52 protein-coding genes and 1 pseudogene (2 of these 53 only partly in view) are annotated in these 56,827 nt (G+C 64.6%); 17 read left to right on the top strand and 36 right to left on the bottom strand.

Annotation, left to right across the window (positions count from 1 at the left end):
* On the top strand, positions 1-82 hold the 3' portion of the coding sequence (locus tag PF66_RS16140) for a sensor histidine kinase (protein WP_054063255.1). It extends 1,313 nt beyond the left edge of the window; the window shows 82 of its 1,395 coding nt (coding positions 1,314-1,395); its start codon lies off the left edge, out of view; its stop codon occupies positions 80-82.
* Positions 83-143: 61 nt separating this feature from the next.
* On the opposite strand, the gene PF66_RS16135 is transcribed toward PF66_RS16140, so the two are convergent.
* Entirely contained in the window at positions 144-1,358 is a 1,215-nt protein-coding gene (locus PF66_RS16135; protein ID WP_054063254.1) for an aldose 1-epimerase family protein, read from the bottom strand.
* Positions 1,359-1,482: 124 nt separating this feature from the next.
* Complete coding sequence (locus PF66_RS16130; protein ID WP_054063253.1) at positions 1,483-1,983, bottom strand: GNAT family N-acetyltransferase; 501 nt, start codon at positions 1,981-1,983, stop codon at positions 1,483-1,485.
* A gap of 199 nt (positions 1,984-2,182) precedes the next feature.
* Between PF66_RS16130 and PF66_RS16125 the strand changes: the two genes are divergently transcribed.
* The 6 genes from PF66_RS16125 (at position 2,183) to PF66_RS16100 (ending at position 6,556) form a co-directional block, all read left to right on the top strand.
* Positions 2,183-2,737 carry an ankyrin repeat domain-containing protein gene (locus tag PF66_RS16125; protein ID WP_054063252.1) on the top strand — a complete coding sequence of 185 codons (555 nt, stop codon included), beginning with the start codon at positions 2,183-2,185 and terminating at the stop codon, positions 2,735-2,737.
* 49 nt (positions 2,738-2,786) lie between these two features.
* Positions 2,787-3,149, top strand: a complete 363-nt coding sequence (locus PF66_RS16120; RefSeq protein ID WP_054059773.1) for a DUF7079 family protein — start codon at positions 2,787-2,789, stop codon at positions 3,147-3,149.
* A 104-nt stretch (positions 3,150-3,253) separates the two neighbouring features.
* Complete coding sequence (locus tag PF66_RS16115; RefSeq protein ID WP_054063251.1) at positions 3,254-3,958, top strand: hypothetical protein; 705 nt, start codon at positions 3,254-3,256, stop codon at positions 3,956-3,958.
* 370 nt (positions 3,959-4,328) lie between these two features.
* Positions 4,329-5,570 carry a type II and III secretion system protein family protein gene (locus tag PF66_RS16110; RefSeq protein WP_054059775.1) on the top strand — a complete coding sequence of 414 codons (1,242 nt, stop codon included), beginning with the start codon at positions 4,329-4,331 and terminating at the stop codon, positions 5,568-5,570.
* The gene (locus PF66_RS16105) at positions 5,567-6,274 is read left to right on the top strand and encodes a tetratricopeptide repeat protein (protein WP_054059776.1); all 708 of its coding nucleotides are present in this window, start codon (positions 5,567-5,569) and stop codon (positions 6,272-6,274) included. The genes PF66_RS16110 and PF66_RS16105 overlap by 4 nt, the downstream gene beginning before the upstream one ends.
* Positions 6,275-6,289: 15 nt before the next feature.
* Positions 6,290-6,556 (top strand): DUF3613 domain-containing protein, encoded by a 267-nt coding sequence (locus PF66_RS16100; RefSeq protein ID WP_054059777.1) that lies wholly within the window; start codon positions 6,290-6,292, stop codon positions 6,554-6,556.
* A 34-nt stretch (positions 6,557-6,590) separates the two neighbouring features.
* Here the strand turns inward: PF66_RS16100 and PF66_RS16095 are convergent, their stop codons facing one another.
* The 12 genes from PF66_RS16095 to PF66_RS16040 all read right to left on the bottom strand — a co-directional run bounded on the left by PF66_RS16095 (position 6,591) and on the right by PF66_RS16040 (position 16,868).
* Positions 6,591-7,559, bottom strand: a complete 969-nt coding sequence (locus PF66_RS16095) for a type II secretion system F family protein (RefSeq protein ID WP_054063250.1) — start codon at positions 7,557-7,559, stop codon at positions 6,591-6,593.
* Positions 7,560-7,588: 29 nt separating this feature from the next.
* Positions 7,589-8,575 (bottom strand): type II secretion system F family protein, encoded by a 987-nt coding sequence (locus PF66_RS16090; protein WP_054059779.1) that lies wholly within the window; start codon positions 8,573-8,575, stop codon positions 7,589-7,591.
* Between the two features lie 2 nt (positions 8,576-8,577).
* On the bottom strand, positions 8,578-10,014 hold the full coding sequence (locus PF66_RS16085) for a CpaF family protein (RefSeq protein WP_054063249.1): 1,437 nt from the start codon (positions 10,012-10,014) through the stop codon (positions 8,578-8,580).
* Positions 10,015-10,017: 3 nt separating this feature from the next.
* Positions 10,018-11,238, bottom strand: a complete 1,221-nt coding sequence (locus PF66_RS16080) for an AAA family ATPase (RefSeq protein WP_054063248.1) — start codon at positions 11,236-11,238, stop codon at positions 10,018-10,020.
* Positions 11,232-11,726 carry a TadE/TadG family type IV pilus assembly protein gene (locus tag PF66_RS16075; RefSeq protein ID WP_054059782.1) on the bottom strand — a complete coding sequence of 165 codons (495 nt, stop codon included), beginning with the start codon at positions 11,724-11,726 and terminating at the stop codon, positions 11,232-11,234. Before PF66_RS16075 ends, PF66_RS16080 begins: the two co-directional genes overlap by 7 nt.
* A complete protein-coding gene (locus PF66_RS16070) occupies positions 11,726-12,205 on the bottom strand; it encodes a TadE/TadG family type IV pilus assembly protein (protein WP_054063247.1) in 480 nt (159 codons plus the stop codon). Before PF66_RS16070 ends, PF66_RS16075 begins: the two co-directional genes overlap by 1 nt.
* An 8-nt stretch (positions 12,206-12,213) precedes the next feature.
* Positions 12,214-13,545 (bottom strand): TadE/TadG family type IV pilus assembly protein, encoded by a 1,332-nt coding sequence (locus PF66_RS16065; RefSeq protein ID WP_054063246.1) that lies wholly within the window; start codon positions 13,543-13,545, stop codon positions 12,214-12,216.
* Between the two features lie 59 nt (positions 13,546-13,604).
* Complete coding sequence (gene cpaB / locus PF66_RS16060) at positions 13,605-14,420, bottom strand: Flp pilus assembly protein CpaB (RefSeq protein ID WP_054063245.1); 816 nt, start codon at positions 14,418-14,420, stop codon at positions 13,605-13,607.
* Between the two features lie 15 nt (positions 14,421-14,435).
* Positions 14,436-15,764 carry an AAA family ATPase gene (locus PF66_RS16055; protein WP_054063244.1) on the bottom strand — a complete coding sequence of 443 codons (1,329 nt, stop codon included), beginning with the start codon at positions 15,762-15,764 and terminating at the stop codon, positions 14,436-14,438.
* 2 nt (positions 15,765-15,766) lie between these two features.
* On the bottom strand, positions 15,767-16,297 hold the full coding sequence (locus PF66_RS16050; RefSeq protein WP_054059787.1) for an A24 family peptidase: 531 nt from the start codon (positions 16,295-16,297) through the stop codon (positions 15,767-15,769).
* A gap of 27 nt (positions 16,298-16,324) precedes the next feature.
* Complete coding sequence (locus PF66_RS16045; RefSeq protein WP_054059788.1) at positions 16,325-16,519, bottom strand: Flp family type IVb pilin; 195 nt, start codon at positions 16,517-16,519, stop codon at positions 16,325-16,327.
* A 154-nt stretch (positions 16,520-16,673) separates the two neighbouring features.
* Complete coding sequence (locus PF66_RS16040; protein WP_054063243.1) at positions 16,674-16,868, bottom strand: Flp family type IVb pilin; 195 nt, start codon at positions 16,866-16,868, stop codon at positions 16,674-16,676.
* Between the two features lie 280 nt (positions 16,869-17,148).
* Between PF66_RS16040 and PF66_RS16035 the strand changes: the two genes are divergently transcribed.
* A complete protein-coding gene (locus PF66_RS16035; protein WP_054059790.1) occupies positions 17,149-18,033 on the top strand; it encodes a helix-turn-helix domain-containing protein in 885 nt (294 codons plus the stop codon).
* Positions 18,034-18,042: 9 nt separating this feature from the next.
* Here the strand turns inward: PF66_RS16035 and PF66_RS16030 are convergent, their stop codons facing one another.
* From PF66_RS16030 to PF66_RS16000, 8 genes and pseudogenes are all read right to left on the bottom strand, one after another.
* On the bottom strand, positions 18,043-18,834 hold the full coding sequence (locus PF66_RS16030) for a class I SAM-dependent methyltransferase (protein ID WP_054063242.1): 792 nt from the start codon (positions 18,832-18,834) through the stop codon (positions 18,043-18,045).
* Positions 18,835-18,912: 78 nt separating this feature from the next.
* Positions 18,913-19,992: a lipocalin-like domain-containing protein gene (locus PF66_RS16025; protein ID WP_054063241.1), complete on the bottom strand. Its 1,080-nt coding sequence runs from the start codon at positions 19,990-19,992 to the stop codon at positions 18,913-18,915.
* Positions 19,982-22,471: an ABC transporter permease gene (locus tag PF66_RS16020; RefSeq protein WP_054063240.1), complete on the bottom strand. Its 2,490-nt coding sequence runs from the start codon at positions 22,469-22,471 to the stop codon at positions 19,982-19,984. The genes PF66_RS16025 and PF66_RS16020 overlap by 11 nt, the downstream gene beginning before the upstream one ends.
* Positions 22,468-23,127: an ABC transporter ATP-binding protein gene (locus PF66_RS16015; protein WP_054063239.1), complete on the bottom strand. Its 660-nt coding sequence runs from the start codon at positions 23,125-23,127 to the stop codon at positions 22,468-22,470. The genes PF66_RS16020 and PF66_RS16015 overlap by 4 nt, the downstream gene beginning before the upstream one ends.
* Positions 23,128-23,251: 124 nt before the next feature.
* A pseudogene (locus PF66_RS33475) lies at positions 23,252-23,347 on the bottom strand (SRPBCC family protein); the annotation flags it as partial.
* 52 nt (positions 23,348-23,399) lie between these two features.
* Positions 23,400-23,951 (bottom strand): phosphonate metabolism protein/1,5-bisphosphokinase (PRPP-forming) PhnN, encoded by a 552-nt coding sequence (gene phnN / locus PF66_RS16010; RefSeq protein WP_054063238.1) that lies wholly within the window; start codon positions 23,949-23,951, stop codon positions 23,400-23,402.
* A gap of 103 nt (positions 23,952-24,054) precedes the next feature.
* Positions 24,055-25,242: an MFS transporter gene (locus tag PF66_RS16005; RefSeq protein WP_054063237.1), complete on the bottom strand. Its 1,188-nt coding sequence runs from the start codon at positions 25,240-25,242 to the stop codon at positions 24,055-24,057.
* A gap of 72 nt (positions 25,243-25,314) precedes the next feature.
* On the bottom strand, positions 25,315-26,628 hold the full coding sequence (locus tag PF66_RS16000) for an MFS transporter (RefSeq protein WP_193394210.1): 1,314 nt from the start codon (positions 26,626-26,628) through the stop codon (positions 25,315-25,317).
* On the opposite strand from PF66_RS16000, the gene PF66_RS33120 reads away from it, so the two are divergent.
* From PF66_RS33120 to PF66_RS15990, 3 genes are all read left to right on the top strand, one after another.
* Positions 26,606-26,953: a hypothetical protein gene (locus tag PF66_RS33120; RefSeq protein WP_162491347.1), complete on the top strand. Its 348-nt coding sequence runs from the start codon at positions 26,606-26,608 to the stop codon at positions 26,951-26,953. The genes PF66_RS16000 and PF66_RS33120 overlap by 23 nt on opposite strands.
* 45 nt (positions 26,954-26,998) lie before the next feature.
* Complete coding sequence (locus tag PF66_RS15995; protein WP_054060484.1) at positions 26,999-28,297, top strand: MFS transporter; 1,299 nt, start codon at positions 26,999-27,001, stop codon at positions 28,295-28,297.
* 78 nt (positions 28,298-28,375) lie between these two features.
* Positions 28,376-29,146: a substrate-binding domain-containing protein gene (locus PF66_RS15990; protein ID WP_054060483.1), complete on the top strand. Its 771-nt coding sequence runs from the start codon at positions 28,376-28,378 to the stop codon at positions 29,144-29,146.
* Between the two features lie 116 nt (positions 29,147-29,262).
* Here PF66_RS15990 and PF66_RS15985 read toward each other — a convergent pair whose 3' ends face one another.
* The 3 genes from PF66_RS15985 to PF66_RS15975 all read right to left on the bottom strand — a co-directional run bounded on the left by PF66_RS15985 (position 29,263) and on the right by PF66_RS15975 (position 32,767).
* Positions 29,263-30,165, bottom strand: a complete 903-nt coding sequence (locus PF66_RS15985) for a LysR family transcriptional regulator (RefSeq protein WP_054060482.1) — start codon at positions 30,163-30,165, stop codon at positions 29,263-29,265.
* Between the two features lie 76 nt (positions 30,166-30,241).
* Positions 30,242-32,149: a M48 family metallopeptidase gene (locus PF66_RS15980; RefSeq protein WP_054063236.1), complete on the bottom strand. Its 1,908-nt coding sequence runs from the start codon at positions 32,147-32,149 to the stop codon at positions 30,242-30,244.
* 24 nt (positions 32,150-32,173) lie between these two features.
* The gene (locus tag PF66_RS15975; protein WP_054060480.1) at positions 32,174-32,767 is read right to left on the bottom strand and encodes a LemA family protein; all 594 of its coding nucleotides are present in this window, start codon (positions 32,765-32,767) and stop codon (positions 32,174-32,176) included.
* A 257-nt stretch (positions 32,768-33,024) separates the two neighbouring features.
* Here PF66_RS15975 and PF66_RS15970 point away from each other — a divergent pair, with 257 nt between their 5' ends.
* From PF66_RS15970 to PF66_RS15950, 5 genes are all read left to right on the top strand, one after another.
* Positions 33,025-34,299: an MFS transporter gene (locus PF66_RS15970; protein WP_054063235.1), complete on the top strand. Its 1,275-nt coding sequence runs from the start codon at positions 33,025-33,027 to the stop codon at positions 34,297-34,299.
* 149 nt (positions 34,300-34,448) lie between these two features.
* The gene (locus PF66_RS15965; RefSeq protein WP_054063234.1) at positions 34,449-36,281 is read left to right on the top strand and encodes an AAA family ATPase; all 1,833 of its coding nucleotides are present in this window, start codon (positions 34,449-34,451) and stop codon (positions 36,279-36,281) included.
* Positions 36,282-36,283: 2 nt separating this feature from the next.
* Positions 36,284-36,937, top strand: a complete 654-nt coding sequence (locus PF66_RS15960) for a 4Fe-4S single cluster domain-containing protein (protein ID WP_054063233.1) — start codon at positions 36,284-36,286, stop codon at positions 36,935-36,937.
* A 5-nt stretch (positions 36,938-36,942) separates the two neighbouring features.
* Entirely contained in the window at positions 36,943-43,254 is a 6,312-nt protein-coding gene (locus PF66_RS15955) for an AAA domain-containing protein (RefSeq protein WP_054063232.1), read from the top strand.
* A complete protein-coding gene (locus tag PF66_RS15950) occupies positions 43,251-44,612 on the top strand; it encodes a hypothetical protein (protein WP_054063231.1) in 1,362 nt (453 codons plus the stop codon). The genes PF66_RS15955 and PF66_RS15950 overlap by 4 nt, the downstream gene beginning before the upstream one ends.
* A 113-nt stretch (positions 44,613-44,725) precedes the next feature.
* Here PF66_RS15950 and PF66_RS15945 read toward each other — a convergent pair whose 3' ends face one another.
* From PF66_RS15945 to PF66_RS15935, 3 genes are all read right to left on the bottom strand, one after another.
* Complete coding sequence (locus PF66_RS15945) at positions 44,726-46,108, bottom strand: aspartate aminotransferase family protein (protein ID WP_054063325.1); 1,383 nt, start codon at positions 46,106-46,108, stop codon at positions 44,726-44,728.
* A gap of 106 nt (positions 46,109-46,214) precedes the next feature.
* Complete coding sequence (locus tag PF66_RS15940; protein WP_054060475.1) at positions 46,215-47,066, bottom strand: helix-turn-helix transcriptional regulator; 852 nt, start codon at positions 47,064-47,066, stop codon at positions 46,215-46,217.
* A 119-nt stretch (positions 47,067-47,185) separates the two neighbouring features.
* Positions 47,186-48,793 (bottom strand): GMC family oxidoreductase, encoded by a 1,608-nt coding sequence (locus PF66_RS15935; protein WP_054063230.1) that lies wholly within the window; start codon positions 48,791-48,793, stop codon positions 47,186-47,188.
* A gap of 259 nt (positions 48,794-49,052) precedes the next feature.
* On the opposite strand from PF66_RS15935, the gene PF66_RS15930 reads away from it, so the two are divergent.
* The gene (locus tag PF66_RS15930) at positions 49,053-49,964 is read left to right on the top strand and encodes a LysR family transcriptional regulator (protein ID WP_054060473.1); all 912 of its coding nucleotides are present in this window, start codon (positions 49,053-49,055) and stop codon (positions 49,962-49,964) included.
* 48 nt (positions 49,965-50,012) lie between these two features.
* Here the strand turns inward: PF66_RS15930 and argE are convergent, their stop codons facing one another.
* The 8 genes from argE to PF66_RS15890 all read right to left on the bottom strand — a co-directional run.
* Complete coding sequence (argE, locus tag PF66_RS15925; RefSeq protein ID WP_054060472.1) at positions 50,013-51,170, bottom strand: acetylornithine deacetylase; 1,158 nt, start codon at positions 51,168-51,170, stop codon at positions 50,013-50,015.
* Positions 51,167-51,844 carry a DUF1028 domain-containing protein gene (locus tag PF66_RS15920; protein ID WP_054063229.1) on the bottom strand — a complete coding sequence of 226 codons (678 nt, stop codon included), beginning with the start codon at positions 51,842-51,844 and terminating at the stop codon, positions 51,167-51,169. Before PF66_RS15920 ends, argE begins: the two co-directional genes overlap by 4 nt.
* Before the next feature lie 13 nt (positions 51,845-51,857).
* Positions 51,858-52,274 (bottom strand): RidA family protein, encoded by a 417-nt coding sequence (locus tag PF66_RS15915; protein ID WP_054063228.1) that lies wholly within the window; start codon positions 52,272-52,274, stop codon positions 51,858-51,860.
* 57 nt (positions 52,275-52,331) lie between these two features.
* Complete coding sequence (locus PF66_RS15910) at positions 52,332-53,651, bottom strand: flavin-containing monooxygenase (protein ID WP_054060469.1); 1,320 nt, start codon at positions 53,649-53,651, stop codon at positions 52,332-52,334.
* Positions 53,652-53,843: 192 nt separating this feature from the next.
* Positions 53,844-54,677 (bottom strand): ABC transporter ATP-binding protein, encoded by an 834-nt coding sequence (locus PF66_RS15905; protein WP_054060468.1) that lies wholly within the window; start codon positions 54,675-54,677, stop codon positions 53,844-53,846.
* The gene (locus PF66_RS15900) at positions 54,665-55,468 is read right to left on the bottom strand and encodes an ABC transporter permease (RefSeq protein ID WP_054060467.1); all 804 of its coding nucleotides are present in this window, start codon (positions 55,466-55,468) and stop codon (positions 54,665-54,667) included. The genes PF66_RS15905 and PF66_RS15900 overlap by 13 nt, the downstream gene beginning before the upstream one ends.
* Before the next feature lie 15 nt (positions 55,469-55,483).
* Complete coding sequence (locus PF66_RS15895) at positions 55,484-56,407, bottom strand: ABC transporter substrate-binding protein (RefSeq protein ID WP_416773502.1); 924 nt, start codon at positions 56,405-56,407, stop codon at positions 55,484-55,486.
* A gap of 270 nt (positions 56,408-56,677) precedes the next feature.
* On the bottom strand, positions 56,678-56,827 hold the 3' end of the coding sequence (locus tag PF66_RS15890) for an aldehyde dehydrogenase (protein ID WP_054063227.1). Its footprint extends 1,344 nt past the window's final position; 150 of the gene's 1,494 nt are visible here — the last part of the coding sequence; its start codon lies beyond the right edge, outside the window; the stop codon is at positions 56,678-56,680.

The raw sequence follows: 56,827 nt of genomic DNA, 5'->3' as shown, positions 1-56,827 counted from the left end.
CAACCTGAAGATCGGCACCGGCGAGCGAACAGGCGCCCGGCTGATTCTGGAGTGCCGGGACAACCTGATCGCCGTCGACTAGCCGACGCAGACGGCGCGACGGATCGCGAATGCCCTTTGCGGTTGTGCGAGTGAAGGATGGATCATTCCTTGCTCAGGTCCACCAGGGGCGTACCGCGCACTTCCGTCTTGCGCCCATCCTGGATCTGGGTCACCCGCTGCACCGCCTGATCCACGGCCGCCTTGTCCGCCAGCAGGCTATAGCTGATCTGGAACTGCCGCTTCTGCCCGGCACCGATGGTCGGCACCAACCCCAGCGGACGCTGGTAGCGACGGTTATAGGAGAAGCTGGTACCTGGCTCCAGCCCGGTCACGTAGCCCTGGCCCTGGGTGTCGGTGTTCTTCCACAGGGAGAACACCGGCAACTGTTGTGTGTTGAAGCCGACCGACACCCCGAGGTTTGCGGCCTTGTTGTGCAATACCGCCAGGGTATCGCCCTTGGCATCGGCGTAGGGCACGACGTTGTAGACCGTCTCGTCGTAGTCCCGGGTTGGCGCGCGGTAGGTCTGCCAGTCCGGCAGGTCGCCCTTGGCCTTGTCGTTGAACGGTGAAACCTGCTTCACCGGCGCAACGAAACGCGCGCCCTGCTCCAGGAACGGCGTGCTGAAGTTGTTGTGGTACAGCGCCTGGTATTCCTTCGGATAGTCGCCGTTGTTGGTCAGCGTGTCATTGAGCGCAAAGCTCACGCTACCGGGCAACGTCGACAGTTCGGTGACCACGGAGAAGTCGACTTTCTTGAACGCCTGCTCCTTCAATTCGCCCTGCAGGCGAATGGCGTAAGGCGGTTGTTCATCGATATGCAGGGTGACCCTGTTGGCCGGAATATTCGCCGCCCGGCCGTGCAAGGTGAGCAATTCGCCGTTGTCCAGCCCCGGGTGACCGACCCACTCATAGCCGCAACGCACCACCAGTTCGTTGAACCCCTCCAGCCAGCCCAGGCCGCCACGGCCGTTGAGTTCGATGAAGGCCGGGTTGACCACCTCCTTGACCGGAGAATCCCAGCCCATGCGCACATTGCCCACGGAGGCGTGCAGAACGTTCATGCCCCGGGTCGGGACCACCGAGAGCTTCATCGTACCGTTGTCGATGTCGACAATGCTGACCCCTTCCTGGCGGCCGCCGTGCAAGGTGCGCAGGGTTATGGAGAACGGCTTGGCGGTCTTGATCCCCAGTTGCTGGCTGGTGATCTGGCGGTTCTGCGCAGGGGTGTCGCTGTCGAGCAGCACATAGTCCCAGGCCAGGGCGTGGGAAGCGGTGGTCAGAGCGGTAACGCCGAAAATCAGTCGGAGGGTGTTCATGGGCGGTCCTTATTGGAATTGTTCGACTTTTATAAACCTAGTGAAACGATTCAGCAAGTCAAACAAGGGACAGACACTCCGACAGGCCAACCCAGCTGGCCTGCTCTGGACAGGCCTTCCCGAGCTAGATCGACAGCACCCATCGATGCCGATCATCCCCTACTTCTTCCTGCGGCGCCTGCTCGATCCGGAATCCGCAACGATACAGCACCTTGGCTGAGCCGATATTGTTCTTGTAGACATACGCCACCAATTGCTTGAGCTTCCAGTGTTGCCGGGCCTGCTGAATCAGATGCCTCAAGGCCAGTGTGGCAAGCCCCTGCCCGCAAACGTCCCGAGCGACCCGGTAACCGACTTCAGCGATGCCTTTGGACGAGTCGATATCTTTCAGATTGGCCCGGCCGACGATCCTGCCGCTGGGGTTCTCCAAAACGAACGGATGCCAGTTGCCCTTGGCAAAACCGGACAGATAGTCCTCGATATGCACGGTGACGCCCTGCAATGAGTAGAAGGCTGGATCGCGTGCATCGATGCGTGATTCGAACCATTCACGATTATGGGTTTCGAATGCCAGCAAGGCCTGGGTATCGGTGCCTTCCAGCCTGCGCACTCTGAATGAACTCATTGATCTCCCTCTCCCTGATGCGCAATGTTCCGATTTCTTGTTACTGTTTGCAGACACAGCCGTTGGATTTTATTCAGTGTGTCGAACGCGAGAAATGATGGGCCTGCGACGTGAAGGTGCGCCTAGCCCCTGTCCAGGCCTTCGTTTTCCTGCGCAGGTGGCCACGGTATAGCGACTCCCCCCTCATGAACAGAACGAAATGAGCGCACTGCACAATCTCGTGGAACAGGCCTACGAGCAGGCCAAGCATGGCAAGTGGGATCCACTGCTGTCAGAGTGGAGCGAGTGGCCGCAGATTGCACGGCGCTGCTGCCATTATCAAAAAGCCTCTTCCGGTTGGACCTTTCTGCACCAGGCCGCCTACTTCGGTCATGAAGCCGCCTGCCGGGCATTGATTCGTGCCGGTGCCTCGCTAGACAGCATGACCGGCAAGGAGCAGACGGCGGCGGATATCGCCCGGGATCAGGGGCACTCCAGGCTGGCCGAGCTTTTGCGGCGGGCGGCGCAAGTCAGCAAGGTCCATTGGGTCAGCCCCAATGATCCGGACCTGCTGCCCAGCAGCAGCGCGTGGAGCGAAGCCACGGAGCGTCGTGCGCAAGAAGCCATGCTGGTGGCCTATGCCGGCGGCGTGGTCAGGATTGCCAAGGGCGCCAGGTACTTTGCGGACTCGTTCGAACGCACCCTGGTGGGCTGGCACGGTACTTATGATCCGCCTTGCGGGATGGACGGCGAATCGGCTCTACCCACCGCCTAGGCTATGTACGCCAACGTCTGCCTTGGCATCCGCTGAAGGAGCGTCATCCATGAGGTCCGTTGACACGAACCGTCTGAAAATCTGGCAAGCCCTCTCGTCGCTGTTTCTCGATACCGAGATCGACCCGCTGACCTACGACGCCATTGCACGAGCCATCCGGGAGTCCGGCTATTCGCAGGAAGAGGTCCAGCGCATCTTGTGGAACGAGGTTTTCCCGGTTCTGCAGGCGAACCTCAAGTGTGTCGCCGGGGAATGGGCCGGCTGGTCGGATGCCTGGCTTGTGGAAAATCTCAGGGTGGTCGACGAGCCGCAGTCCAGGCACCCGCGTGGCTTGGTTGCCAGGGAAATCGGGAAGTGTTGGCAGAATATCATCCGGGCACTCGGCAAAACCGATACCGTTGCCGGGCAATAGCCGCGTATCATGGAATGGCTATTAGCCACTATCTATTCGCTCACCCGGCAGATGGATTCGAAGCCAACCCGAAGCCCTTCTCTTCCATGACAACAGGACGTTCCATGCACCCGTTGAAAACCCTTCTTGCCACCAGCCTGCTGGTCCTTGCCGGCTGCGCCAGCCAGCCACCCGTGCCGCCACCGGAGTTTCCGGGGCTGGAGCAGTCGGACAAGATCGCCATCCAGGACCTGCGCCCCCACAGTGAGAGCGAAAAAGAGATTTTCAGTCTGCTGATCACCAGTGATGCCTATGCCATCTATCGTGTAGCGGACACCGCGACCAAACCCACAGGCCCGCGGCTGCTGGCCCACCGAGCTTATGAAACGCTGCCGGAACTGGGCAGTCAGCCATCGATCAAGGTGCTGCACTTCGTCACCTATGCCAACCTGCAATCGCAACTGCGCAAGAACGCGCTGCTGGCCGGCTTCACCGGCCCGATCGGCGTAGCGCTGATGGCGGACAAGAGCTTTCCGGTCGGAGACGTCCTGACCACCCGGATCGACAGTCAATCGCTGGACAAGACCGAAGGCAAGGAGGAATACACCCGGGCGTACTTCAGTGCAGAGGAAAACCCGAAAAAGTCTCCGGTGAATCTCATCTATATCGATACGGAAATACTGGGCAAACGCGTCACCACCCGCTGCCTGGTTCCACCGATCGCCTCCAAGCCTCATCTGTTTCTGGTCGAGGCCTATGACATGTGCATTTCCAATCACCTGGCGCTGTATCACGCCAACAACCAGTCGCAAGATACGGCAGCCAAGTAACGGGTCAGGGCGGACTTATAGGGCAAAGTTCACATAAGTTCGCTCCCAAGTTCCTCTCGAAGTAGCCAAGGCCCCTGATCTGTCCCGGATCAATGGGCCAACCACCCTCCTCGCGCAGTGAAAGTTTTTCCTTTCGATCATGGCGCTTTGCTTTGATTGAACTACCTTTTCACACAAGGACCGAGCCATTCCGGCTTGTATCACCCCAAGTTGTTTTCAACGATCAGTCGGCGAATCAGTCAGACCTGTTCCCCTGATCGTGCGCGGTATCGAGGATATTGCTGGCGTCATTGGTGGTTAGTGTGGGGGGGCAGTTCTGGGGTAACCCAGTCAGCCCACGGACGGCCTGTTCGGCGAGGGTGTACCTATCATGATTTATCGTACCGTGCCTGCTTTCAGGACAATTGTTCAAGGCCTGTTATGGATGGGCCTTGGGATGGAAGCGGCCCAGGCCGCGGCGGGAAACTGTTCGCAACTGGCCAGTTTGCCCACCGTGTTCGAGGTGGGCCAGGGGCTTCAGGATGAACTGCGGATGCCGGTGCCCATTACGCAACTGGCCGTGGGCGACCCGAAGATCGCCGATGTACAAACCAGCGGCGGCAGTGCCTTCATTCTCACCGGCATGGCTCCAGGCGCCACCAGCCTGATGGTCTGGACCGCCTGCTCGCCGACGCCACGCCAAAGCATGGTGTTCGTCAAGGGCAAGGCCACCGCGGCGCTGACCAGCGTCTCGACGGTCCCTTCCGAAGACCCGCTGCTGCCGAGCCAGGTGCAGACCGATATTCGCTTCGTCGAAGTCAGCCGCAGCAAACTCAAGGAGGCCAGTACCTCGATCTTCGGCAAGAGCGGCAATTTCCTGTTCGGTTCGCCGGGCACGGTGCCCGGCGTGACGGTGACGCCCGGCCAGATTGGCCGCCTGGCGCCCAACATCCCCCTCAACAACGACTCGTTCAATATCGGCATTGGCGGCGGCAATGTGCTGGGGCTGATCAACTCCCTGGAGGGCAGCGGTTTCGCCTATACCCTCGCACGCCCGAGCCTGGTGGCCCTCAGCGGCCAGAGTGCGAGCTTCCTGGCCGGGGGTGAAGTGCCGATTCCGGTACCCAGTTCGGGCAGCGATACCATCTCCATCGAGTACAAGGAATTCGGTGTCCGCCTGACCCTGACCCCGACCATCATCGGCAGCGGTCGCATTACCCTGAAAGTCGCCCCCGAAGTCAGCGAGCTGGACTACTCCAATGGCGTGCAGATCTCCGGTATCGTGGTCCCGGCGCTGACCGTGCGCCGTACCGACACCAGCATTTCCCTGGCCGATGGCGAAAGCTTCGTCGTCAGCGGCCTGATCAGCAGCCGCAACACCGCCCAGGTGAACAAGTTTCCGGGGCTGGGCGACATTCCCGTGCTTGGCGCATTCTTCCGCAACAACACGCTCAACCGTGACGAACGCGAACTGCTGATGATCGTCACGCCGCACCTGGTTCAACCGCTGGCGGCCAACGCCAAGCTGCCCTCGCTGCCTGGCGAGCAACTGCGCAATTACGACCCGAACTTCTACCGCATGTACTTCCTCGAAAGCGGCGACTTCGACAATCGCATGGGGCTTTCGCAATGAAAACGGTGATGGCGCTGGCGGCAACGGTGCTGCTCACGGGCTGTGCCAGCAATACCCTGTCTTCCCGACCGGCCAGCTGCACGCCTCCCCCTTCGGATCAGCAGTTGACCCTGAACCTGGCCGACGAAATGATCAACGATGGCCGCCTGTATGCCAGCCTGGCGAACCTGGAAGGCCTGCCCGACGACCTGGTCCAGGTTCGCCTGCGCAAGGCTCGCATACTGCGCATGCTCGGCCGCAGCGACGCCGAACCCTTGTACAAGGGGCTGCTCGGCACTTGCCTGGCGGCCGAAGGCGAGCATGGCCTGGGTCAGTTGGCGGCGGCCCGAAACGATAATGCCACTGCCCTGGACCATCTTGAACGGGCCGCGAGGATGGCGCCCACCGATGAAAAGATCCGCAATGACCTGGGGGTCGTCTACCTCAACCAACGGCGGATCAACGATGCACGCTTCGAGTTTCTGACCGCCCTGGAGCTCAAGCAGTCAGACTCGCTGGCCGCCTTCAACCTGGTGACACTGTTGATCTATCAGGATAACTGGAAGCAGGCCGCGGAGCTGGCGAGCCGTTCCAACCTGAGCCCGAAACAGGTCACCGAGGCGCAATCCCGGGCGGCGAAACTCAAGGCCCAGGCTCGGAACGTAGCGGCTGTCGAGGGCGCGCGCCCGGGCGCCGATGCCGCTCCCGGCAGTGCGATCAAGTAGAGACGAGGAGTCGAGATGAATACCAAGAGGTTGTTGATGGTGTCCCTGGCCTGCCTGTCCACGAGCGCCTGGGCGATTGACCCGGGCCCCTCGTCAGAGCAGCAGCAGGACACTGAACGCTGGCTGCAACTGCAGATTCGCGGTGTGGTGGCCTCTCCTCAACTGCAGACCGCCTCGGCCGCCGAACGCGACCTGGCCATGCAACGCTGGCTCAACAGTTTCAACTATCCCATCCCCGAGCGTTACCAGCAGAAGGAATCGGGCAGCGTCAGCGGCAAATGAGCCAGCGCCGGTGTCATGGATCGGCGTTCGGCGATCATGGACTGCCGAAGGCCTGGAACACCCCGATCATGGCCGGGCCGATCGCAATCAGGAAGAAGCTCGGCCACAGGCAGAAAATCAGCGGGAAGATCAGCTTGGTACCGATTTTCGCGCCTGCCTCCTCGGCCGCCTGGGTACGCCGGTCACGGAACTCGTCGGCATAGATGCGCAGGGTTTCGGCCACGCTGGTACCGAAACGAATGCTCTGCGCCAGCAGACTGACCAACCCCTGCACATCCTCCAGCCCGGTACGCACCGCCAGTTGCTTGAGCGCCTCGGTGTTGCTGACCCCGGCACGGATCTGCGCATTGACCAGCGCCAGTTCCTCGGCCAGCTCGACCTGGCTGACCGCCATTTCCTCGGCCACCCGCTCGATGGTCGTCGGCAGGGCCAGCCCCGACTCCACGCAGACCACCATCAGGTCCAGCGCATCGGGAAAGGCCGCCCGCAAACGCCGTTGCCGCCGTTGCTTGCGCTTGCCGACGTACAATGCCGGCAGCAGCCAGGCGACACCCGCCACCAGGGTCAGCAACAGCAAACCAAGGGCCAGGGAAAGCCTGGGCACCAGCGGCAACACCAGCACCCCGAGCCCCAGCAGCAGCAAGGGCAGCAGCAAGCGCACCGCCCAGTACACCTGCACCGCTGAAGACGAGCGATACCCGGCGTGGATCAACAGCAGTTGGGTGGCGGACGTCTGCGCCGTCTCGGTCGAACCGAACTGCTGCCCCACCCGCTCCAGCAGCACCTGCAGGCCACCCGGCACCTCTGCTCCCACCGTGCCGCCGATATGTCCGCGCTTGATCGATGCCAGGCGACGCTGCATCGGATCCTGCAGCCCCATCAGCAACAGGATGACGGTGACCACCGCCAGCACCGTGCTCAAACCGATCGCGCTGACGAACAACAGGCGAGCCAGCGCCTCATTCTCCGTCACCCGACTGAACAACCCGAGCAGATAGTCCATGACTCGCCCCTCCACAGGGTGAAAACCGCCTAAACCTGAATGCGGATGATTTTGCGTATCCAGAAAATCCCGACCAACATGGCGCAGAAGGCGCCGATGATCATCTTGTGGCCGACCGGATCATTGATCAGCACCGGCAGGTAGCTGGGGGTGGTGACCAGGATCACCGCCGCCAGCACGAAGGGAATGGAAACCAGCACCCAGGCCGACATGCGCCCTTCGGCCGACAGGGTCTTGATCTTGCGCTGAAAGCGGAAGCGTCCGCGGATCAGCCGGCTCAGGCGCTCCAGCACCTCGGTCAGGTTGCCGCCGGTCTCGCGATGGATGAGGATCGACGTCACCAGCATCATCACCGTCATGCTCGGCATGCGCTCCAACAGGCCGAGCATGGCCCGGCGCACGTCATTGCCATAGTTGATATCGGCGAAGGTCAGGCCGAACTCATGGGCCACCGGCCCCTTCTGGTCCTCGGAGACCAGCCGCAGGGTGTCGTTGAACGGGTGCCCGGCGCGCAACGCGCGGCACATGGCATCCAGGGCATCGGGCAGGCCCACCTCGAAGTCGGCAAATCGCCGGTTGCGGTCCCTGAAGATTTTCAGCAGCGGCAACCAGGCGACCATCAGGGCCGCCAGCAGCGCCACCCACCCGGAGGCGCCCATCATCAGCGCCAGGGCCCCGGCCGCTGCGCCCATGGCGACTCCGAGCAACAGCACCCGATAGGCGCGGTATTCATGCCCGGACTGCTCGATCAGTTGCGTCAGGTCCGCCATGAACGGCAGTTGTTCGAGCGCGGCCTCCAGGGGCGACAGGCGCGTCAGGTATTTCTGCCGCAGCACGGTCTGCATGTTCGGCAGGTTGTTGGCCTTCTCCAGCACATGCAGGCGACCGCGAATGCGCTTGCGCATCCTGCTCGCCTCGCCGAACACCGGTACCACCACGCTCTGGGCCAGCAGGAAGGCGGCGATGAACACCATGCCCAGGAAGATCAGAATGAATTCGCCGGAGATGTGGTTCATGACTAGCGTCCCTCCATCCACTCGGGGCGGAACAGCGAGAGTGGCAACTCGATACCGCGCTTGGCCAGTACCTCGCGAAAGGCCGGGATCATCCCGCTGGGGCGATAATCGCCCTGCACTTCGCCGTTTTCACCCACGCCACTGCGGGCAAACGAGAAGATCTCGCTCATGGTGATGATCTCGCCCTCCATGCCGTTGATCTCCTGCACGCTGACCAGGCGGCGCTTGCCGTCCTCCTGGCGCTCGAGCTGGATCACCACATCGATGGCCGAGGCGATCTGCTGGCGCATGGCCTTGATCGGGAAGGTGGCACCGGTCATCGACACCATGTTCTCGACGCGCCCCAGCGCATCGCGCGCGGTGTTGGCATGGATGGTGGTCAGGGAACCGTCGTGGCCGGTGTTCATGGCCGTGAGCATGTCCAGCGCCTCGACGCCTCGGACTTCGCCGATGACGATACGGTCCGGGCGCATCCGCAGGCTGTTGCGCACCAGCTCACGCTGGCTCACCTCGCCCCGCCCCTCGATGTTGGAGGGGCGGGTTTCCAGGCGTACCACATGGGGCTGCTGAAGTTGCAGTTCGGCCGAGTCCTCGATGGTGACGATCCGCTCGTTCAGCGGGATGTAGCTGGACAGCACGTTGAGCAGGGTCGTCTTGCCGCTGCCGGTACCGCCGGAAATCAGGACGTTCAGGCGACCGCGCACGATCGCCTTGAGCAGCAGCGCGATGGCCGGGGTCAGGGTTCCCACCTGGATCAGGCTGTCGGTGTTGAGCAGGTCCACGGCAAAGCGACGGATCGACATGCTCGGCCCGTCGATGGCCAGCGGCGGGATGATCGCGTTGACCCGCGAGCCATCCTTGAGCCGGGCATCGACCAGGGGCGAGGACTCGTCGATACGCCGCCCGAGGCTGGACACGATACGATCGATGATGTTCAGCAGATGCTGATCGTCGCGAAAGCGCACATCGGTCTTCTGCAGTTTGCCGAAACGCTCGACATACACCGAGGCATGGCCATTGACCAGGATATCGGACACGCTGTGGTCCGCCAGCAGCGGCTCCAGCGGGCCAAGACCGAGCACCTCGTCGGTGATCTGCTTGATGATCAACTGGCGACTGACCGAACTGACCGGCGCCGAATGTTCATCCAGCAGACGCTGGCAGATATCGCGGATCTGCCGCGCGGCTTCGGCCTGCTCCAGCGCGTCGAGCAGCGACAGGTCCATGACCTTGAGCAATTGCTGGTAAATCCGCTCCCGCCATTCGGCCTCCACCGGGGTAACCTGGCTACGGGTCTCGTAGGGGATCTCCGGCGCCGTGCGCTCCCAGGCCATCAGCTCCGCGGCGGGCACCGGCGGCTCATCGCCCTGCTGGGCGGCCAGCGCCACGAGGGGCTTGCCGTTCTGTTTGCGCAAGCGGTTACGAAATTCGCTGATCATGGCTCACCCCCTGAAGATACGGTTGAAGGCGCGTTTGAACAGGCCGTTGTTCCCGGCCAGCGGGTTGCCGTACAACTGCCCGGTCATCTCGCGCATCGCGACGGTAATCGGCGCCCGCGGTGCCTGCAGCCCCAACGGCACGCCAGAGTTCTGGCTCTGGTTGACCAGGCCGAAGTCGTTGGGCAGTTTCACCAGGTTCACGCTGCGCAAGGCTTCGCCGATGTCCTTGAGGCTGACGGGCGCCGCCTTGTCATAGCGATTGACCACCACCTGCAACTGGTCGCCACGCACCCCCAGGTCTTCGCGAAGAATCCGCATCAGGGAGCTGGCATCGCGCAGGTGGCAGACGCTCTGTTGCACCACCACGTACACCCGGTCCGCCTGCTCCAGCACGGACCCGGTGAGGTGGTCGATCTGCCGCGGCAGGTCAACCACCACCCAGTCGTAGCTGGCACGGGCCAGTTGCAGCAAGGTATCGAGTTGTTCCGGCTGGGCGTCCTGGGCCAGGCACAGCTCGCCGGGCCGACCGCCCAGGACGTGCAGGGTCGGACTGAAATGGCTGCAGAACCCGCGCAAGGCTACGCTGTCCATGCCGTCGACCTGCTGCAGCACCTCCAGGTGATTGTGCGACTGCGCCACCTCCAGGTAATGCGCCACGCTGCCGAATTGCAGGTCCATGTCCAGCAACAGGGTGCTGCTGTCCTTGAGGCTCAGTTGATGGGCCAGGTTGCAGGCCAGCAGGGTTCCGCCGGAGCCGCCCTTGGCGCTCATCACGGCGATCAGCTTGCCTTGTGCCCCGCTGCTGGCGCGGGCCTCCGCCACCAGACGGTTCAGGGCGGCGACCAGTTCCATCTCGGCGATCGGCTCCGGCAGCACATCGCGGGCCCCGGCCTGCATCGCCAGGCGCATGGCCTCCTGCTCGTTCAACAACCCGCACACCAACAGCGGCGGGCGTTCATGGACGGGGCGCTGGAGCAGTGCCGCCAGTTCCTCGCGCCACAGGTGGCTGACGCGCAACAACAGCAGGTCGGGCATCCGCTCCAGGCCGTAGAGCGGGTCGACATGCCCATTGCTCACCAGGCGAGTGCTCACCTCCAGGCTGGGTATGCGCTGGCAGACGCCTTGCAGATCCCGCAACGCCGTGGCATCGCGGCTACTGATCAGCAAGCGCAGCCCGGACTTGCCGGTCGCCAGGTTCAACGGGGTTTCCTTGATGTTCAGCATGGCGTGACCTCCCCCGATTCGGAGTGATGTCCAAGGGCTTCGCGTGGCAGGATCGCCCTGAAGGTGGGCAAGGTGATGGCCACGCCAAGGCCGGGAATGAACAGGTTGAACACGTAGCCCGACAGGCTCACCTGGACATAACGAATGGCCCGGAATCCCGTGGGGCTGGTGGTATCGTTGGGATTGGCCACTACCGCGCCGCTGGCGTCCAGGTAGCTCAGCACCAGGTTCGTGGTGTTCAGGTTGCTGATCAGCGGGCTCGGGCCGGTGTTGCCCGCGGCATTGAAGATCGCCCGCTGCAGCACGGCCGGGTCGCTGATATTGCACACCGCCGCCAGGCGCGCACCCCGCCTTACCGACTCATCGAGGCTATTGACCGTGAAGTACAGGCGGCCCATTTCCAGCACGCCGAACAACACGATGAACACCAGCAGGCCGACAATGGCGAATTCCACCGTGTAGAGCCCACGCATCTGTTTGCGATTCATCACAGCACCCTCATCACAGTGGTTGCGACCAGCGGAATGCTCAGTGCAATCGGCGTCGGGAAGAACCCGCTGAGCGAGCCGCTGCAGGCACCACCACCGATCACCGGACAGAAGGTGTAGTTGATGGTGACCTGCACATGGTTGCTGCCCAGCGCACTGACGGTCACGTTGGCGGTGGTCAGCCCCGACACCACGGCACTGCCGGTATTGGTCGGCACACCGTAGACGGCGACGTTCTGCGTCTGGGTCTGCAGCGAGCTGCTCAGTACGACGGTGCCCAGCGTCGGGTTCCAGGCCTGGCCGGCGACGTAACGACCGGCATCGCGGCTGGCCTGCAACAGGGTGTTGTACTGGAACAGCATCCGGCCGAATTCACCCAGCGCCAGCAACAACAGCAGCAACAGCGGCAGAACCAGGGTGAACTCGATCAGGGCCAGGCCCTGCTGGTGCCTGGGCTGTCGGAACGCATGAAGTCCCATGACGCCTCCTACGAGTCGTTGCTCGGGGTGCCGCTGCCATTGATATAGGTCTTGTACAACTGAATGATCAGCGGGCCGCTGTCCGCCGAAGGATTGGGACCCGGTACGTTGTCCCCTTCGCACTCGCTCACGAACTGGCCGAAGATCTCCGACGTGCTCCCGCTGCCACCGGCCGGCTGCACGACGAAATAGCAACCAAAGCCCAGCACCGGGATCGAGGTGGCACCGTTGTTTTTCCCGGTGCAGTCGCCAATCACCACCTTGAGCATCCGCCGTTCGAAGACCCCGCCGCTCTGGCAGCCGCTGCCGGAACCGGCGACACAGGCCGCCGTGCTCGCCCGCCAGTCGTTGTAGTCCAGCAGTGCCTGGCCGCCCGCGGTGAGCGAGCCGTTGCTCGAGGTGACGGTCTGGCCGTTGTACTGCAGGGTGCCCGAATTGTTGGTGATCATCGGCGTGCTGTAGCTGACCACCAGGTCGGGCGGATAGTCCGAAGCCTTCATCCCGCCGGCGTACTCGCCGAAGCGGGTATTCAGGCCCTGGGAAGTCGGACCGACCTTGTTGCCCGGCGAAGTCGTGACATCCTGCCCGACGCTGCGGCAGACCGAGCCGCCGCCGGCCAGGTCCTCCCTGACCGCGCTGCCACCCGAACCGAAATCGAGCAGTTGGAAGTTGCCGGGACCAATGGCGGATGAGGTGCCCGAGCCGGTTTTCAGATCCTGCAGGTCACCGAAACGATAACCCCAGAAATTGCCCGCGCCGGGGTTGTACTGGCTGGGGTCACCGCACACCATCAACGGTGCCAGATCACAGGGGCTGGTGGGGCTCGGCCCGGCGGTGGCCATCGCCACCACCTTCTTGTTGCCCAGGCCGGCGCTGCCCAGTGTCTGGACGAAGCTCCAGAAAAAGCCGGTCAGGCTGTAGCTCGGTACCGTGACCCGGACATAGGTGGCATCCGCAGGCCCGGGATAGGAAAACGGTCCGTAGACACTGTTGGCCAGTTCCACCACCGCGAAGGTTCCCACATTGCCGCCGATAGCCGCCGCCAGTTCGGTGTTGCCGCTGGCATTGGCATTGAGCGTCAGCGTGTTCAGTGCGGCAGCCCGCGTGGTGGCGGCGATGCCGGTGCCGCCGCTGACCTGGCTGAGGGTCTTGGCGCCACTCAGGGCCGCGGCGTCCACCGCATTCTGCAGCCGGGTCTTGTTCAGCAGCAGGTGCCCGCCGTCCAGCGCCAGGGCTGCCAGCATGGTGATCGCTGTCAGGGCGATCACCATCAGGACGGTCACCGATCCGCGCTGGCACCCGGGCGTCAGGGCAAGCCGTGGTTGAATTCGAGGACACATCGTCAGTCCCTCACTTGCCGTTACCGAATCGGTCGCCCCACGGTCCGTGGGGCGCTCGTTCACTGCACGTTGACCACCCGGGCCTCGATGCCACGGATCACGGTGATGGTGCCGCCGCCACTGCTGCGGCGATGCACGACGGGCTTGGGCGGTGGCGTGGCGCTGGCGACGGTGACCGGCGGCCCGACAGGTGCCACGGGCGCAGCGACCGGTTTCTTGTCCACGGTCAGCGGATTGCGCAGGGCCAACTGCAACTTGCCCTCGGTCTGGGCCGTGACCAGGCTTTCCGCCTCGGCGGCGGTCATTTCCAGCGTCACCGCCCGCACCACCACCGGCTGGGTCTTGTCGGTCCCCGCAGTCTGGTCCACCGCCAGCACCCGCAGATTCTCGAGGATGGTTCGGGACACCGCGTTGTTGCTGTTGCCATCGGTGTGCTTGGTCGCCAGCACATCGACCCGATTGCCGGGCAGCAGGAACCCGCCGACGCCGACCACGTCGTCCACCCGAACCGAAATGGCCCGCTTGTCCGGTGCGATCAGCGAGGCCAGGGTGCTGCCGCCCAGGTGCTCGCTCAACCTGGCGCCGCGCACGATGTCACCGCGCAGGATGTCGAACGTGGCAATCTTGCCCACCGCCTTTTCAGTGGTGTCCAGGGCGTCGTCGGGGATCGCCTCCGTGGGCATGCGCACGGTCGTGACCTGCTGGGCCTCTACCATCTGTCCGAACGGAATCTCGACCGTGGAGACCACCACGTTTCGCAGGTGATCATCCGGGCTGGCATTGAGCCGTGCGCTCAACCAGGAGTTGGCCATCCACGCGGCACCCAGGCCCATGACCAGGGAAATACCAATCAGGGTTGCAGTACGAGAGCTCATTTGTGTATCTCCCACTCAAAGAAAGTCGAGTTGGACGAAGTAGTTGCGCCAGGCCCAATCCAGTTCCTGTGGCGACAGCGGCCCGCCGCCGCCCTGGTAACGCTGGCGATCGAGGGCCATGTTCAGCAGGTCGCGGGGGTGACAAGGCACCAGCGGCATGCCTTCGAGGGCGTAGAGTTTCTGCAGTGCGTAGCGCACCAGCATCGGGTCATGCCGAATGCCCAGGCGCTCGCACTCCTGCTGCCAGATCTGCTCGTACTGGTCGGGCTTCAGGTAACCGAATTGCAGCTTGTAGCCAATCCGCCGCAGGAAAGCCTCGTCGGCCAACTCCAGGGGATTGAGGTTGGTGGAGAACACCAGGATCAGGTCGAACGGCAGTTCGCAATGGCGTCCGCCACCGAGGTTGAGGAAGTCGCGCTTCTCTTCCATCGGCACGATCCAGCGGTTGAACAGCTCGGCGGGCGTCATGCGCTGGCGGCCCATGTCGTCGATGATGAACAGGCCATTGCTGGCCTTGAGCTGCAGGGCGGCCTGGTACTGGCGGGTAAAGGGGTCATAGCGGATATCCAGCTGTTCCATGCTCAACTCGCCACCGGTGATGACCAGCGGGCGCTTGCAGCGCAGCAGCCGACGATCGATGCCCTTGTTGAGCAGCAGGTTGTTCAGTTGACCGTCGTCATCCAGGCGCTGGTGCACCTGCGGGTCATAGATCTCCACCACCGATTCATTGATCGCAATGGCCTGGGGGACCCAGATGGGATCGGCGAACAGCCGGATCAGCCGGCTGCTGACGTAGGTCTTGCCGGTACCGGCCGGGCCGTAGATCATCAGCGCCCGTCCGGAGTTGAGCGCCACCCCCAGCTGATCGAGCATCTGCTCGGTGAGCACCACGCCATCGAGCGCCATGCGCATGTCGTGCGCGCCGATCTTGCCATGGTGGATGGTCTGTAGCTTGAGCAGCGAACGATAGGTGCTCACCGGGAACGGTGCCGCACCGATGTAGCCACTGCGCGACAGGGCATCGCGAGCGGAACTGCGACCGCGTTCGGTCAGGCCGTAACGCAGCGACTGCCCACCGGTTTGCCCGCCCGCCTGGCCCAGCACCTCGACGCGGCCATCCTTGCGCAGAAACGCCAGCACCTCTTCCAGCACGGCACCGGTCAGCGCCAGGCGTTCGACCAGCCGCGGCATGTCCAGCACCCCGGCATCATGCAGATGCTTGCAGACCAGGTCACCGAGAAAGCTATCCGTCAGCCCTGTCTCGCTGATCGTGCAGGGTTGGGGGGCGAGCCGCTGCACCGCCTCTCGTTCACTGTGATAACGGTCACTCTCGACGATGCGCATGACTAACCTCCCAATCCGCTGGCAAACAGTTGCCAGCTGAGGGTGTTCAACGTGCCAAGCAATATGGCAATCGAATAAGGGAAAGGCTTGCCGGCCGCTTCATCCGCAGTGGGCGCCAGATAGGCCTGCGCCCGCATGATCAGCCAGTAGCGCCCCAGGGTCTTGAATAACTGACCGCGAATCAGCACGATCAGAAAACCGCACAGGCCGCCAGCGATCAGGCTGAACAACGCCGCCCACAAGGCATAATGGAAAGGAAGAAAACTGCCGACCATGGCCATCAACTTGACGTCACCGGCCGCCATGCCGCCCACCGCATACATGGGAATGAACAGGGCAAAACAGATCAGCACGCTCAACAGGCCATCGCCTAATCCGCTCATACCCCCTGAATGAAACTGACCGACCAGTCCCAGCGCCAGTCCCAACAGGACCAGCGTGTTGGGAATACGGTGGCGAAGCAGGTCGCTCACCACCGCCACGCCAAGCAGTCCTATCAGCAAAACGGTAGAAAACAGCAGTTCCGTGGACATGGCGCGTCTCCCAGGTGGGATGGGTCGTTAGCACGCAACGTTGTTATTCACGGCCTGGCACAGCGCCATGATCTTGGTATTCACCGCGCCACCCAGCAGCGTGAACGCCGTGGCCACAGCGACGGTGATCAAACCACCGGCCACCGCGTACTCGACGATGGTCAGGCCATTTTCATCCGCGCTGAACTTGCGTATCGCCGCTCTTATTGTTTGCAGTGTCATTTTGCACACCTCACTTGAGCATTCATGCAACCCGCAACTTGCATCGACAGGGACCGCTCGAAGTTCATCGAATTATCCGGTGGCTCCCCGATAAGAAGTGACCACCGGTTATTCCACGAACAACTGCGCCACCCCGGCAAAGAGTCGGGGGTAATCAGCACGCAACGTTGTTATTGACGGCCTGGCACAGCGCTCTGATCTTGGTGTTCACGGCGCCGCCCAAAAGAACGAAGGCTGCAGCCACCAACACGGTAATCAAGCCACCGGCCACTGCGTATTCCACAATAGTCAGGCCATCTTCATCTTTGGCGAACTTCATTACCGAAGTCTTGATAGTTTGAAGAGTCATTTCGCACACCTCATTCGCTTGTTGTTATGACCGGGCAGCAGCTGTTTTAAAACTGCTTGTGGCTACAGTAGTCAGGGCACTTGCAGGAGGGTTAGGAGGATTTTGCGTATCCCTAGGACTTTTTTGCGGGCAGACGTTTGCAGGCATGAGACGGCAACGACGCCACATAGAACAGCAGGCACTGAGGTCGGCTCTTTTTATCGAGATTCAATCTGAAAAGGCGCGGCCACATTGGCAATACTGTTCAATGGATGGCCGTACGAACCTCAGAGCAGAGCGCATGACGTCGAAGGTGACCAGAAAACCATCACTGCTGTGGTTCGATCGAACCCGGGATCGAAGCACCCCCGAACTCATCAGGCAGTTTGAGCAAGCCTGCGACTGCACACTGGCAAAAGAGTCGGCCTTCTCGGGCAAGCTGCACCCCGACATGATCTGCATCCACTTCGATCGTCCCGATACACCGGGTTTGAGGATGCTGCTGGAGATCAAGCACGCCGCCCCCACCATCCCGATCACCATGTTCACCGTGCAGCACTCCGAGGAACTGGCGGTGTGGGCCATGCGTTCGTGTGTCTGGGAATACATGGTGCTGCCCCTGAGCGTCGCCGAAAGGAATCGCTACCTGGCGGCGGTGCTCCAGCTCCACGAGTTGCGTCGCCCGGTCAACGACCAGCGCAAGACCCCACGGATCGACCACTCGCCGACCCTGCCGGGCAGTATCCGGATGACCGCGGACCATCAGAAGCACCAGGCGCTCAGCCATGTGCTGCTGTACATCGACCAGCACTTTCGCGACAGCATCGACCAGAAGGAACTGGCCACGCGCTGCGGCATGACCACCTTCCGCTTCAGCCGCCTGTTCAAGGAAACCTATGGGCTCGGCTTCACCGACTACATCCTGAACAAGCGCATGGACTTCGCCAAGGAGCTGCTGGACAACAGCCAGATGCCCATTACCAGCATCGGCTATGAGGCCGGCTTCAAGGACCCTTCCTACTTCGCCCGCGCCTTCAAGCAGTTCGCCAACTGCACGCCGAGCGAATATCGCCTGACGCGCCAGTTCGGAGCGCGAGCCGTGGTCGAGCCGGCGCAGGACCCTGCGACCACGGAAATGCTCGAAGGCCTGGTGCAGACGCTTGGGGCCGAGACGATGGAAGGCTGAGGCTTGCGGTCACGAGCCCAGCACCCGCCCCTTCACCGCATTGGCCCGGGCGCCGTAGGTGATACGGCCTTGCGCATCGGCCGGCAGACGCTCACGCAGCCGCGCCTTGAGCCGGGCCAGATCCTCGGCGGCCATCCTGGCGAGCGTCGCACCGACACTCGGCGCGCCCTGGGCAGTTTCCCAGAAATCATCGAAATCGGTGAAAGTGCGCTTGACCTCGATTGCGCGTGTCTCGATGTCATGCAGGCCGGCCGCGGCCCAGAGCTGGCGCATGTCCTCAATCCGTGAAGCCTCGGGGCTGGGTGGCTTCGGCACCGCGATGCCCAGCCCGCGGATCTCCGACAACAGCGCCTCATAGGGGAAGCCGCCCCCGTACATATCCCAGGCATAGGCGGCAACGACGCCGCCAGGGCGCACGACCCTGGCCATCTCGGCAACGCCCTGGGCCGGCTCGGGAACGAAGAAAATCACCAGCGGCATCACCGCAATGTCGAACGCGTCTTCGTCGTAGGGCAGCGCCATCGCATCACCCAGCAGGAACGTGGTGGAGCCCAGCGCCGGTCGTGTACGTGCATAGGCCAGTTGTTCCTCGGAGGGATCCACGCCATCCACCGACACCGGCTCGCAGCGCCCGATCAGCATTTCGGTGAAGGCCCCGTTGCCACAGCCGATGTCCAGCCAGCGCTGGCCCGGTGCCGGGGCTATCCAGTCAAGGAACGCCTCCCCCGCCAGTTGGCTCCACTTGCCCATGTACCGCTCGTACGAGGCACCATCATTGAAGCGGATTGGTTCGGTGCTCATGTCAGTCCTCCTTTAAGTCATCCTCTATCGGGCACGCTGCGGTCAGGCGAATATCAACCAGGCCATCTGGAAGCGCCCTCAATACCCGGTCATCTCCAGATACCCCACGCCCTGTTGGCTGCCACTCAGGCTGATCGGCCCCTCCCAGTAGGAAAAGGTCGTGCCCATCCAGGCATCGTCCCGTAACGGCTTCGTCTCGATGCGCAACTGCCGGCTCGGAATCTCCAATTGCCACTCCACCGGCAACTGGCGGCCAGCGACGCGGGCCGCCCGCCCGGGCGTCAGCCGGATATCGTCACCCCGGAGCACCTGCGCCTGGCCATCGGCACCGATCCAGGTCCCGGCCCGATAGGCCTCGCCGCCCTGCTGGCGCACCTGGAACAGCATGACCTTCGAGCCATCGGCCAGGTGCAGGGAAAACCAGTCCCAGCCGGACTGCTCCGCTGCCAGCGGCTGGCTGCTCCACTCGCGGTCGAGCCAGGCCTGGCCGCTGACCTGTACCTCACGCCCGTCGACCTGCAGACTGCCATTGACCTGGAAATACGGCTGGCTGTAGTACCACGAGGCCTGCCCCTTGCCGGACTTCAGGCTATAGCCATGATCCCCCTGCAACACCAACGGCCGATCGCTACTGAGGTGCAACCGGTAGCCGAAATCGCTGCCATGGGCCGTCAGCAACATCTGCCCCAGGCCCTGGTTGGCCGGTGAGAGGCTGCGCAGTTGCCAGTCGTCGATCCAGGCATGCAGCGGCTCGGCCTCGACGCCAGCGGTACCGACCCCGGCCCGGGACAAGGCCTGGGCATAGTGATGCCCCTGCTCACTGGTCAGGGCTGCATGCCCCATCCACAAGGTGGGCTCGCTCCAGCCCTGCAGGTCGCCGGGCACCCGCAGGGCGCTGCGGAACAACGTCCATTGCACGCCATAGCGGTGACCCTCGGCATCCTTGAGGTTGGCGGTGATGTACCACCACTCGATGCGATAGTCGCGATGCGCACCGTGGTCGCGGGGAAACTCCAGCGTCTGCCCCGGTACGACCTGGGCGAAATCGCTGGCGCTCGCGCCCAGACCGGCGAAGCCTTGCACTTCAGGCGCCGGCGATTGATCGCAGCCAACCAGCAGCAAGCCGAACAGCAATGCGAACAAGCCCCTAGCGTTCATTGGCAAACGTCCTCAACAAGGCCACCGGGCTGACCCGCAACAACTTCCACAACGGCCAGGCGGCCGCCACCAGGGTCACCACCAGCGCCATCAGCGACAGGTGCAGCAGTTGCCAGGGGAAGACGATCATCGGCAGACGCCAGCCGAAGGCCTGGACGTTCACCACCGCCACCAGGCACCAGGCCAATGCCAGCCCCAGCGGGATTGCCAGCAACAGCGTCAGCGAGCCCAGCAGCAGGGTCTGCCCCAGGCTCAACAACAGCAGTTGGCGACGGCCAACCCCCAGCGCCCACAACGGCGCCAACTGCCCCAGGCGGCTTTCGCTCAAGCTCAGCAGGCTGATGAACAGCGCGACGCCGGCCACCCCCAGGGTCAGGCTGTTGAGGGCCGTGGTCGCGGCGAAGGTGCGCTCGAAGACCTTGCCGGCCGTATCCTTGAGTTCGCCCTGGTCGATCAGGTGCGCCTCGTCGAGATGAAAGGTCTGCCGCAGCGCCTGCTTGAGCGGCGCCACGCTGTCGGCAGCGGTCAGCAGGCTGTAGCGGGTTGGCCGCAGTTCAGGCCAGTGGGCCTGCAGCGCACGCCCCTCCAGCAGCAGATGACCCTTGGGATTGCCGTAGTCGGCGTATATGCCGAGCACCGGCAGCGACCAGTCGCCAACCGGGGTAGGCAGCACCAATGAGCGACCGAGTTCGAGCCCCAGGTGCCGCGCCAGTTGCTCGCTGACCATCACCCCCTCGCCCGCCAGCCACCGCGGCCAGGCCCCCTCGACCGACGCCAGCAATGGCCAGTGCTGACGATAGGCCGACACCTCCGGTATGCCGCGCACCTGGGTCGGCCAGCCCTGCAGGCTGATTTCGGCGTCCCAACCCGGCAATACCGCCTGGACATCGCTACGTGCCGCCAGCCAGTGTTCCAGTTGCGCGTTCTGAGCGGAGTCCTGGGTAGTGATATACAACTGGGCGAACAGGCGCTGGTCGAGCCAGCCGTTGAAGGTTTGGCGAAAGCCCGAGGTCATGCTACCCACACCAATGTTCGCGGCCAGAGCCAACAGCAAGGCCATCAGCGCCAGGCTCAGCGCCGGTAACTGCTGGCGGCTGTCGGCGATGAACCACTGACTCAGGGGCCGACGGCAGGCCGGCAGCCAGGCGCTCAGCAACCCATTCAGGCAAACCGGCAACAACAGCGCCGCGGCAATCAGCAAGGCCGCCATCAAGGCAAAGCCACTGGCCAGGCTGTTGCCCCAGACGATGCACGCCGGCACCAGCAACGCCAGCGACACGGCCAACCAGAACTGCTGGCGCAACCGCCGGGCCTGGGCCGCCCGCCAGGCTTCGGCCTGGGCCAATGCCAGCAACGGTAGCCGCGCAGCCCGCCAGACACTGCCAGCGCCGGCCAGCAAGGCACCGCCCACGGACAGCCCCAGCCCCGCCAGCCAATCGCTGGCCGGCAGGTTCAGGCTGCCAGCCACCTCGGCACCATAGAGCCCACGCAGGCTCGCGGCGACATCCGGCAGCAGCAGGCTGGCCAGACCGTAACCACTGATCACGCCGAGCAGCCCACCCACCAGGGCAAATCCCAGCAGTTCCACCGCCAGCGCGCTCAACAGGCAGCGAGCGCTGACCCCACAGGAACGCAGGGTGCGCAGCAGGCTGCGGCGCTGCTCCAAGGCAAGGCCGATCGCTCCGTGGACAATGAACAAGCCGACGATAAATGCCAGGAAACCCAGGGCACTGAGGTTGAGATGGAAACTCTCGGTCAGGTGCGCCAGGTCGCTCTCGTCACCCGGCGCCTGCAGACGCAGGCGATTGCGCAAATCGCCCGGCAACGAAGGATCGGTGCGTGCAAAGTCGGTCGCCAGCAACAGTTGTGACAACTGCCCCGGGGCATCGAGCAACTGCTGGGCGGCACCGATATCCATCAGCAGCAGGCCGGGCGGCAGTTGCGGGCGCAGTGCCAGAGGCGGCAGCAGCAACCCTTGCGGCGTGCGTGGCCGCTCGCCGACCTTCAGCCCCAGGCGCTGCAGGGTATCGGCCGCCACCCAGGTCTGCCCCGGCACGCCGATGAAGGCCAGCAACGGTTCGCTGTCCACGGCCTGACCGGCCAGGCTGCTGTCGCGCGGCAGACTGACCGGATCGATGCCCAACACCTGCAGGCGCTGGACATGCCCCGGCTGGCCGGGATCATCCAGCTCCAGACGCCCCTGCAACAATGGCGAGACCGGCCAGCCGGCCAAACGCAACCGGACGAACACCTGCTGCTCGAAATGCCCGCCATCGCGGCTGACCAGGCGATAAGGCGCCGTACCGCCGATCAGTTGGCTGGCCCGCGCATAACTGTCCCGAGCCTGGCTGTTGAGCGCCTGGACACCGATCAGCAAGGCCGTGGCCAACCACAACCCGGCGAGGACGCTGGCCAGTTGCACGCGATGCCGCCACCAGTGACTGAGCAGCGCGCGCAAGGCCCAGTAGAACGTCCTCATGACTCGCTCAGCCGGCCACCGTGCAGACGCACTCGACGCTGCAGGCGGCTGGCCATGCGTTCGCTGTGGGTGACCATCAACAGGCTGGTGGCGTTGTCGACGAGCAATTCCAGCAGCACATCCAGCACCTCGTCGCTGGTGCTCTCGTCGAGGCTGCCGGTGGGTTCGTCGGCCAGGATCAACGGCGGTCGGGCCGCCAGGGCACGGCCGAGGGCGACCCGCTGTTGCTGGCCACCGGAGAGCTGTTCGGGATAACGCGACAGGGTCTGCCCAAGCCCCAGGCGCTCGATCAGCTGGTTCTCCCAGTGCCGATCATGGCGCCCGGCCAGGCGCGCCTGGAATGCCAGGTTGTCGGCTACGCTCAGGCTGGGGATCAGGTTGAACTGCTGAAAGATCAGGCCGATGTCCTGGCGTCGCCAGTTGGCCAGTTGCACCTCGCTCAATTGGCAGAGGTCACGCCCGCCGACCTCGATCGAACCGCTGTCGGCGCGGTCCAGGCCGGCCACCAGATGCAACAGGGTGCTCTTGCCACTGCCCGACTCCCCCATCAGGGCCAGGCTCGCGCCCTGCTCCAGTTCCAGATCCACCCCCTGCAACACGGCCAGCGGTCCCTGGGCCGTGGCGTAGGCCTTGCTCAACCCGCGAATACGCAACATCGATAACCTCTTCCCGAGACAAGCCCGGCCAGCGAAACGCCAGGCCGGGCTTTACGATGTCAGCCGTTATAGGGCATCACGAACCATTTTGCACGCGCGTTCAACCGGGGAAGTTGGCTCGCAACGCCTCCAGGCGCTCGCCCCCCACACCACCATTGGCGGTCCACAGGCTGCGGACCCGGCCGCCTTCGCTCAGGCGGCTGTCGGGAATGAACGGCAGCCGGACAGCCCCCCTTCAACTTCAGACAACACCTGCCGGGACGTCGGCGGGTTCACCCCTTGCCGATCAGGGCGAACAGCCGGGTCACGGTCTGGCGGATCGGCCCGGAGTTGTCCAGCAGCACCAGCGACGGGTCGTCTCCGGCTCCGAGGGTAAAGGCCGCATTGCGCGCCAACCGTGCCTCGATCTCCGCCGGCGACTCACGACGCCGCTCCAGCAGCCGCTCGCGCAATACCGCCTGGTCCACCGTCAGCAACACCGCCAGCAGGTCGGGATAACGCTGGCGGGCCTGGGGCAGGTAGCCGCGCGAGCCGTTGACCAGCACGTCCAGGCCATCAGCCAGCCATTGATCGATTTCAACGGGAATGCCATAGCTCAGGCCGTTGGCCTCCCAGCTCATGGCAAAGGCCCCCTGCTCGCGCATCGCCGCGAACTGCTCGGCACTGACCCCGTGGGCCGCTTCGCCCACCGCCTCGGCGGAACGGGTAATGACCCGTCGCACGATCCGGCAGCCATGCTGCGCCAGGTCATCGCGGGCGGCATCGAGCAGACTGTCCTTGCCGGAGCCCGAAGGCCCGATGAGATAGATCAACCTGCCCGCCATCACCACATCCTCTGTACTTGTCGCCAGGCCTGTAGCAGCGGCTGGCCGGATCAATAATCGCCGCACAGAATATCCAATCAGCGGGGTTTTTCCAGTGGCGCGATCAGGTTTTCGGTACGCGCCTGAACCATCGCCAGCACACCGCCACGCCGATGAGCGTGCTTGCCATGCTCAGCACCAGCACCACCCCACGAGCCCCCAGCGGTGCCGCCAGTATCCCGACCAGCAAACCTGCCAGGGGCTGCGACAGGTTGTTCAGCAAGGTGATCACGCCAACGGTCTTGCCGAAATCCTGCACCGGGATGGCCCGCTGGCGGACGCTGCGCATGTACACGTTGAACATCTTGTCAAAGCCGATCACCAGCAGGAAGCCTGGCACATACCCTGCGATCGAGGGACTGAAGCCGCTGATGAAACCGCCCAGCAGAATCAGCGCATAGGACAGCCCGCCCAGCAGGCGCAACGACAGGCTGATCCGTGCCAGCACGAACAGGATGGCGATGGTCACACCGGCGCCCACCGCCTGCAGCCCGGCATAGTAATCCTTGCCCTGCTCGTGGACGCCGACCACCAGGGTGGCGGAGGTCGCCAGGGTCACGCCGACGATCAGGTTGACCCCGACCGCCAGACAGATGATTTTCTGCAACTCGGGCAGCGTGCGGATATGCCCCAGGGCCGTGCGCAAGGGCTGCAGCCAGGGTCCCGGCTGCTGTTCGAAGGCAGGGAGCGTGACCGCGCTGCTGCGTTTCCAGGCGAGCATCGCCAGGTCGGCCAGCACGAACAGCCCGGCCACCCCCAGCACCACCCATTGCCAGGCCATGGCCTCCAGCAGCAGCGCGGCCAACAATGGGCCGAGCACCAGGCCGCTCTGGTCGGCGATCTGCGAATAGGACAGCGTCCTGGTGTAGCTGTAGCGCGCGAAGATATGCGGCAACAGCACCTCCCGGGCCATGATGCCCTGGGTGGTCAGTACCCCGCACAACGCCGACAGCACAACCAGCCAGTAGATCCCGTCGAACAGCCCGTGACCGGCAACGGCCAGTACGCAGGCCACGGCCCGGCAGGCCTGGCTCAGATGCAGGATACGCACCGGCGAAAAGCGGTCGCACAAGGCCCCGCATACCGGAAAGGCCAGAAACCGTGGCAACGCCTCGGCAAAGAACGCCAATCCCGTCCAGGCGGCACTGTGGGTGGTCTGGAACACCATCAGCGGGACGATGAACAACAGGATCTGATCGGCCAGCCTTGAAAGAAACAACGACGCAAAAAACGCCAGGTAATCCCTGCCCATCCCTTTCCCCCTTGCAGGAGCGGCCGGCCGATGCTCGGTTGCCCGCGAACCGCCAAAGGCGGGGCCAGCACGTCAAATGTCGTGACGCGCCACCAACCGCGAAAAACTCGCCAGGCAAGCCGCCGCCGCAAACCCCGCCCCGATAAACAGTGCCAGAATCGGCCCCTCATGGCTCGAGATACCGAAACTCAAGGCCACCAGCGCCGCCCCGGTCGACTGCCCGAGCAACCGCGCCGTGGCGATCGTCCCGCTGGCCCCGCTGCTGCGCTCACGCGGCGCGCTGGTCAACAGCGCCTTCTGGTTCGGCGACTGGAAGAAGCCGAAACCCAGCCCGCAGATGATCATGCGGATGCCGATCTCCAATGCACTCGGATCACTGGGCAGCAAGGCCAGGGACAACATGCCCAGCGATAGCACGCCCAGGCCGATTCCCCCGAGCAACCCTGGCGGGTAGCGGTCCGACAGTCGCCCGGCTAAGGGGGCGATCAACGCCACCACCACCGACCAGGGCGTCATCAGGTAGCCGGTCTGTACCGGATCGCGGCCCAGCACCGTCTCGAAAAAGAACGGCAAGGAGACGAACGCCAGGCCCTGGGTGGCAAACGAGCAAAAGGCCGTCAGGGCTGACAAGGCAAACATCGGCCGCTTGAGCAGATCGAGGGGAAACATCGGCGCCGGATGCCCGGCCTCCCGGCGAATCATCAGGTAACCGGCGCAGACACACACCAGCAGTGCCATGCAGATCGCCGTCGCCCCGGCGAACTGGGCGCCCTCGCCCAACGCATAGATCAGCGAACCGAAGGTCAGCGCGCTCAGGCCGGCCGTGCCCCAGGCGAAGCGCTGGCCATTGGGCGGCGTATGCGGCAGCGAAGGGATCGCCATCGCCAGCGCAATCAGCCCGATGGGAATGTTCACCCCGAACAGCCAGGGCCAGTCGGCCACCGACAGGATCAGCGAGGCCACGGTGGGCCCGGCGGCGAACGAGATCCCCACCACCAGCGCATTGAGCCCCATGCCCTTGCCGAGTTTTTCCGGCGGGAACAGGCTGAAGATCAGCGCCGCGTTGACACTCATGATCGCACTGCCGCCAATGCCCTGCAGCACCCGGGCGAGCGTCAGTTGGGTCAAGGTGGTCGACATCGCACACAACGCCGAGGCCACGGTGAACAGCACCAGGCCGAACATATAGATCTTGCGATGCCCAAGCACCCCGCCGAGGGAGGCGAAGGCCAGCAGGGTGGCCACCGCCGCCAGCTGATAGGCGTTGATGATCCACACCGAAGCGGCGGGCGTGGTGTGCAGACTGCTGGAAATCGCCGGCAATGCCGTATTGGCAATGGCGGTGTCCAACGATGACAGGCCGATGGCGATCAGAATCGCCAACATGCCACTGGCCTGGCGCGACAGGCGCAGCCCGAAAATTCCCGATGAACCGCTGATCACACACCCCCGAAATCCGCTCTACCCTGCGGATCATAGCGTTTTGCTCAATATCCGTGAGCAGATCTTGCTGAACCCTGACTGTACGAACTCACATCAGGCTTGGCTCCGTCCCGCCGCCCAGGGTGATCTCCTGACTCTGCCCGATAAACTAGCGCTTTCTGGGAGCACGCCCAACCAAAAGCTTGGCAATGATCCACAAAATGCATCAATCCATTCTAAAAATGCACTTATCAAATCTATAAGGCTGCTCCAGTATCACCACCAATAAAAATCTGCACCCGATGCAGGCCATAAAAACGCTGGAGATCTAACGATGCACGCCACACCACCCACCGCCAGTTCCGCCCGTGCCAAGGCGGGCGCGGTATTCCGTGTCACCTCGGGCAACTTCCTCGAGCAGTTCGACTTCTTTCTCTTCGGCTTCTACGCCACCTATATCGCTGCCGCCTTCTTTCCTGCCAGCAGTGAGTTCGCCTCGCTGATGATGACCTTCGCGGTCTTCGGTGCCGGCTTCCTGATGCGCCCGCTGGGCGCGGTCATTCTCGGTGCCTATATCGATGAGGTCGGTCGGCGCAAGGGCCTGATCGTCACCCTGTCGATCATGGCCAGCGGCACCATCCTGATCGTGCTGGTACCCGGCTACGAGAGCATCGGCCTGCTGGCTCCGGCCCTGGTCCTGCTCGGGCGCCTGCTGCAAGGGTTTTCCGCCGGCGCCGAGCTGGGCGGGGTCTCGGTCTATCTGGCGGAAATCGCCACACCGGGGCGCAAGGGTTTCTACGTTGCCTGGCAGTCCTGCAGCCAGCAGGTCGCCGTGGTGGTCGCCGCCGCCCTGGGTTATGGCCTGAACCAGTGGATGGCCGCCAGCGCCGTGGCCGATTGGGGCTGGCGCATTCCGTTCATGCTCGGTTGCCTGATCGTGCCGTTCATCTTCTTCCTGCGCCGCAACCTGGCGGAAACCGAGGAGTTCGCCCAGCGCAAGCGTCGCCCGGGCATGCGTGAAGTGCTCAACACCCTGGCACAGAACTGGGTCACGGTGATTGCCGGCATGCTGATGGTCGCGCTGACCACCACCGCCTTCTACCTGATCACCGTCTACGCACCGACCTTCGGCAAGACCGTACTGCACCTGAGCACCGCCGACAGCCTGCTGGTGACCCTGCTGGTGGGTGTCTCCAACTTCTGCTGGCTGCCCCTGGGCGGCGCCCTCTCCGACCGCATCGGCCGCCGTCCGGTACTGCTGGCCATGGCCGGGCTGACCCTGGCCACGGCCTATCCGGCGCTGTCGCTGCTGGTCAAGGCACCGAGCTTCAGCAGCATGCTGCTGGTGCTGCTGTGGCTGTCGTTCCTCTACGGCATGTACAACGGCGCGATGATTGCCGCGCTGACCGAAATCATGCCGGCGGAAGTCCGCGTGGCCGGTTTCTCCCTGGCCTACAGCCTGGCGACCGCGGTGTTCGGCGGTTTCACCCCGGCGATTTCCACGGCGCTGATCGAATACAGCGGTGACAAGGCCGCACCGGGTTACTGGATGAGCCTTGCCGCCATCTGTGCGCTGTGCGCGACGCTGTTCCTGTATCGCAAGGCGAATCTGCAGCTCAAGCCTGCCCTCTAGCTTGGGCCCCCTCTGCCCTGTGGGAGCCGGTTCCCATGGGGCAGCACCGTATTCCACCCTTCCAAGAAGAGACATGTGATGAAAGCACTCTTTCTGAAACTCGCCCTGATCGGCAGCATGGCCCTGGGCAGCGTCGCCCAGGCCGAGGAAATCCGCGTGATGACTTCCGGTGGCTTTACTGCCGCCTACAAGATTCTCGGCCCGAAATTCGCCGCCGAAACCGGCAACACCCTCGACACCGCGCTCGGCCCGTCCATGGGCAAGGCCCCGGAGGCGATCCCCAATCGACTGGCGCGCGGCGAAAAGGCCGATGTGGTGATCATGGTCGGCTACGCCCTCGATGAACTGATCAAGCAAGGCAAGGTCGTGCCCGCTTCGCGGGTCGAACTGGCCGACTCGCGGATCGGCCTGGTGGTGCGCGAAGGCAGTGCCAAGCCGGCCATCGGCACCGAGCAGGAACTGAAGGACACCCTGCTCAAGGCCAAGTCCGTGGCCTACTCCGATAGCGCCAGCGGTGTGTATATCCAGGAGCAGCTCTTCAAGCGCCTGGGCATCGAGGCCCAGCTCAAGCCCAAGGCGAGCATGGTACCGAAGATCCCGGTGGGCACGGTGGTGGCTAGCGGCGAATACCAGTTGGGCTTCCAGCAGGTCAGCGAGCTGCTGCCGGTACCGGGGGTGACCTTTGTCGGCAAGATTCCGGAGTCGGTGCAATCGGTGACCCGGTTCGCCGCCGGTATTCCGGTTGATGCACAACACCCGGAACAGGCTAAGGCATTGCTCCAGTACCTGGCTGCCCCGGCTGCCCAGGAGACGGTGAAGGCCACCGGGCTGGACTCAGTGAGCCGCTGAGCCGTTTTGCGCGGCGGATGCTGGCGCTTTCGCGGACAGATCCGGTTCTCACAACAGTCCGTGGGAACCGGATTCATCCGCAAACGGCCTGGCCAGCCCCCACCTCATAACCCCCACTACCCCGCCGGCTGCTTCATTTCCACGATCAGCCGCTCCAGCTCCAGAGCCGCCGGGGTCAGCACCCGGCCCCGGCGCTTGAGCAACCCCACCTTGCGCATCACCTGCGGCTCGATCAACGGCACACCGGTCAGAATCGGATGCTCCGGTCCCGGCATCGCCATGGTCGGCACCGCCGCCACCCCTAGCCCCGCTTCCACCAGGCCGATCATGGTCGTGACGTGCCGGGTCTCGCAGACCCCCGGCTTTTCCGGCGTGAGACGAATCAGTGCCTGATCGAGCAGGAAACGGTTGCCCGAAGTCTTGTCGAGGCTGATGTAGTCCTGCTGGTACAGTTCCTTCCAGCTCACACTGGCCCGCTGCGCCAACGGATGATCACGTCGGCAGGCCACCACGTAACGCTCCTCCACCAGCAGCTCGAACTCGATTTCCGGCTGCAGATTGCCCGTGAAGCTCAGGCCGAAGTCCGCCTCGCCGCTGAGCACCGCCGCATGCACGTCGTTGGCGCTGGAATCGAGCACCTTGATCCGGATCTTCGGGTACTGGCGGTGATAGTGGGCAATCACCTTGGGCATGAAGTAATACGCCGCCGAGGGCACGCAGGCCACGGTGACATGCCCCAGCCGGGTCGAAGCGACATCGGTGATGCCCAGCAGCGCAACGTCCAGATCATCCAGCAGCCGCTCCACCGTGGGCGCGAAGGCGCGACCGACCTGGGTCAGGCTGACCCGTCGGGTGGTGCGTTCGAACAGCCGCACGCCAAGGGCTTCCTCGAGCTTTTCCACCCGCCGGCTCAGGGCCGGCTGGGAAATATTGATGGCCTGGGCCGCCTTGCGGAAACTGCCCTGCTCGACCACCGCGCGAAAGGCCTGCAGGTCGTTCAAATCGAAGTTGATGGCCACGGCGTACACTCATCGGAAACAGATTGATCAGTGTAACGCATGGATCAGCCAGATAGATGCAGCCAATGAAGCAGCGTCATGCCTGAGCCGCCGCAAGCAACGGCGGCATCGGGCAATCGAGGATATCGGCCACCGCCCGCATCAGTTCAGCCTCGGCCGCAGTGACCTGGCCGTCATGCCCGATGCAACGGGCCATGGCCTTGAGCAGTGCCGGTTTCTGCAACGGCAGCAAACCGGTCAGGCGATACAAGGCCGCCTCCAGGGCTTTCAGGTCGCCCTCGCCCCTGAAGGCCGGCACCACGAACGCCAGTTCGGCGCAGCCATGGGCAAACGCCTGGCCGGCCCGCTGCGGATCAGCCTGCCCGGCCCGGGCCAGGAACGACAGCAGCAGCGCCACCTCGTCGGCCAGCGCCTCCAGGCGATACTTGCCAGCCACCGAGCGCAGACCTTCGACATTGCGTTCGACGATGCGCAACAAGGTCCACTCCAGCAGCTCGACCCGATCGTCCGCGCGGATCAGCAAGGCCATGCCACGCTTCACGGCGTTGAACTCGTCCCGGCCCAACTGCCTGAGCGCCGGGATCGCCAGATCGACCAGGGCCAGGCGTTGCCCCTGGGGCACCTCGCGCAACGGTGCCCGCAAGGCTTCCAGGCGCTCGGCCAGGGCCGGCTGCAGATGCGGGCGCAGCAGGTCCAGTTGCTGTTGCTGCAGGACCTCCACCGAATCGAGCAACAGACCGTAGACCAGTGCCTGGGCGCCTTCCCTGTCGTGGACAGCCCGGATCAGGGCCTCGGGCAAGGTCTGCAGGGTATCCCGGGCCTCCTGCAGGTGCGCCAGGCCAGGGTCGCCGATCGCGGCAATCGACTGGGCAACCGCCGCTTGCGCAAAGACCGTCGACCCGGCCGGGCGAGCAGACGGCGTCGATGGCGCGACCAGCTCTTCGGGGTGGTCGCCCGAGCGTTTCACCTGCGGATACTGGCCATCCCAGCCCGGCTCGATTCGGCGAATACGTTCCGCCAACGGCGGATGGGTGGCGAACAGACCGTCGATGGCCGATTTGATCCCGGCCCCGAAATACAGATGGCTGAACTCGGCGGCATTCGCTGCCCGCAACTGCGAGCCGGCCGCATGGCCGCCGATCTTCTTCAGGGCACCACCGATGCTGTCGGGATTGCGGGTGAACTGCACCGCCGAGGCATCGGCGAGGAATTCGCGCTGGCGACTGACAGCAGCCTTGATCAGGTTGCCGAAAAATGTCCCGGCATAGCCAAGTATCAGCAGAGTCAGGCCAACGGCCACCTTGAACAGCTCGCCCTTGTTGTCGTTCGAGGACGAGGAACGGCGCGAGGAACCGCTATCGCTGCGCAACACCCAGTGTCCGATCAGGCCGATCAGCAGGATGCCGTGGAGCAAGGCGATCAGCCGCATGTTCAGGCGCATGTCGCCGTTGTAGATATGGCTGAACTCGTGGGCGATCACGCCCTGCAGCTCATCGCGATCGAGCAGGCTCATCGCTCCCTGGGTCACGCCAATCACCGCATCCTTGGGGCTCAGGCCGGCGGCAAAGGCGTTGATACTGTCCTCTTCGAGGACATACACCGACGGCACCGGCGCCCCGCAAGCCAGGGCCATTTCCTCGACCACATTGAGCAGGCGCTTTTCATGGAAGTCCTGGGGATCCAGGTTGATCAGCCGCCCGCCGAGGCTTTCGGCGACCAGCTTGCCGCCGGCATTCAACTGCACGCGCTTGTACAGCGAGCCGAACAGCACCACGCCGATCACCACCAGCGCCACGGCGCCGACCAGCGTCGGGTCCAGCACCGGCGTCACGCTGCGGCGGCTCTCCGATTCGCCATAGAAGTGCCAGATCAGGGTCAGAGCCAGACTGGTCAGGGCGATCAGGCTGATGACCGCCAGGGCCATCAACAGGACCAGGCGCCCGGTTTGGCGGCGGGCGCGGTCCTGGTGTTCAAAGAAATTCATGAGCCGTCCGTGGATGAAAGCGGATTAGAACGACACCTTGGGTGCAGCCTGGATCTCGGCACTGTCGGCGAACTCCAGCAGGCTGGCATCGGCGGAGTGTCCAAAGGCGGCAGCGAAGAACACCGGCGGGAACGTCTGCTTGTAGGTGTTGTATGCCATCACCGCGTCGTTGAATGCCTGCCGGGCGAAGGCCACCTTGTTTTCGGTGCTGCTCAGCTCTTCACCGAGCTGCTGCATGTTCTGGGACGCCTTGAGGTCCGGATAGGCTTCAAGGGTCACGTTCAGGCGGCCCAGGGCACTGTTCAGCAGCCCCTCGGCGCTGCCCAGCTGGGCCATGCTGCCGGCATCGCCCGGCTTCGAGGCGGCGGCCTTGAGACCGGTCACGGCCTGGTTGCGGGCGTTGATCACCGCTTCCAGGGTACCGCGCTCATGGGCCATGTAGCCCTTGGCGGTTTCCACCAGGTTGGGGATCAGGTCGTGACGACGCTTGAGCTGGACCTCGATCTGGGCGAAGGCATTCTTGAAGCGGTTGCGCAGGGTCACCAGCTTGTTGTAGATGCCGATGACATAGAAGACCAGGAGGGCGATGATAACCAGAAGGATCAGAATGAAGGTCATGTGACGTCCTTATCTTCGTCAGGAAAATGAGCGGCGATGTTAGCGCAAAATCTCCGGTAGGCGCAGAATTCGCCACTACCACCGTTCACGCCCCTGCGACAAAACATCACACCGGCGATGAGGATGCCGAAAATCGCGCGTCGACCTCTTCATTTGCACGACCCTGCCCGCTAAGATCCGCGCCTGCGTTGCCAGCCCAGAACTCCTATAAGACCCCGCCTGCAACACCGTCACTCCGTCCGTTTCCTGAGGTCATCATGTCCGTGCAATTATTGACCATGGCGCTGGCACCGCTATTGGGTCTGTTCATCATCAGCATCGGCAGCGCGCTGATGTCTTCGCTCACCACCCTGCGCCTGGACGCAATGGGATTCTCCGCCAGCATGGTGGGGATCGTGTCGTCGGCCTACTTCATCGGCCTGACCCTGGGCTCGGTCTTCAACGAGCGGCTGATCGTGCGGATCGGCCATATTCGTGCCTACAGCTGTTTCGCCGCACTGATCGCGGTCACCATCGCCTTGCAGGGCCTGAGCCACGACCCATGGGTGTGGTCCGGCCTGCGCCTGGTCGGCGGCTGGGCGCTCGTCGGCGTGTACCTGGTGGTGGAAAGCTGGTTGCTGCTGGTGGCCGAGCCGAAGATCCGCGGGCGCCTGCTGGCTCTGTACATGATCGCGCTGTACGGCGCCGGCCTGCTCGGGCAGATGGGCCTCGGCCCGGTGATGGACGCCGGTGAAAGCGTACCGTTCACCATCGCAGCGATGCTCGCTTCGCTGTCGCTGGTGCCGATCGCCATGATTCCGCGGGTCACCCCGCCGGTCGAACGCGCCGAGCCACTGCCGGCCGGCCAACTGATCCGCATCACCCCGACCGGCGTGATGGGCTGCTTCGGCTCCGGGGTGATCATTGCCGCGGTGTACACCCTGCTGCCGCTGTACCTGCAAAAGGTCGGGCTGAGCGTCACCGAAGTCGGCCACACCATGGCCGCGGTGATTTTCGGTGCGATGGTGCTGCAATACCCGGTGGGCCGCTGGTCCGACCGCAAGGACCGCCAGACCGTACTGATCGTCCTGAGCGCCGCCTGCGTGCTGTTGTCGGCGATCACCCTGCTGCTGCCGGCGTCGGGCTGGCCGATGCTGGTGGTGATGTTCCTGCTCGGCGGGGGCGTCTTCGCGGTGTACCCGGTGGCCGTCAGCCACGCGGCGGACAGTGCGCCGTCCGGCGCCCTGGTGCGAATGATCCAGGGGCTGCTGCTGATCAACTCGCTGGGCTCGGCGATCAGTCCCCTGGCGATTTCGCCGCTGATGGAATGGGCCGGGCCGTCCGGGCTGTTCTGGGCCTTCGCGGTGCTCAACCTGGCGCTGGTGATGTTCTTCGTCTGGCGCCGTCGTGCACACCCGGTGCCGGTCGCCGCCGCGCCGTTCGCCGCGGCCACCCAGTACTCCCCCACCGGCGTCGAACTGCGCATGACCCAGGACCTGACCGAAGCGGTGGAGGCCCACCAGGCCGCGGAACAGCCTACCCCGGCACACTAGGCCGCCTGCCAGGACCCGCTACCCGTCCAGGGGTATGCGGGCCACCGCCTTGACCTCGCGCCATGCCTTTTTTCAGACCCGAATAGGGTATTAAGGAAGACATCTTGTAGGTAACATCCTACGCAGATCCTCACCGCTGCGAGTCGCCAATGCCAGGGAATGCTCCGTTTGAACAGCCACGGTGGGCGCGCGACCTGTTGCGCTTCCTGCCGCTGAAAAGCCAATTTGTCCTGTCAGGGAACATCCGCGACCTGCAAGCCTGCGAGGTGGCGCCCGGCACCGTCACGGCGCAGAGCTTCAACCAGGCGCTGTGCGATCTGCTGCTCAGCAGCGGCTATGCCCAAGTGCTCGCCTGGGACCCCGTCGCCGGTTTCCGCATGCTCGGGCGCCCCGGCAGCGACCCGGCTACCGGGCAGGCCCTGCTCACCGAACTGGGCCTCACGCCAGTAGACGGCATTGCCCCAGCGGGAATCGACCTGCTGGGGGTTACCCTGCAACGCCTGGTCAATCGCCCGGGCGAGCCGATCGCCCTGATCGTCGACTTCGCGTCCCGCCTGGTGGTGCGCAACGACTCGCTGAGCGCGGCCGAACACCAGTTGTTCACCCAGGCCCTGGTCCTGTCGCACCAGACCCGCAGCCGCCCGGCCGGAGAACAGCGCAAACCCTTCTTCAACAGCGTGCTGTGGGTGGTGGAAAAGGAAGGCGACCTGCCCGACTGGCTGCTGGTCGACAACCCGCGCCTACGCCACATACCCGTGTCCAAACCCGACCAGATGGCCCGCCGGGCGTTGGCGCCGGCACTGCTCAAGGGGCTGTCGGGCAAGTCCGACGCCGGCGAGCAGGAGCGGCAGGCGGCCATCGACGCCTTCGTCGAAAACACCGAAGGCCTGTTGTTGCTCGATTTGAGCGCCATCGCCCAGTTGGCCCGGGTGGAAGACGTGCCGATGGAACGCATCACCGATGCCGTGCGTCGCTACAAGGTCGGCGTCACCGAAGACCCCTGGCTGAAGATCGACCGACAGCGCATCCGCCAGGCCGATGACATCGTGCGCCGGCGTGTCAAGGGCCAGACCCATGCCGTGACCCACATGCTCGACATCGTCAAACGGGCCATGACCGGCGTCGGCGCCAGCCGCAAGGGCAACCGCCCGCGGGGCGTGGCCTTTCTCGCCGGGCCCACCGGGGTCGGCAAGACGGAGCTGGCGAAAACCATCACCAGCCTGCTGTTCGGCGACGAAAGCGCGTACATCCGCTTCGACATGTCGGAGTTCAGCGCCGAACATGCCGACCAGCGCCTGATCGGCGCGCCACCGGGCTACGTCGGCTATGACGTGGGCGGCGAGCTGACCAATGCCATCCGCGAAAAACCCTTCAGCGTGGTGCTGTTTGACGAGATCGAGAAAGCCCACCCGCGCATCCTCGACAAGTTCCTGCAGATCCTCGACGACGGCGTACTGACCTCCGGCCGCGGCGATCGGGTGTATTTCTCCGAGGCGCTGATCGTGTTCACCTCCAACCTGGGCATCTACCGCCAGGGTGAGAATGGCGAACGCGCCGCCAACGTGCTGCCGGGCGAACCCTATGAAACGGTCCGCGACAAGGTCCACGGCGAGATCGACCGTTACTTCAAGCTGGTGCTCAACCGCCCGGAAATCCTCAACCGCATCGGTGAAAACATCATCGTATTCGACTTTATCCGCGCGGAGGTCGCCGAGCAGATCTTCACCCAGATGGTCGATAGCACCTTCGCCGACCTGCGCGACCAGCAACTGACCATCGAACTGGCCCCGGCCGCTCGCCAGACCTTGCACGACCTGTGCCTGCGCGACCTGTCCAACGGTGGCCGCGGCATCCGCAACCAGCTCGAAGCGCGTCTGCTCAACCCCTTGTCCAGGGCGCTGTTCGACCAGGAGGCGGAACCGGGCCAGGCGTTCCTGATTACCGAACTGGATGCCAACGGCCTGAACCTGGAACGTCGCTGAACATGGAACTGAGCCTGTCACGGGTGCATTTTCCGGTCACCACACTGGGGCCGGGACGGCGCCTGGGCATCTGGTTCCAGGGCTGCAGCATTCGTTGTCCGGGCTGCATTTCCGCCGACACCTGGGGGCCCGGCCGCTGGCGTATCGGCTTGCCTCAACTGCTGGCGCAACTGCAGCCGTGGCTGGCCGAGGCCGAAGGCATCACCCTGTCCGGTGGCGAGCCCTTCGATCAGTTCGACGCATTGCTGGCCCTGCTCGGTGAACTGCGCCGCCTGAGCGACGTCGACATCCTGGTCTACAGCGGCTATTCGCTGGAGCAGCTCGAACCCAGGCTACGGCAGGCCCATGGCCTGATTGATGGCCTGATCAGCGACCCCTACCGGCAGGAACAGCCGCAATCGATGGCCTTGCGCGGCAGCGACAACCAGCGGCTGAGCCTGTTCACCGAACGGGGGCGCACGCGTCTGGCCGCCTATGAGCGGCGGCTGATACCTGCCGACAAGGCGCTGGACCTGATGTTCGACGACGATGGCAGCGCCTGGATGGCCGGCATCCCAAGGCGTGACGACCTGCTTCGGCTACGCGACCTGCTCCATGACCAAGGCCACCAACTACAGCTGAGCGCCCATACCTCGCGGCCTCGCCAAGGGAAGTGATACGGATGATTCGTTTTTGCCCAAACTGCCAGTCGGAGCGCTCGCTCGCGGAAATCTTCTGTGAAGGCATCCTCGGTGACCATGCCTGCGGCTGGGACCTGTCCGGCGAGGCCATTCACCCCGATGGCTGGCGTCCCCAAGCGGTTGTCACCGTGGACGAACTGGCCCAGGTCGCCGACGAAGTCGCCGCGGCGCCCCTCACCGCCCTCTGCGAAAATGGCCATCCCCTGGAGGCCGGCGACCTGATGTGCCTGGAGTGTGGCAGCGGCCCTGCGGCTGCCCCGTCGAACGACATCGAGCCGCCACAAGCGCCCCTGCACCCCGACAGCGCCACACGGGTGGAGGGTTGGCACCTGCTGCGGCAGATCAGTTGCACCGACGGCGTCCGCGAGCGCTACATCGCCCGGCATGAGGAAAGCGGCCAGCAGGCCGTTCTGACCCTGTACCGCCCGGGTGCCGAACCGGACCCGGCCATCTACGACGTGATCCGCCGGCTGCCCCGCGACCATGTGCCGGAGATTCTCGCCACCGGCCGCTGGAATGAGCGCGCCTACGAGGTGATCGAGGAACTGACCGGCGGCACGTTGGCCGACCTCGGCAGCGTCGTCCGCGATGCCGCCGCCGTTCGCCATGTGGTCGGCGAGCTGGGCCAGGCCCTGCATGCCTTCAACGAGGCCGGCCTGCGCCATCGCGACCTGCGCCCGGCCAGCCTGCTGGTGCGCAGCCGCGAACCGCTGGACCTGGTGATCAGCGGCTTTGGCTCGGCGCGGCTGTCCGAGTTCGACCTGGATATCGTTTCCCCGCTGGAAACCAGCCGCTACATGGCCCCCGAAGCGATCGCCGGCGGCGTGGCCCCGGCGTCGGACTGGTGGAGCCTGGGCATGGTCCTGCTCGAACAGCTGACCCAGGGTGCCTGCTTCGAAGGCATCAACCCCAACGCCTTCCTGATTCATGTGCTCGCCAACGGCGTGCCGATCCCCGACGATCTCGACCCGCAACTGAACCTGCTGCTGCGCGGCCTGCTGGCCCGTGACCGGCACCAGCGCTGGCAGTGGCCGCAGGTGCAGGACTGGCTCAACGGCCTGCCGGTAGAGGCTCCGGCCTCGTCGTACAGCGAACGGGATGATGACGAAGGCGCGGCCATCACCCTGGGCAGCCAGCGCTTTCGCAAACCCTCGGTATTCGCCCTGGCGGCGGCCCAGGCGGACCACTGGGCCCAGGCCCTCGACCATCTGCTGCGTGGCGTCATCGTCACCTGGGCCGAACACATCGGCCTGGCGCCGCGGCTACTGGCCGGCTTGCGCCAGGTGGCCCAGCACGAAGGCATCGAGGACGATTTCCGCCTGATGCTGGCCCTCAAACTGCTCAACCCCGAAATCCCGCTGATCCATCGCGGAGAAATCGTCACCCCGGGCTGGCTGCTGGACCATCCGCTGGAGGGTTACCGGCTGATCAGCGGCTCGCTGCCCGACCTGCTCGAACAGTTGCAGACCGAAAGCTGGCTGTCGCGGCTCAGCGTCCGCGCGCAGAACGTTCGCCAGCGGGCACTGCACCAGCACATCGAGGTCGACGAAGAGCAGTTGCGCATCTACCTGCTGTCCACCTCCCGCGCACGGCTGGCCGCCCAGTGGCAGGACCGCCAGCGCCTGCTGCCGGACACCGACCATCCTGGGCTGCAGGTCCTGTCGGAGCGCCGGGTGATCGCCGAAGAGGACCTGATCGTCCTGCTCAGCGCGAACATCAGCCAGTTCCGCTCGGCCACGGCGATCGTCGAGCAAGCCGCGGGCCTGGCCAGGGAAGCCGATGTCCGGCTGTTTGACACCCAGAGCGCCAGCGCGTTGCTGGAGCACAGCCGGCAGGATCTGTATCGCGCCGTCGACGAGCGTATCAGCGGCTTCGCCCGCAGTGGCGTACCGGCGGTGGATGACTGGGCGGAGCAGTTCCGCCTGGAACGGCGCATGCCGCTGGCCAAGGCCCTGGTGCTGCTGGCGATTCCCGCCGAGCAATGGCTGGAGCCGCAGAAGCAGCAGTACGTCTCGCAGATCCTCGATTTCTTCGAGAAGAAGGTCGTCACCGCGGTGATGCGTGGGCCCCTGGTACGCATGAGCATCGGCAAGACCACCGCGCGGGTCGATCTCCAGGAACTGGACAGCGAGCGTCGCCCCGCCGCCGCCCTGCTCGATCACCTGTTGCTGCGCAACGCCCGTTCGGTGAGTCTCGACCCGGAAAGCTTCCTGGCCAACACGCAACTGGAATCGCGACTCCACGCGCTGCACCGGCAAAGCTCGCTGTACAAGCGCGATACCGGCATCGACGGGTTGTACCTGGGGTTCCCGTTCCTGCTCAGCCGCGATGCCCGGGGCAATACCCGTCCACGCATCGTGCCGTTGCTGCTGTGGCCGCTGAAACTGCTGGTCGAAGTCGGCAGCCGCGCCCAGGTCGCACTGGCCTTCGACGGCGAGCGCGAGGAAGTCCGGCTCAACCCGGCGCTCGACAGCCTGCTCGGCCCCGAGGCCTGCAAGCAGTGGCGCAAGACCGCCGAAGAACTGCTGGGCCGCTCGGCGATCCGCGCCGCCGATGTGATGGACGCCTTTGGCATGCTCGCCACGGCTCGATCACGGGCCTTGACCGCGCTGCCGCCGACCAGCATCGAAGTGACACCGTACAAGGACGAACTGGCCTGCGCCGCCGTGCTGTTCCATGTCACCTTCATGGGCCAGGCCATCGGCGAGGATCTGCGCCAGTTGAGGTCGCTGTCCCCCGCTGGCACCGGCCTGGAAACCGCCCGGCGCCTCAAGGAGCCGGGCGAAGCGCAGGACAGCGGGACACCGCCCGAACTGCAGCGCTTCTTCACCGCCGCCAGCGACCCGTCCCAGGAGGCTGCCGTCCTGCGCGCCCGGCAAAGTCCCGGGTTGCTGGTCGAGGGCCCGCCGGGCACCGGCAAGAGCCAGACCATCGTCAACATGGTCGCCGACGCCATTGGCCGCCAGCGCAGCCTACTGATCGTCTGCCAGAAGCATGCAGCCCTGGAGGTGGTGCACAAGCGCCTGGTTGCCGAAGGCCTGGGCCAGCGCATCGTCATGCTCAATGACGTCAACCGCGACCGCGAGCCGGTCATTCGCAGCATCCGCGAGCAACTGGAAGCGCTGTTTATCGAGGGGGCCTGGGCCCCTGACTGGCAGCGCCAGCGCGAACGCCTGGCGGCACGCATCGAAACCCTGGAAGGCGAACTGGACCGTTTCCACCAGAGCCTGCATCGTCTCGACGAGGCGACTGGCATCAGTTACCGCGGCTTGCTCGGAGAACTGATCGAACTGGAGCAAGGCAGCCCTCCCCTGGAGTTTCCGGCACTGCGCCAGCGCCTGGCAGGACTGGACATCGCCAGCCTGACGCGCCTTGAAGAAAACTGCGCACCGCTGATCCGTCTCTGGCTGCCGGCCCGTTTCGAAGGCAGTGCCCTGGCACAGTTGCAGCCTTTCGCCGCCGACCCGGCGACCTTGCAGGCTTTCACCGAATGCCTGCAGGCGTTTGTCGCCGCGGAAGCGGCTCGCCAGGGCGTGCTGCAGGAACACCTGTCCAGTTTCGAAGTCGACGACCCCACGCCCTACCGGAGCTGGATGGCCGGACATGTCGAGGCCTTGCTGGGCCTGAAGGAAGAACAGCGCCTGCGGCTGGCCCGTTGGTTGCCGCTGTTCCGTCGCAGCGAAACGGCCCAGGCCCTGCGCGGCGAAACCCTGCTCGCCGAGCTGGGTGATGTCGAACTGCAGCTGCGCCAGCTGGATCCCGCGCACTACCTGCCCGCCCACTCCCCGGCACTCAGTGCCCTGACCGACAAGGAACTGGAGCGCTTGCGGGTACAGACCGCCCAGGTGCTCAAAGCCAAGTCCTGGCTGGCCCGGATCAACCCGTTGCACCTGATGCGGCGCAGGCGGGTGCGGGCTTTCCTGCGCAGCCACGACGCCCAGGCCGACGACTCCCGCGTGCCGGCACTGCTGGCCGCCGCCGAACTGGAAATCCGCACCCGCCCTCTGCATGCGGCCCTGAACGCCGCGCGCCAGGCATTGGGCCTGGAAGCGATTGCCCAGGCCGTCCGGCTGGAGCTGGCGAGCCTGACCAGCCAGGATATCCGCCACCTGCGCGAGATCCAGGCACTGGCCCAGGGCCTGGCGTCGGCGCCGCGTGGCGAACAGGTCGATGCCGCGATTCTTACGGGGCAGAAGCAGAGCTTCGAGGCGCTGCTCAAGGACCTCGATGCCGCACTCGTGCGCCACGGTGCACGACAACACAGCCTGGACCGGCTCAAGGCCCTGGCCGACTGGATCGGCGACGACCTGCGCCAGGCACTTGAACGTGCCGTCGCCACCAACGAAAGCAACCTGCTGGCCCTGACCCGACTGCAACAGGACCTGCCCGCACTGGCCGCCTACCAGCGTTTTCGCGGCCGGGTCGGGCAACTCGGCCAGGCCGACCTCGAACTGCTCGCCCTGCTGCGCCAAATCCAGGACAAGCTCGATCAGTTCCCCGTCGACCAGCTCGAAAGCGCCGTGCGCCGGTTGCTCAATCGTGAAGCCCGGCTCGGCTGGAAGCACCGGATCGAACAGGCCAACCCGGAGCTGCTGTTCGGCCAGGACGAGGCCCGGGCGAAGATTGCCGGCCTGGCCGAGGCCGACATCCAGATGCGCCTGCTCAACCGCGAACTGCTCGGCAAGGGCGTCGACCCCGCCCGCCTGGGCAGCCGCAAGCAATGGGAAGATGTCACCCGCCTGACCGGCAAACGCTCGCGACGCCTGCGCGAGTTCATCGAAATGGGCTCGGAACTGGGCCTGATGAGCCTGCGCCCGGTCTGGCTGATGAACCCCGATGTGGCAAGCCGCGTCCTGCCGCTCAAGGCCGGCCTGTTCGATACCGTAATCTATGACGAAGCCTCGCAGATGCCGGTGGAGTTTGCCCTGCCAACGCTTTACCGCGGCCGGGTGACAGTGATCAGCGGCGACGAGAAACAGATGCCGCCCACGGCCTTCTTCTCAAGCCGGGTCGAGAGTGACGAGGCCGAACTGTTCGACGGCGACCTGCCGGATGAGGATGCCGACGAGGAGCAGCGCGAAGCCTTCGAAGACACCTGGAACCGCCGCGAGATCAAGGATTGCCCGGACCTGTTGCAACTGGCCCGCAGCGTACTGCCCAGCACCACCCTGGAGATCCACTATCGGTCGGCCTACCGCGAACTGATCGGCTTCTCCAACGCGTCGTTCTACGGCAACCGCCTGAGCGTACCGGTGCGCCATCCCCAGGCCAATATCCTGCGGATCAAGCCGCTGGAGCTGATCCAGGTGGACGGGCTCTACCAGAACCAGAGCAATATCCTGGAAGCCGAGCGGGTGGTGGAGCATCTCGCCGAGCTCTGGCGCCAGCCCCACGAACAGCGCCCGTCCATCGGCGTGGTCACCTTTAACCGCAAGCAGGCCGACCTGATCGAGGAACATCTGGAGCGACGCGCCGAGGAAGACGAGGTGTTCCGCCAGGCCTACGCCCAGGAGCGCGAGCGTCTGGAAGACGGCGAAGACATGTCGGTGTTCGTCAAGAACGTGGAAAACGTCCAGGGTGACGAACGCGACATCATCGTCTTCTCCACCACCTTCGGCCGCAACAGCCAGGGCGCGTTCCGCCGCAGCTTCGGCGTGCTCGGGCAGAAAGGCGGCGAGCGGCGGCTGAACGTGGCCGTCACCCGCGCCCGGCGGAAGGTGGTGCTGGTCACCTCGATGCCGATCGCCGACATCTCCGACATGCTCAACACCCACCGCGCCCCCAACAGCCCCCGCGACTACCTGCAGGGTTACCTGGAATATGCCCGGAGCCTGTCGTCCGGGGAGTTCGCCACCAGCAGCAGCCTGCTCAACCGCCTGCAGACCGACCGTGGCGAGGCCCGGCGCCGTCAGCAGCAGCCGCGCGACGGTTTCGTCAGCACTGTCGGCCAGTACATTCAGTCGCTCGGCTGGCAAGCCAGCAGCGCCAACGAGGGCGATGCCTTTGGCCTGGACTTCGCGATCGAGAACCCGGCCACGGGCCTGTATGCCATTGGCATCGAATGCGACTCCCCCTGCCACCCCCTGTTGAACCGCGCCCGGGCCCGGGAAATCTGGCGGCCGTCGGTGCTGCACCGGGCCATTGCGAGCCTGCACCGGGTCTCGTCCCATGGTTGGTACCACGATGGCGAGAATGAACGGGCACGGCTGCGGGCGGCGATCGAGAACGCCCTGCAACCTGCCCTCGAACCCCAGCCGGACAGCCCGGCGCCCCTCACGGAGACCAGCTCATGAGTGGACCGAAAGTCGTCCGCATCGTCACCCGGGAAGAGATCCTGGCGATCTGCGAGGCTCACCTTCAGCGCCTGGCAACCGCCCTCGAACGCTGGCTGGCGCAGGCCGGCAGAATCGGCGAGCTGAGCGAAGCCGACCGGGCTGCGACATTGGCCCGGCATGAACGCCTGCGCGCCTTGCTGCAACAGGATCAACTGCGCGAACTGCAAAAGGCCGTGCCCATCGAAATCGATTTCCTCGAACGTGACCTGGAAGAGCGCGAGGAACGGGCGATTATCCGGGCGACGGAAAAACGCCAGCAGCAGCGGCGTGTCCACGAAACCGCGGCGACCCTGCTCAAGGCCCTGCACGCCAAGCCTGGCCGGGTAACCGGCGAACTGTTGCAGCAGATCGGCGAACTGGCCCAGGGTGCCCGACGTGAAGACGCGGATACCCTGCTGGCAAAGGGTTTCGCCCTGCTGACCAGCGTGCCCGCACAGGAAGCCCTCGGCGCAGAGCAACACGCCCTCGCCCAGCAATTGAAGAGCGATGCGCCGACACCTTCGCTGGCCGACTGGATCGCCCGGCAGCAGCTCGACGGTTCAAGGGATGTCCGCCTGTTGCGCATCGACCGACACATTGCCGAACTGCAACTGCTGCACGGTGCACAAGCGGCCGAAGCATTTGTTCTGAAACTGCGGAAGGCCGAGGCCGAGTCGCGCCAGCAGGCCCGTAACCTGCTACTCGACAGCCTGGTACTCGACCTGGCCCACGCCACGCGCCGCTACCAGGACCAACGCGCCCGTTTCAATCAGTTGCAGGACTTGGCCAACGAAGTGGCCGCCTTCAAGGATTCCACTCATCAGCCACTGCTGGAGCGCGTCGCAGACAGTCACGCCAGCCCGGCCCCGCAGCAGATGGACGAACTGATCGAGCAATGCAAGGCCGTGATCGCGGCCCACCTGCAGGCACAGGCGGCCATCGCTCGTCGCCAGGCGGTCCTGCAGGGGCTTGCGAGCCTCGGCTACGAGACCCGCGAAGGCATGGAAACCGCCTGGGCACAGAACGGTCGGGTGGTACTGCGCAAGACCGCCACGCCAGGGTTCGGGGTCGAAGTGGGCGGCAAGGCCGACACCGGCCGCCTGCAAGTGCGTGCCGTGGCCATGAGTCACGAACGCGACAAGACCCGGGACCGCGACATCGAGACCATCTGGTGTGGCGAGTTCCAGCGCCTGCAGGCGCTGCTGAAAAGCCAGGGCGGTGATCTGATCATCGAACAGGCCCTGGAGGTCGGCCAGGTCGAGCTCAAGGTGGTGGCGGCTGCCGAGTCGCAGCAAACCCTCGAAACGAGCCGTTCAGAGAACAGGACCGGCGGCTGATCGCCGGGCCCTCGTGAGCAATGCAACCGGGATGGGCCGGGCGCACGTCCGCTTCAATGCGAGGCCCGGGGCGGCGTCGGCGCCACCCCGAACGCTCATGCGGCAGGCAGGGCTCAGAGGCGGCCCAGTTCCCGTGCGGTACGGTCGACGGCGATGCGGGTCTTCTCGACCAGCTCATCGAGTTCACTGCGCCCGGCCACCAGTGCCGGCGCCATGATCATCCGCCCCAGGGTGGAGCGAATGATCAGGCCCTCTTCGAAGCCAATGGTCCGGCAGCGCCAGGCGATGTCGTTTTCGTTGGCGAAACGCTTGCGGCTGGCCTTGTCTTCGGCGAACTGCAACGCCGCCACCAGCCCGGCGCCCTGCACCTCGCCCACCAGCGGATGCCGCTCGAACACCTCCCGCAGGCAACGCTGCAGATAGGGACCGGTGTCGTCCTTCACCCGGCTGACGATACCTTCGTCGCGCAGTGCCTTGAGGTTGGCGATCGCCACGGCTGCCGCCACCGGGTGGCCGGAATAGGTCAGCCCGTGGGCGAATACCCCGCCCTGCTCCACCAGTGCTTCGGCGATACGCCTGCCCAGCACCAGGCCGCCCATGGGGATGTAGCCGGAGGTCAGGCCCTTGGCGATGGACAGGGTATCCGGCTCGAAACCGAAGTGCTGGTGGGCGAACCACTCCCCTGTGCGGCCAAACCCGCCAATCACCTCGTCGGCGCACAGCAGCACGTCGTACTGGCGGCAGATGCGCTGGATTTGCGGCCAGTAGCTTTCCGGCGGGAAGATCATGCCGCCAGCCCCCTGGAACGGCTCGGCGATAAAACCGGCGACGTTCTCGGCTCCCAGTTCGAGGATTTTCTCCTCCAGTTGCAGCGCACAGCGACGGCCGAACTCCGCCGGGCTCAACTCGCCGCCCTGGGCATACCAGTAGGGCTCGTCGATGTGCGTCACATCCGGAATCAGCCCGCCCATCTCATGCATGAACTTCATCCCACCCAGGGCCGTGGCCGCCAGGGTCGAGCCGTGGTAGCCGTTCCAACGGCCGATCATGATCCTCTTCGACGGCTTGCCCACCACCTGCCAGTAGCGGCGAACAGTACGGATCAGCACCTCGTTGGCCTCGGAGCCGGAGTTGGTGTAGATGGCGTGACTGTAGTGGCCGGGCAGCAGGCTGAACAGCAGCTCGGACAGTTCGACCACCGCCGGGTGGGTGGTGTGGAAGAACATGTTGTAGTACGCCAACCGATCCATCTGGGTCGCCGCCGCGGCGGTCAGGTCCTTGCGCCCGTAGCCCAGTTGCGTGCACCACAGGCCGGACATGCCGTCCAGATAGCGTTTGCCGTCGTTGTCCCACAGGTGCAGGCCTTCCCCGCGCACGATGACCCGAGGGCCTTCGGCATTGAGGGCCTTCTGGTCCAGGAAGGCATGAATGTGGTGCGCGGCGTCGGCCGCCTGGTAGTCGCGGGTGGTACGTTGCGGGGTAACGGGGGCGTTCATGGCCATGACTCCTATCGCGTTGTGGTCTTTTTCCAGGCAGCAGCCTGCCGTAAGCCCATGGCCGGTGTTCATCCGGGCCAGGACCCTCGTTGCAGCGGGATATCCATCAGTGTCGGTGATCGAGGTAGTGCGCCAGTGGGTCCTGGCCCAGACCGTCCCGGGCCTGGGCCAGGGAATTGATGAACAGCGAGAACAGTTCCGAGTGCGAGGAAATGTCCAGTTTCGCGTAGATGTTCTTGCGGTGACTCTTGATGGTGTCCTCGGCGACGCCCAGGCGCCGGGCCAGCGACTTGCTCGAATGCCCCCGCAGCAGCAGTTGCACGATGGCGCACTCGCGCTCGGTCAGCACCGAGGCCCCGAAGGTGTTCAGCGCACGGCCGATCTGTCGCTCGATCGCGCTCTCGAAACGCCCGCCCAGCACCTGGCCTTCCAGATGGCGCCAGTGCTGGCTGACCACGGCCAGCACCCACGGGGTCACACGCTGGAGGTCGCGCAGTTGGCTGGCACGGTAGGTGGCCGTGGTGGCCAGCTCTACGGCAATCACCAGTTCCGTGCCCAGCGGTACGAGGTAGTTCACCTCATCCTCCAGGTGCGAGTGCTGGTAGAACGTCAGGTAGTACTCGCTGCGCTTGAAATGGTCCGGCGCCACATCGGCCAGCCGGTAGCAGCCGGCGCTCGCCCCTTCCATCGCCGCGCGGTAGAACGGGCACAGCAGGTAGTGGCCGCCGATGTACTCGCGGATGCTGCCCTGGGGCAACCAGGGCCCGTCGTCCCGGGTCTCGGCCAAAGCCGACGGCAGCCCCTGGCGCGGAAACAGATAGACCATGGTGCCCTGGCTCGGGGCCAGGTGGCACAGCGCCGCGAACAGGGCATCGACAAAGCCTGGCTGGCCGATCACACAGGTGACGTCGGCCATGTGGCGGAACCAGTCTTGGGTGGTCAGTCGATTGCTTGCCATCGAGGCGGCCTTTTGCAGTTCAGCGCATGCCGATACCGGTGGTGGTGTTCGGCCAGGGGCATCTTCTCATCACTGGCGGTGCCGGCCTATCACCCTTTGGGGTGAGCGGGTTTCAGCCGTCACAGCGCGGCCTGGCCGCTCCCTTGTGCGCTCAGCAGCAGATCGGCCGCCTTTTCCCCGATCATGATGCACGGCGCATTGGTGTTGCCACTGATCAGGGTCGGCATGATCGACGCGTCGGCCACCCGCAGCCCCTCCAGGCCATGCACCTTCAGTTGCGGACAGACCACGCTCATGGCGTCGGTGCCCATCTTGCAGGTGCCCACGGGATGAAACACCGTGGCGGCGTGCTCGCGGATATAGGCCAGCAGTTGCTCATCGGACTGCACATGGCTGCCCGGCAACATCTCGGTCCCGCGAATCGCCTCGAAACCCTGGTCGGCAAGGATCTGCCGCGCCAGCTTCAGACCCTCGACCAGGACCCGCGCATCCTCGTCGTCGGCCAGGAAGTTGAAATCGATGGCCAGCGCCCCTCCCGGTTGCAGGCGCAATTGGCCGATGCTGCGCGGACGCAATACGCAGGTGTGCAGCGCATAGCCATGCCCCCACTCGAACAGGCGACCACGATGGCTGCGGTAGCCGGGCACGAAGTGAAACTGCACATCGGGCAGTTCGCCCGCCAGCGGCGTGCGGGCAAAACCGCCCGCCTCGACGTAGTTGGTGGTCAGCCAGCCCTTGCGGCCAAGCAGGTAGCGAAACGGCGCGGCGAGAATGCTCGGCAAGGCGCCCAGGGAAAAGCCCAGGGTCCGGGGGGATGGCGAACGCACGGTGACCAGGCCGTCGAGGTGATCCTGCAGGTTCTTGCCGACACCCGGCAGATCGTGCAGCGGCGTGACCCCGGCCTCGATCAGTTGCTCCTTCGGGCCGATCCCGGAAGCCAGCAACAGTTGCGCGCTGCCCAGGGTTCCGGCGCTGAGAATCACCTCGCGCCGGGCGCGGATCACCGACTCGCCGCGGGCATCGAGCAGACGCACCCCCACCGCGCGCAGCCCATCGAAGACCACGCCCTTGACCGTGCAGTCGGTGAGCACCGTCAGGTTCGGCCGCTGCCGCACCGGTTGCACGAAGGCACGAAAGCTCGACAGCCGCCTGCCGTCCTTCTGGGTCACGTTGTACAGCCCCGAGCCTTCGAAACGGGCGCCGTTGAAGTCATCGTTGCGGCGAATGCCACAGCGCTCGGCCGCCTGCACGAAGAGCCGTGACACCGGGTTGGGGTCGCGCGGCACATCGACGCACAACTCGCCCTGGGTACCGTGATAGTGCAGATCCTGGCCGAGCAGGTTGCGTTCGGACTTCCTGAAATACGGCAACAGGCTGTTCCAGTCCCACCCCGGGCAACCCGCGGCGGCCCAGCGGTCGTAGTCGCTGGCATGCCCGCGGATGTAGATCATGCTGTTCATCGAGCTGGAGCCGCCGAGCATCCTGCCCCGCGGGGTGTGCAGGCGCCGATTGTTGAGCTGCTTCTGTGGCGTGGAGAAGAAGTTCCAGCTGTATTTGCGACTCTTGTACAGGGTGATGGTCCCGGCCGGCGTCTGGATACGCACGCTGTTGTCATGGCTGCCGCTTTCAATCAGGCAGACGCGGTTTTCCGGGTGGGCACTCAGCCGGTTGGCCAGCACGCAACCGGCCGAGCCGGCTCCCACAATGACGTAATCGAACTGCTTCATCAGACATTCCCCTGGACAATGGCGCTCGCGCCTGAACCACGCGAGGCATGAAGATTGCTGGCAGATGGGCAACGGGTGTGCCTGCCCTGTAGGTGTTGTTCTTCGATGCCGGACGGCATCGGGCCGCTTCATAGTGCCGGGGCGGCATCTCGGGGGAAATGAGTAAAAATGTTCTGCCTTACCCGGAAAAAACTTATAACCACGCACCATCGGGGTGCGCTTGAATAAGGTTCTGCAAGGTGTCTGATGAGAGGATTCCGTGGCCGCCTATAACCTTCGCCAGTTGAAGTACTTCACCGCCGTCGTCGAATGCGGCAGCGTCGCCGAAGCCTCGCGCAAGCTCTACATCGCGCAACCTTCGGTCTCGACCGCCATCCGCCAGCTCGAGGACAGCTTCAACGTCCAGCTGTTCATCCGCCAGCACGCCAGCGGCATGTCGCTGACCCCGGCCGGCAACCGCTTCTACCGCAAGGCCCAGGAGCTGCTGCGCATGGCGCACGAGTTCGAGCAGAACGCCCTGGCCGACAACGATGTGGTGGCCGGACAGATCGATATCGGTTGCTACGAGACGGTGGCGCCACTGTACCTGCCGCGCCTCATCGCCGGCTTCCGCGAACGCTGGCCGGGCGTGGAGATCCGAATCCGCGATGGCGAACAGCAGGAGCTGATCCAGGCGCTCACCAGCGGCAGCATCGACCTGGCGATGCTCTTCGAGCACGACCTGGACCACACCATCGAGACCGCGCCGCTGATGCCGCCGCAACAACCCTATGCGCTGCTGCCGGCCGATCATCGCTTCGCCCATCAGGCCAAGGTGTCGCTACATGACCTGGTCCTCGAACCGATGATCCTGCTCGGGACCCTGCCCAGCCGGACCTACTTCGTCAGCATCTTCACCGAGCGCGGCCTGACCCCGCACATCACCTTCAGTTCCCCCTCGATCGAGATGGTCCGGGGCATGGTCGCCCAGGGCTTCGGCTTTTCGATCCTGGTCACCCGACCCTTCTCCAACTACACCTATGACGGCAGGCAACTGGCCTGCATCCCCCTGGCGGAGACCGTCACGGGATCGGGCCTGTCGGCCGCCTGGCCGAGACGCTCGCAACTGACCAAGCCGGCGCAACTGTTCGTGGAGTACTGCATCGAGGAGTTGGCGCGGCTACAGAAGTGAGTGCCGCAGGGGGCGTGAGGTTGCCGACGCAACCTCCGCATGGGGCCGTCATCGGACCTGACAAGCGAAAGCCAGGACCCGCTCCAGCATCTGGTCACAGGCCTGCAACTGCGCCAGGCTGACGAACTCGTCGGGCTTGTGCCCCTGATCCATGCTGCCCGGCCCGCAGACCACGGTCGGGATACCCGCCTGGTCGAACAGCCCGCCTTCGGTGCCAAAGGCCACCGTGCCGAACTCGCGCGAACCACAGAACTGCGCCACCCAACCGGCCGCCTGGCTCTCGACCGAAGTGGCCAGCCCCGGATAGCTCGACAACTCGGTGAAGCGAATGTCGCTCTGGGCACTGACCGCGCGCATCGCCGGCAACAGGGTGTCGGACGCGTACCGCTGCAGTTGTTCGGCCACTTGCCAGGGGTCCATCTGTGGCAAGGCGCGCACCTCGAAATCGAACCGGCAATCCTCTGGCACGATGTTCAAGGCCTTGCCACCCTGAATCACGCCGGTCTGTACCGTGGAGAACGGCGGATCGAAGCGCCCGTCATGCTGGCCGGGAGATTTGAGTGCTTCGCCCAGGCGACCGAGTTCGACGATCAGCCGGGCGGCATACTCAATGGCATTGACCCCTTGCGGCGCGTAGGCCGAGTGGCAGGCCGCACCCTGCACGTCACAACGCATGGCGAGCTTGCCCTTGTGCCCGAGCACCGGCTTGAGCTGCGTCGGCTCGCCGATCACGCACAGCAGCGGCTTGACCGCCCGCCCACGCAACACCTCGATCAGTGAACGCACGCCGAGGCAACCGACCTCCTCGTCATAGGACAAGGCGATATGCACCGGCAGGCGCAGGGCACTGTCGACCAGCGCCGGCACCAGTGCCAGGACACAGGCGATATAGCCCTTCATGTCCGCCGTGCCGCGCCCGTAGAGGTTGCCGCCCTGCTCCGTCAGCTCGAACGGCGGACACGTCCAGGCCTGGCCGTCGACCGGCACCACATCGGTGTGCCCGGACAAGACGATGCCCGGCACATCCGCCGGGCCGATGGTGGCGAACAGGTTGGCCTTGCTCCCCTCGGGGTTGTGAATCAGTTCGCAGGGCACACCCAGTTCGGCCAGGTAGTCGCGCACGAACCCGATCAGCGCCAGGTTCGACTCGCGGCTGGTGGTATCGAACGCCACCAGCCGCGCCAGCAACTCGCGGCTGAGGCTCATCGATCATCTCCCGGCACACCGTAGCCGGGCGCCCGCGAAGGGTCCAGGGCGCGGTCGATGTAGTCCTGCATCTGCGGACGGTAGGCTTGCCACAGCAGGCCCAGTTCGCCGAGCGGATCCTCATCGGCCCAGTCGACGCGCAGGTTGACGATCGGCCAGAGCAGCTCGCCGACCACCACCAGCGCCGCCGAATGCACGGGACCGGCTTCACCGCCCTCGCCCAGTCCGGCCTGCATCGCCGCCAGCAGGCGATCGGCCAACTGGCCCTCGGCCTGCTCGAAGCTGCGGACCATCGCCTCGATCACCGCCGGGCTGGCCAGCATGTTGCCGGCCGCCACGCACTGTTCACCGCTCACGGCGTTGTTCACGCCGAGGGTTTCACTGCCACTGAAATGCGCGGTGCGCCCCAGGTGGTCGATGACGGTGATCTGCCGGTACTGGCTGTAGCCGTTGCGCGTCAGCACCCGGTCCAGCGCCTGGGCAGGAGAAAGGCCCTGCTCGAGCTCGTCCAGGGCTTCCGGCCCCAATGCCGGCAAGGTGATGTTCTGCGAGGCCACCGCGCCCACGCCGGGACGCAGCCAGGGGCAACGGGCGCCGACGGCAATGCTCGACGAGCTGATGGCGATGCCGAACTGGCCGGTGCTTTCGCACCGGGCGACGATGGAAAAGGTCATGGCAAGGCTCCTGTCAGTCGGGAATCACGGCGATCACGTCGATTTCCATCAGCCACTGCGGCTGGGCCAGGCCCGACACCACCAGCCCCGTGGAAATCGGGAACACGCCCTTGAGCCATTTGCCGACTTCCCGGTAGACCGGCTCGCGGTAGCGCGGATCGATGATGTAGGTGGTGGTCTTGACGATGTGCGACAGGTCGCTGCCCGCCTCTTCCAGCAGTTGCTTGACGTTCTTCATCGCCTGCTCGGCCTGCGCGGCCGGATCCCCCAGGCCCACCAGGTTGCCGGCGAAATCGGTGCCGACCTGGCCGCGCACGTACACCGTGTTGCCGGCGCGCACAGCCTGGCACAGGTCGTTGTCCAGAGTCTGGTTGGGGTAGGTTTCCTTGGTATTGAACATGCGGATACGGGTGTGCGTCGGTGTGGCCATTGCAGGTTTCCTCGAAAAGGGCGAGGCACGCCCCGGGGGCGCGCCTGGCGGGGTTGATCAGGCGGTGGCGACCTGGGACACGGGCGCGCTGGCGACGGACAGGGCAGCGGCCGCCTGGCGCTGGGCGGCGTCCTCGTAGTCCTGGTAGGAACGCTGGGTGGCGATGTGGCCGGCCACATGCCGGGCGTCGTGCCACACGCCCCAGATGAACGCCGAACCGCGACGCGACAACCACGGCAGGCCGACGAAGTAGATCCCCGGCTCCCTGCCGACACCGCGCTGGTGCTGTGGCTTGCCCTTGTCGTCGAAGGTGTCGACCTGCAGCCAGTCGTAGTCGACGGCGTAGCCGGTGGCCCAGATGATCGAGTTCACCCCGGCCTCGGCCAGGTTCAGCTCACGCAGTGGCCGGGTGATGCAGGGCGAATCGCCAACGCGCTCACGGGCGCTCGGCTCCGGCGGCAGGTCCAGGCCGTTGCGTTCGATGTAGGCATCCGCGGCGTCGAGCAGAGCCAGGTAGTTTTCATCGCCCTTGTCGAGGTTGTCGACCAGGTCCTGCCTGAACGTCACCGTGCTGCCGTTGAAGGACTCGGTCAGCCCGACCAGGATCATGCCGGCCTGGGCCAGGCGACGGAAATCCACGGTATGGCCGCCTCGGGCGCCACTGACGGCGATGGTCACGTGTTCGCGGCCAGCCTGCATGGTCTCGGTGTCCCACAGCCCGAGCACGCCCAGCCACCAGCAGAAGTCGCGGTTGCGGTAGGCACGCGGCGGACGATCGTGCGGGCCGACCGAGAGATAGACCTGCTTGCCGGCGCGCTGCAGTTCGTCGGCGATCTGTACCCCCGACGAACCGGCACCGACCACCAGCACCGCCCCTTCCGGCAGTTGCTGCGGGTTGAAGTACTGGGCCGAGTGGATCTGGTACAGGCGCTCATCCCTGGGGGCGATGGCTGGAATCACCGGTTTCTGGAACGGACCGGTCGCCGCGACTACGCGCTGCGCACGGATCGTGCCTGAGCAGGTCTCCACCGTGAAGCCCGGACGCCCCGCATGACGCGTCACACGCTTGACCTCGACACCGGTGTGGATCGGTGCGTTGATCTTTTTCGCGTAGGTCTCGAAGTAGGCCGCCACCTGATCCTTGCCGGCAAAGCCATCGGGATCGATGTCGAATTGCAGCCCCGGGAAACGGTCATGCCAGGCGGGTCCGTTGGCCACCAGCGAGTCCCAGCGGCCGGTGCGCCAGGCTTCGGCAATGCGGCTGCGTTCCAGCACCAGGTGAGGCACACCCTGTTTGCTCAAGTGTTCGCTCATGGCCACACCGGCCTGGCCGGCACCCACCACGAGGGTATCGATTTCAATGTTATCCAATGACATGAGTTATATCCTTCACCAGGACTTTGGTGTAGTTGAATGAACAGTAGTTGCGAGCCGGCTGCAGCAGATCAAGTAGCGCCTGGTCATCGGTAAATTATTATTAAACTTGTGCCTGACTATAATTATTCGATATCGCCAGACAGTCGGATAAAACAACTTCCAAACCCGTGAAACAGGTTTGGAAGTTCCCCCTCAATGGGCGACTTGCAAGTCGTCATGCAGCAGGCCGAGGATGTCGCGCTTCATCTCGATGAATTCGCGTTCCATCACCATGTCCATGTCACGCGGGCGCGGCATCGGCACATTGAGTTCGCGCTTGATCCGCCCCGGTCGTGCGCCCATCACGTAGACCCGGTCGCCAAGCAGGATGGCCTCGTCGATGTCGTGGGTGACGAACACCACGGTTTTCTTGCTGTGCTCCCAGACCCTGAGCAGCAGTTGCTGCATCTGCATGCGGGTCTGGCTGTCGAGCGCGCCGAAAGGCTCGTCCATCAGCAGGATCTGCGGGTCGTTGGCCAAGGCCCGGGCGATGGCCACCCGTTGCATCATGCCGCCCGAGAGCTGCTTGGGATAACGCTCGGCGAAAGCCGTCAGGCCGACTTCGTCGAGGTAGTAATCGACGATCTCCTTGCGCTCCCGGGCGGCCATGCCCTTGCGCTTGAGGCCGAAGGCGATGTTGTCGCGCACGCTCAGCCAGGGAAACAGCGTATAGCTCTGGAACACCATGCCGCGGTCCGCGCCCGGCCCCCGCACCTGTTGCCCGCCGACATGGATCTTGCCGGAGGTCGGTTCGGCCAGCCCGGCCGTGAGGTAGAGCAGGCTGGACTTGCCACAGCCGGAAGGCCCCACCAGTACGGCGAACTGCTGGTCCGGCACGTTCAGCGAGACGTTCTCCAGGGCGGTGAAGATATTGCCGTCAGGGCTGCGGTAGCGCAGGCAGACCTGATCCACCTGCAGCCGCGGCTGCGCACCCACCGGCTGTTTCACCGGGTTGACCGGCATTTGCATTGCAGTTACTGCGCCCATGACACCACCTTGAGCCGAAGCACCCGGAACAGTTGATCGGTCAGCAGGCCGAGCAGGCCGATGACCGCGATAGCGAGGAAAATCACGTCGACCTGGAAGCCGCGCATCGCCTTGAGGCTGATGTAGCCCAGGCCGCTGGAGGCAGCGACCAGTTCGGCGACGACCAGGTAGGTCCAGGCCCAGCCCATGGTCACCCGCAAGGTGTCGAGCACGCCCGGCAGCGAAGCCGGGCCGAGCACATGCACGATCACGTCGCGACGGCTGGAACCGAGGGTGTAGGAGGCGTTGATCAGGTCCCTGGAGACGCCCTTGGACACGTCGGCCACCATCACCAACTGCTGGAAGAAGGTACCGAAGATGATCACCGCGACCCGCTGTTCCAGGCCGATGCCAATCCAGAGGATGAACAGCGGCACGAAGGACGTCACCGGCAGGTAGCGGATGAAGTTCACCAGCGGCTCGAGGAACGCCTGCACCACCCGGAAGCTGCCCATCAGCAACCCCAGCGGCACGGCGACCAGCGAGGACACGGCAAAGCCGATCAGCACCACCTCGACGCTGGCCAGCACGTGCTTGCCCAGGGTGCCGTCGGCGGCCAGGCGCAGGCCCGCCTCGACCACCGCCCCTGGCGTGGGCAGAAACATCGACGGCACCACACCGCCGTAGGACAGCCCGGCCCAGAGGCCGAACACCAGCAGCCAGCCCAGCGCACTGGTGCTGAACACCAGGGCTGCCGGCAGCTCGACTTTCGGGGTCAGGCAGCGACTGACCCAGGATTGACGATCGATCATCAGGGAGCCTCCGCCTTATTGCTTGACGAAACGGGTGTCGACCAGGTCGCCGTAGGAAACGTCCAGGGTCTTGTTCTGCAGGCTGCTCCAGGTGTCGTCGGCCAGGCGGATGATGCCGGCGATCTCGCCTTGCTTGCCGGGTGTGCCCAGCAAGGCCTCGCTCATGGCCTGGTCATAGAAACGCACGCCCTTGGCGGCCGCGGCCAGTTCCTTGGGGTCGGCCAGGTAGCCACCCACGCCCTTGGCCATGATCTTGTAGGCTTCTTCCGGGTGGTCATGGGTGTACTGCACGGCCTTGTACAGCCCCTTGACCAGCGCCTTGACATCGTTGGGTTGCCGGTCGATCACATCGCACGACAGCGCGACCACATCGACGATCACCCCCGGCGTGGCACTGCTGTCGACCAGGACCTTGCCCTGGCCCTTTTCACGCACCAGCGACAGGTGTGGCTCCCAGGTCACCGCGGCCGGCACGCGGCCGGCGATGAACGCCGTGGCGGCATCGTCAGCCGTCATGTTCTGCACATCCAGATCAGCCAGGCTCATGCCGTTCTGCTTGAGCAGGTACGACAGCCAGAACTGCGACACCGAGCCCTCGTTCACGGCGATGGGCTTGCCCTTGAGGTCCTTGAGGCTGGTGACGTCCTTGCCCACCAGCACCCCGTCGCCACCGTGGCTTTCATCGAGAGCGGCGACCGCCCGGAAGCAGAAGTCCTTGCTGCGGTACTTGAGAATCTCGTCGATGGTCGAGGCGGAGCCCGAAAGCTTGCCCGAAGCCTGGGCGGCCATGTACATCGACGCTTCTTCCATGGTGGTCAAGGTGACGTCCAGCCCCTGCTCCTTGAAGTAGCCCAGATCGCGCGCCAGGTACAAGGTACCGTAGCCGACCCAGGTGGTGTGACCGATGGACAACGACCCCGCCTGCGCGGTACCGGCCATGCCCACGGCCAGTGCCGAAACCAGGAGAGTTTTACGAAAGGAAAGTCCACGCAAGATGTTTGACATGATTAAACGCACTCCCGCTGCCTATTGGGTTGGTTGTTATTTATCTGGCAGTACCGGCCATGGGCCAAAAGAGGATTGCATCGCGCCCGCTTCGAAAGAGCCGGCGGCAACTTGTCACTGTGGTGTTTCAATATTCCCTCAGGAATACCTACTCAGAAAGCATCAAATATATGGAGTGGATATAGGAAAAACATAACGGCTGTTTCAACCACGCAGTTGGAACCAGGTGGTCTTGAGCTGGGTGTACTTGTCGAACGAATGCAGCGACAGATCGCGCCCGAAACCCGATTGCCTGCCCCCGCCGAACGGAACCGTCACATCCAGCGCATCGACCGTGTTCACCGACACCGTACC

It is taken from the genome of Pseudomonas asplenii, from assembly GCF_001293465.1.
Classification (GTDB): domain Bacteria; phylum Pseudomonadota; class Gammaproteobacteria; order Pseudomonadales; family Pseudomonadaceae; genus Aquipseudomonas; species Aquipseudomonas fuscovaginae_B.
The sequence above is the reverse complement of the archived record's forward strand: the minus strand, read 5'-3'. Positions and strand labels throughout refer to the sequence as shown.

What these genes read in the sequence shown, in the direction of transcription:
- PF66_RS16135 (WP_054063254.1), bottom strand. Translation starts at nt 1,358, where the DNA reads ATGAACACCCTCCGACTGATTTTCGGCGTTACCGCTCTGACCACCGCT.
- PF66_RS16130 (WP_054063253.1), bottom strand. Translation starts at nt 1,983, where the DNA reads ATGAGTTCATTCAGAGTGCGCAGGCTGGAAGGCACCGATACCCAGGCC.
- PF66_RS16125 (WP_054063252.1), top strand. Translation starts at nt 2,183, where the DNA reads ATGAGCGCACTGCACAATCTCGTGGAACAGGCCTACGAGCAGGCCAAG.
- PF66_RS16120 (WP_054059773.1), top strand. Translation starts at nt 2,787, where the DNA reads ATGAGGTCCGTTGACACGAACCGTCTGAAAATCTGGCAAGCCCTCTCG.
- PF66_RS16115 (WP_054063251.1), top strand. Translation starts at nt 3,254, where the DNA reads ATGCACCCGTTGAAAACCCTTCTTGCCACCAGCCTGCTGGTCCTTGCC.
- PF66_RS16110 (WP_054059775.1), top strand. Translation starts at nt 4,329, where the DNA reads ATGATTTATCGTACCGTGCCTGCTTTCAGGACAATTGTTCAAGGCCTG.
- PF66_RS16105 (WP_054059776.1), top strand. Translation starts at nt 5,567, where the DNA reads ATGAAAACGGTGATGGCGCTGGCGGCAACGGTGCTGCTCACGGGCTGT.
- PF66_RS16100 (WP_054059777.1), top strand. Translation starts at nt 6,290, where the DNA reads ATGAATACCAAGAGGTTGTTGATGGTGTCCCTGGCCTGCCTGTCCACG.
- PF66_RS16095 (WP_054063250.1), bottom strand. Translation starts at nt 7,559, where the DNA reads ATGGACTATCTGCTCGGGTTGTTCAGTCGGGTGACGGAGAATGAGGCG.
- PF66_RS16090 (WP_054059779.1), bottom strand. Translation starts at nt 8,575, where the DNA reads ATGAACCACATCTCCGGCGAATTCATTCTGATCTTCCTGGGCATGGTG.
- PF66_RS16085 (WP_054063249.1), bottom strand. Translation starts at nt 10,014, where the DNA reads ATGATCAGCGAATTTCGTAACCGCTTGCGCAAACAGAACGGCAAGCCC.
- PF66_RS16080 (WP_054063248.1), bottom strand. Translation starts at nt 11,238, where the DNA reads ATGCTGAACATCAAGGAAACCCCGTTGAACCTGGCGACCGGCAAGTCC.
- PF66_RS16075 (WP_054059782.1), bottom strand. Translation starts at nt 11,726, where the DNA reads ATGAATCGCAAACAGATGCGTGGGCTCTACACGGTGGAATTCGCCATT.
- PF66_RS16070 (WP_054063247.1), bottom strand. Translation starts at nt 12,205, where the DNA reads ATGGGACTTCATGCGTTCCGACAGCCCAGGCACCAGCAGGGCCTGGCC.
- PF66_RS16065 (WP_054063246.1), bottom strand. Translation starts at nt 13,545, where the DNA reads ATGTGTCCTCGAATTCAACCACGGCTTGCCCTGACGCCCGGGTGCCAG.
- cpaB (WP_054063245.1), bottom strand. Translation starts at nt 14,420, where the DNA reads ATGAGCTCTCGTACTGCAACCCTGATTGGTATTTCCCTGGTCATGGGC.
- PF66_RS16055 (WP_054063244.1), bottom strand. Translation starts at nt 15,764, where the DNA reads ATGCGCATCGTCGAGAGTGACCGTTATCACAGTGAACGAGAGGCGGTG.
- PF66_RS16050 (WP_054059787.1), bottom strand. Translation starts at nt 16,297, where the DNA reads ATGTCCACGGAACTGCTGTTTTCTACCGTTTTGCTGATAGGACTGCTT.
- PF66_RS16045 (WP_054059788.1), bottom strand. Translation starts at nt 16,519, where the DNA reads ATGACACTGCAAACAATAAGAGCGGCGATACGCAAGTTCAGCGCGGAT.
- PF66_RS16040 (WP_054063243.1), bottom strand. Translation starts at nt 16,868, where the DNA reads ATGACTCTTCAAACTATCAAGACTTCGGTAATGAAGTTCGCCAAAGAT.
- PF66_RS16035 (WP_054059790.1), top strand. Translation starts at nt 17,149, where the DNA reads ATGACGTCGAAGGTGACCAGAAAACCATCACTGCTGTGGTTCGATCGA.
- PF66_RS16030 (WP_054063242.1), bottom strand. Translation starts at nt 18,834, where the DNA reads ATGAGCACCGAACCAATCCGCTTCAATGATGGTGCCTCGTACGAGCGG.
- PF66_RS16025 (WP_054063241.1), bottom strand. Translation starts at nt 19,992, where the DNA reads ATGAACGCTAGGGGCTTGTTCGCATTGCTGTTCGGCTTGCTGCTGGTT.
- PF66_RS16020 (WP_054063240.1), bottom strand. Translation starts at nt 22,471, where the DNA reads ATGAGGACGTTCTACTGGGCCTTGCGCGCGCTGCTCAGTCACTGGTGG.
- PF66_RS16015 (WP_054063239.1), bottom strand. Translation starts at nt 23,127, where the DNA reads ATGTTGCGTATTCGCGGGTTGAGCAAGGCCTACGCCACGGCCCAGGGA.
- phnN (WP_054063238.1), bottom strand. Translation starts at nt 23,951, where the DNA reads ATGGCGGGCAGGTTGATCTATCTCATCGGGCCTTCGGGCTCCGGCAAG.
- PF66_RS16005 (WP_054063237.1), bottom strand. Translation starts at nt 25,242, where the DNA reads ATGGGCAGGGATTACCTGGCGTTTTTTGCGTCGTTGTTTCTTTCAAGG.
- PF66_RS33120 (WP_162491347.1), top strand. Translation starts at nt 26,606, where the DNA reads ATGGCGATCAGAATCGCCAACATGCCACTGGCCTGGCGCGACAGGCGC.
- PF66_RS16000 (WP_193394210.1), bottom strand. Translation starts at nt 26,628, where the DNA reads ATGTTGGCGATTCTGATCGCCATCGGCCTGTCATCGTTGGACACCGCC.
- PF66_RS15995 (WP_054060484.1), top strand. Translation starts at nt 26,999, where the DNA reads ATGCACGCCACACCACCCACCGCCAGTTCCGCCCGTGCCAAGGCGGGC.
- PF66_RS15990 (WP_054060483.1), top strand. Translation starts at nt 28,376, where the DNA reads ATGAAAGCACTCTTTCTGAAACTCGCCCTGATCGGCAGCATGGCCCTG.
- PF66_RS15980 (WP_054063236.1), bottom strand. Translation starts at nt 32,149, where the DNA reads ATGAATTTCTTTGAACACCAGGACCGCGCCCGCCGCCAAACCGGGCGC.
- PF66_RS15975 (WP_054060480.1), bottom strand. Translation starts at nt 32,767, where the DNA reads ATGACCTTCATTCTGATCCTTCTGGTTATCATCGCCCTCCTGGTCTTC.
- PF66_RS15970 (WP_054063235.1), top strand. Translation starts at nt 33,025, where the DNA reads ATGTCCGTGCAATTATTGACCATGGCGCTGGCACCGCTATTGGGTCTG.
- PF66_RS15965 (WP_054063234.1), top strand. Translation starts at nt 34,449, where the DNA reads ATGCCAGGGAATGCTCCGTTTGAACAGCCACGGTGGGCGCGCGACCTG.
- PF66_RS15960 (WP_054063233.1), top strand. Translation starts at nt 36,284, where the DNA reads ATGGAACTGAGCCTGTCACGGGTGCATTTTCCGGTCACCACACTGGGG.
- PF66_RS15955 (WP_054063232.1), top strand. Translation starts at nt 36,943, where the DNA reads ATGATTCGTTTTTGCCCAAACTGCCAGTCGGAGCGCTCGCTCGCGGAA.
- PF66_RS15950 (WP_054063231.1), top strand. Translation starts at nt 43,251, where the DNA reads ATGAGTGGACCGAAAGTCGTCCGCATCGTCACCCGGGAAGAGATCCTG.
- PF66_RS15945 (WP_054063325.1), bottom strand. Translation starts at nt 46,108, where the DNA reads ATGAACGCCCCCGTTACCCCGCAACGTACCACCCGCGACTACCAGGCG.
- PF66_RS15940 (WP_054060475.1), bottom strand. Translation starts at nt 47,066, where the DNA reads ATGGCAAGCAATCGACTGACCACCCAAGACTGGTTCCGCCACATGGCC.
- PF66_RS15935 (WP_054063230.1), bottom strand. Translation starts at nt 48,793, where the DNA reads ATGAAGCAGTTCGATTACGTCATTGTGGGAGCCGGCTCGGCCGGTTGC.
- argE (WP_054060472.1), bottom strand. Translation starts at nt 51,170, where the DNA reads ATGAGCCTCAGCCGCGAGTTGCTGGCGCGGCTGGTGGCGTTCGATACC.
- PF66_RS15920 (WP_054063229.1), bottom strand. Translation starts at nt 51,844, where the DNA reads ATGACCTTTTCCATCGTCGCCCGGTGCGAAAGCACCGGCCAGTTCGGC.
- PF66_RS15915 (WP_054063228.1), bottom strand. Translation starts at nt 52,274, where the DNA reads ATGGCCACACCGACGCACACCCGTATCCGCATGTTCAATACCAAGGAA.
- PF66_RS15910 (WP_054060469.1), bottom strand. Translation starts at nt 53,651, where the DNA reads ATGTCATTGGATAACATTGAAATCGATACCCTCGTGGTGGGTGCCGGC.
- PF66_RS15905 (WP_054060468.1), bottom strand. Translation starts at nt 54,677, where the DNA reads ATGGGCGCAGTAACTGCAATGCAAATGCCGGTCAACCCGGTGAAACAG.
- PF66_RS15900 (WP_054060467.1), bottom strand. Translation starts at nt 55,468, where the DNA reads ATGATCGATCGTCAATCCTGGGTCAGTCGCTGCCTGACCCCGAAAGTC.
- PF66_RS15895 (WP_416773502.1), bottom strand. Translation starts at nt 56,407, where the DNA reads ATGGCCGGTACCGCGCAGGCGGGGTCGTTGTCCATCGGTCACACCACC.